At 50.5% G+C, this 57,671-nt stretch carries 46 protein-coding genes (2 of these 46 running past the window's edge); 27 read left to right on the plus strand and 19 right to left on the minus strand.

What is annotated here, in order from left to right:
* Together AC1RJL_RS10265 and AC1RJL_RS10270 are read right to left on the minus strand one after the other, a co-directional pair.
* A protein-coding gene (locus AC1RJL_RS10265) for a Bcr/CflA family multidrug efflux MFS transporter (protein ID WP_492913591.1) crosses the window boundary here: on the minus strand, nt 1-288 show its 5' portion. The gene continues 912 nt to the left of window position 1, outside the view; only the first 288 of its 1,200 coding nucleotides appear in the window; it begins with the start codon at nt 286-288; its stop codon lies beyond the left edge, outside the window.
* A gap of 94 nt (nt 289-382) precedes the next feature.
* The gene (locus tag AC1RJL_RS10270; protein ID WP_492913593.1) at nt 383-835 is read right to left on the minus strand and encodes a hypothetical protein; all 453 of its coding nucleotides are present in this window, start codon (nt 833-835) and stop codon (nt 383-385) included.
* Between the two features lie 253 nt (nt 836-1,088).
* Between AC1RJL_RS10270 and AC1RJL_RS10275 the strand changes: the two genes are divergently transcribed.
* Nucleotides 1,089-1,298, plus strand: coding sequence for a cold-shock protein (locus AC1RJL_RS10275; protein ID WP_062057542.1), 210 nt, complete (start codon nt 1,089-1,091; stop codon nt 1,296-1,298).
* A gap of 210 nt (nt 1,299-1,508) precedes the next feature.
* Entirely contained in the window at nt 1,509-3,290 is a 1,782-nt protein-coding gene (locus AC1RJL_RS10280) for an ABC transporter transmembrane domain-containing protein (protein WP_492913596.1), read from the plus strand.
* Between the two features lie 13 nt (nt 3,291-3,303).
* On the opposite strand, the gene AC1RJL_RS10285 is transcribed toward AC1RJL_RS10280, so the two are convergent.
* The 6 genes from AC1RJL_RS10285 to AC1RJL_RS10310 all read right to left on the minus strand — a co-directional run bounded on the left by AC1RJL_RS10285 (nt 3,304) and on the right by AC1RJL_RS10310 (nt 9,671).
* Nucleotides 3,304-3,771, minus strand: coding sequence for a DUF2214 family protein (locus AC1RJL_RS10285; RefSeq protein WP_492913598.1), 468 nt, complete (start codon nt 3,769-3,771; stop codon nt 3,304-3,306).
* A gap of 174 nt (nt 3,772-3,945) precedes the next feature.
* Nucleotides 3,946-5,106 (minus strand): lytic polysaccharide monooxygenase auxiliary activity family 9 protein, encoded by a 1,161-nt coding sequence (locus tag AC1RJL_RS10290; RefSeq protein ID WP_492913600.1) that lies wholly within the window; start codon nt 5,104-5,106, stop codon nt 3,946-3,948.
* A 318-nt stretch (nt 5,107-5,424) separates the two neighbouring features.
* Nucleotides 5,425-6,708 carry a phosphate regulon sensor histidine kinase PhoR gene (gene phoR, locus AC1RJL_RS10295; protein WP_492913602.1) on the minus strand — a complete coding sequence of 428 codons (1,284 nt, stop codon included), beginning with the start codon at nt 6,706-6,708 and terminating at the stop codon, nt 5,425-5,427.
* Nucleotides 6,709-6,750: 42 nt separating this feature from the next.
* Nucleotides 6,751-7,449 (minus strand): phosphate regulon transcriptional regulator PhoB, encoded by a 699-nt coding sequence (phoB, locus tag AC1RJL_RS10300; protein ID WP_492913604.1) that lies wholly within the window; start codon nt 7,447-7,449, stop codon nt 6,751-6,753.
* Between the two features lie 188 nt (nt 7,450-7,637).
* On the minus strand, nt 7,638-8,636 hold the full coding sequence (ubiA, locus tag AC1RJL_RS10305; protein ID WP_492914729.1) for a 4-hydroxybenzoate octaprenyltransferase: 999 nt from the start codon (nt 8,634-8,636) through the stop codon (nt 7,638-7,640).
* A gap of 555 nt (nt 8,637-9,191) precedes the next feature.
* The gene (locus AC1RJL_RS10310; RefSeq protein WP_492913606.1) at nt 9,192-9,671 is read right to left on the minus strand and encodes a chorismate--pyruvate lyase family protein; all 480 of its coding nucleotides are present in this window, start codon (nt 9,669-9,671) and stop codon (nt 9,192-9,194) included.
* Between the two features lie 47 nt (nt 9,672-9,718).
* On the opposite strand from AC1RJL_RS10310, the gene AC1RJL_RS10315 reads away from it, so the two are divergent.
* The 3 genes from AC1RJL_RS10315 to AC1RJL_RS10325 all read left to right on the plus strand — a co-directional run bounded on the left by AC1RJL_RS10315 (nt 9,719) and on the right by AC1RJL_RS10325 (nt 11,627).
* Nucleotides 9,719-9,913 (plus strand): hypothetical protein, encoded by a 195-nt coding sequence (locus tag AC1RJL_RS10315; protein WP_492913608.1) that lies wholly within the window; start codon nt 9,719-9,721, stop codon nt 9,911-9,913.
* A gap of 45 nt (nt 9,914-9,958) precedes the next feature.
* Complete coding sequence (locus tag AC1RJL_RS10320) at nt 9,959-10,234, plus strand: HU family DNA-binding protein (RefSeq protein ID WP_492913610.1); 276 nt, start codon at nt 9,959-9,961, stop codon at nt 10,232-10,234.
* A 97-nt stretch (nt 10,235-10,331) separates the two neighbouring features.
* Entirely contained in the window at nt 10,332-11,627 is a 1,296-nt protein-coding gene (locus AC1RJL_RS10325) for a dicarboxylate/amino acid:cation symporter (RefSeq protein ID WP_492913612.1), read from the plus strand.
* A 93-nt stretch (nt 11,628-11,720) separates the two neighbouring features.
* Here AC1RJL_RS10325 and AC1RJL_RS10330 read toward each other — a convergent pair whose 3' ends face one another.
* Nucleotides 11,721-12,386: a hypothetical protein gene (locus tag AC1RJL_RS10330; RefSeq protein WP_492913614.1), complete on the minus strand. Its 666-nt coding sequence runs from the start codon at nt 12,384-12,386 to the stop codon at nt 11,721-11,723.
* A gap of 196 nt (nt 12,387-12,582) precedes the next feature.
* Nucleotides 12,583-13,209, minus strand: coding sequence for a hypothetical protein (locus AC1RJL_RS10335; RefSeq protein WP_492913616.1), 627 nt, complete (start codon nt 13,207-13,209; stop codon nt 12,583-12,585).
* A gap of 221 nt (nt 13,210-13,430) precedes the next feature.
* On the opposite strand from AC1RJL_RS10335, the gene hisB reads away from it, so the two are divergent.
* The 4 genes from hisB to hisF all read left to right on the plus strand — a co-directional run bounded on the left by hisB (nt 13,431) and on the right by hisF (nt 16,389).
* A complete protein-coding gene (hisB, locus tag AC1RJL_RS10340; RefSeq protein ID WP_492913618.1) occupies nt 13,431-14,024 on the plus strand; it encodes an imidazoleglycerol-phosphate dehydratase HisB in 594 nt (197 codons plus the stop codon).
* Nucleotides 14,025-14,027: 3 nt separating this feature from the next.
* Nucleotides 14,028-14,684, plus strand: a complete 657-nt coding sequence (gene hisH / locus AC1RJL_RS10345) for an imidazole glycerol phosphate synthase subunit HisH (protein WP_492913620.1) — start codon at nt 14,028-14,030, stop codon at nt 14,682-14,684.
* 172 nt (nt 14,685-14,856) lie between these two features.
* A complete protein-coding gene (hisA, locus tag AC1RJL_RS10350; RefSeq protein WP_492913622.1) occupies nt 14,857-15,588 on the plus strand; it encodes a 1-(5-phosphoribosyl)-5-[(5-phosphoribosylamino)methylideneamino]imidazole-4-carboxamide isomerase in 732 nt (243 codons plus the stop codon).
* A 27-nt stretch (nt 15,589-15,615) separates the two neighbouring features.
* Nucleotides 15,616-16,389 carry an imidazole glycerol phosphate synthase subunit HisF gene (hisF, locus tag AC1RJL_RS10355; protein ID WP_492913624.1) on the plus strand — a complete coding sequence of 258 codons (774 nt, stop codon included), beginning with the start codon at nt 15,616-15,618 and terminating at the stop codon, nt 16,387-16,389.
* Nucleotides 16,390-16,459: 70 nt separating this feature from the next.
* Here the strand turns inward: hisF and AC1RJL_RS10360 are convergent, their stop codons facing one another.
* The 5 genes from AC1RJL_RS10360 to gpmI all read right to left on the minus strand — a co-directional run bounded on the left by AC1RJL_RS10360 (nt 16,460) and on the right by gpmI (nt 22,155).
* Nucleotides 16,460-16,684, minus strand: a complete 225-nt coding sequence (locus AC1RJL_RS10360; RefSeq protein WP_449524065.1) for a DUF6316 family protein — start codon at nt 16,682-16,684, stop codon at nt 16,460-16,462.
* A gap of 143 nt (nt 16,685-16,827) precedes the next feature.
* Complete coding sequence (locus tag AC1RJL_RS10365) at nt 16,828-17,718, minus strand: divergent polysaccharide deacetylase family protein (protein ID WP_492913626.1); 891 nt, start codon at nt 17,716-17,718, stop codon at nt 16,828-16,830.
* A gap of 10 nt (nt 17,719-17,728) precedes the next feature.
* A complete protein-coding gene (locus tag AC1RJL_RS10370) occupies nt 17,729-19,150 on the minus strand; it encodes a S41 family peptidase (protein ID WP_492913628.1) in 1,422 nt (473 codons plus the stop codon).
* A gap of 192 nt (nt 19,151-19,342) precedes the next feature.
* Nucleotides 19,343-20,524, minus strand: a complete 1,182-nt coding sequence (locus tag AC1RJL_RS10375) for a murein hydrolase activator EnvC family protein (RefSeq protein WP_492913630.1) — start codon at nt 20,522-20,524, stop codon at nt 19,343-19,345.
* Between the two features lie 83 nt (nt 20,525-20,607).
* Nucleotides 20,608-22,155 (minus strand): 2,3-bisphosphoglycerate-independent phosphoglycerate mutase, encoded by a 1,548-nt coding sequence (gene gpmI / locus AC1RJL_RS10380; protein ID WP_492913632.1) that lies wholly within the window; start codon nt 22,153-22,155, stop codon nt 20,608-20,610.
* Between the two features lie 367 nt (nt 22,156-22,522).
* Here gpmI and AC1RJL_RS10385 point away from each other — a divergent pair, with 367 nt between their 5' ends.
* The 5 genes from AC1RJL_RS10385 (at nt 22,523) to AC1RJL_RS10405 (ending at nt 26,453) form a co-directional block, all read left to right on the plus strand.
* Nucleotides 22,523-22,936 carry a rhodanese-like domain-containing protein gene (locus tag AC1RJL_RS10385; protein ID WP_492913634.1) on the plus strand — a complete coding sequence of 138 codons (414 nt, stop codon included), beginning with the start codon at nt 22,523-22,525 and terminating at the stop codon, nt 22,934-22,936.
* Nucleotides 22,937-22,966: 30 nt separating this feature from the next.
* Nucleotides 22,967-23,224, plus strand: a complete 258-nt coding sequence (grxC, locus tag AC1RJL_RS10390; protein WP_492913636.1) for a glutaredoxin 3 — start codon at nt 22,967-22,969, stop codon at nt 23,222-23,224.
* 59 nt (nt 23,225-23,283) lie between these two features.
* Nucleotides 23,284-23,793 carry a protein-export chaperone SecB gene (gene secB, locus AC1RJL_RS10395; RefSeq protein ID WP_492913638.1) on the plus strand — a complete coding sequence of 170 codons (510 nt, stop codon included), beginning with the start codon at nt 23,284-23,286 and terminating at the stop codon, nt 23,791-23,793.
* 195 nt (nt 23,794-23,988) lie between these two features.
* Complete coding sequence (locus tag AC1RJL_RS10400; RefSeq protein ID WP_492913640.1) at nt 23,989-25,494, plus strand: Ppx/GppA phosphatase family protein; 1,506 nt, start codon at nt 23,989-23,991, stop codon at nt 25,492-25,494.
* Between the two features lie 92 nt (nt 25,495-25,586).
* Nucleotides 25,587-26,453, plus strand: coding sequence for a DMT family transporter (locus AC1RJL_RS10405; RefSeq protein ID WP_492913642.1), 867 nt, complete (start codon nt 25,587-25,589; stop codon nt 26,451-26,453).
* Between the two features lie 126 nt (nt 26,454-26,579).
* Here AC1RJL_RS10405 and ppk1 read toward each other — a convergent pair whose 3' ends face one another.
* Both ppk1 and AC1RJL_RS10415 read right to left on the minus strand, forming a co-directional pair.
* Entirely contained in the window at nt 26,580-28,643 is a 2,064-nt protein-coding gene (ppk1, locus tag AC1RJL_RS10410) for a polyphosphate kinase 1 (RefSeq protein WP_492913644.1), read from the minus strand.
* 344 nt (nt 28,644-28,987) lie between these two features.
* Nucleotides 28,988-29,308, minus strand: a complete 321-nt coding sequence (locus AC1RJL_RS10415) for a DUF4156 domain-containing protein (protein ID WP_492913646.1) — start codon at nt 29,306-29,308, stop codon at nt 28,988-28,990.
* A 289-nt stretch (nt 29,309-29,597) separates the two neighbouring features.
* Here AC1RJL_RS10415 and AC1RJL_RS10420 point away from each other — a divergent pair, with 289 nt between their 5' ends.
* The 4 genes from AC1RJL_RS10420 to uvrD all read left to right on the plus strand — a co-directional run bounded on the left by AC1RJL_RS10420 (nt 29,598) and on the right by uvrD (nt 37,014).
* Nucleotides 29,598-31,778, plus strand: coding sequence for a di-heme-cytochrome C peroxidase (locus AC1RJL_RS10420; protein ID WP_492913648.1), 2,181 nt, complete (start codon nt 29,598-29,600; stop codon nt 31,776-31,778).
* Nucleotides 31,779-32,038: 260 nt separating this feature from the next.
* Nucleotides 32,039-33,691, plus strand: a complete 1,653-nt coding sequence (locus AC1RJL_RS10425) for a serine hydrolase domain-containing protein (RefSeq protein WP_492913650.1) — start codon at nt 32,039-32,041, stop codon at nt 33,689-33,691.
* A 2-nt stretch (nt 33,692-33,693) separates the two neighbouring features.
* A complete protein-coding gene (locus AC1RJL_RS10430; protein ID WP_492913652.1) occupies nt 33,694-34,533 on the plus strand; it encodes a CPBP family intramembrane glutamic endopeptidase in 840 nt (279 codons plus the stop codon).
* A 243-nt stretch (nt 34,534-34,776) separates the two neighbouring features.
* Entirely contained in the window at nt 34,777-37,014 is a 2,238-nt protein-coding gene (uvrD, locus tag AC1RJL_RS10435; protein WP_492913654.1) for a DNA helicase II, read from the plus strand.
* 60 nt (nt 37,015-37,074) lie between these two features.
* On the opposite strand, the gene AC1RJL_RS10440 is transcribed toward uvrD, so the two are convergent.
* On the minus strand, nt 37,075-37,410 hold the full coding sequence (locus tag AC1RJL_RS10440) for a hypothetical protein (RefSeq protein ID WP_492913656.1): 336 nt from the start codon (nt 37,408-37,410) through the stop codon (nt 37,075-37,077).
* 601 nt (nt 37,411-38,011) lie between these two features.
* Between AC1RJL_RS10440 and AC1RJL_RS10445 the strand changes: the two genes are divergently transcribed.
* The 6 genes from AC1RJL_RS10445 to AC1RJL_RS10470 all read left to right on the plus strand — a co-directional run bounded on the left by AC1RJL_RS10445 (nt 38,012) and on the right by AC1RJL_RS10470 (nt 54,242).
* A complete protein-coding gene (locus AC1RJL_RS10445) occupies nt 38,012-44,566 on the plus strand; it encodes an SDR family NAD(P)-dependent oxidoreductase (protein WP_492913657.1) in 6,555 nt (2,184 codons plus the stop codon).
* Between the two features lie 157 nt (nt 44,567-44,723).
* A complete protein-coding gene (locus tag AC1RJL_RS10450) occupies nt 44,724-48,851 on the plus strand; it encodes a non-ribosomal peptide synthetase (protein ID WP_492913659.1) in 4,128 nt (1,375 codons plus the stop codon).
* Nucleotides 48,852-48,863: 12 nt separating this feature from the next.
* Nucleotides 48,864-51,224, plus strand: a complete 2,361-nt coding sequence (locus tag AC1RJL_RS10455) for an efflux RND transporter permease subunit (protein WP_492913661.1) — start codon at nt 48,864-48,866, stop codon at nt 51,222-51,224.
* A 25-nt stretch (nt 51,225-51,249) separates the two neighbouring features.
* Nucleotides 51,250-52,053 carry an outer membrane lipoprotein-sorting protein gene (locus AC1RJL_RS10460; RefSeq protein ID WP_492913663.1) on the plus strand — a complete coding sequence of 268 codons (804 nt, stop codon included), beginning with the start codon at nt 51,250-51,252 and terminating at the stop codon, nt 52,051-52,053.
* Between the two features lie 128 nt (nt 52,054-52,181).
* Nucleotides 52,182-53,366 (plus strand): hypothetical protein, encoded by a 1,185-nt coding sequence (locus AC1RJL_RS10465; protein WP_492913665.1) that lies wholly within the window; start codon nt 52,182-52,184, stop codon nt 53,364-53,366.
* An 81-nt stretch (nt 53,367-53,447) separates the two neighbouring features.
* Entirely contained in the window at nt 53,448-54,242 is a 795-nt protein-coding gene (locus AC1RJL_RS10470; RefSeq protein ID WP_492913668.1) for a thioesterase II family protein, read from the plus strand.
* Here the strand turns inward: AC1RJL_RS10470 and AC1RJL_RS10475 are convergent.
* Nucleotides 54,239-54,454, minus strand: coding sequence for a hypothetical protein (locus AC1RJL_RS10475; protein ID WP_492913670.1), 216 nt, complete (start codon nt 54,452-54,454; stop codon nt 54,239-54,241). The two genes, AC1RJL_RS10470 and AC1RJL_RS10475, sit on opposite strands and share 4 nt — an antisense overlap.
* A 224-nt stretch (nt 54,455-54,678) precedes the next feature.
* Here AC1RJL_RS10475 and gmk point away from each other — a divergent pair, with 224 nt between their 5' ends.
* From gmk to AC1RJL_RS10490, 3 genes are all read left to right on the plus strand, one after another.
* On the plus strand, nt 54,679-55,296 hold the full coding sequence (gmk, locus tag AC1RJL_RS10480; protein WP_492913672.1) for a guanylate kinase: 618 nt from the start codon (nt 54,679-54,681) through the stop codon (nt 55,294-55,296).
* A 123-nt stretch (nt 55,297-55,419) separates the two neighbouring features.
* Nucleotides 55,420-55,671, plus strand: coding sequence for a DNA-directed RNA polymerase subunit omega (gene rpoZ, locus AC1RJL_RS10485; protein WP_062060126.1), 252 nt, complete (start codon nt 55,420-55,422; stop codon nt 55,669-55,671).
* Nucleotides 55,672-55,747: 76 nt separating this feature from the next.
* Nucleotides 55,748-57,671 carry the 5' portion of a RelA/SpoT family protein gene (locus AC1RJL_RS10490; RefSeq protein ID WP_492913675.1) on the plus strand. 191 nt of this gene lie beyond the right edge of the window, so the window shows 1,924 of its 2,115 coding nt (coding positions 1-1,924); the start codon lies at nt 55,748-55,750; its stop codon lies off the right edge, out of view.

Consider the following 57,671-nt stretch of genomic DNA (forward strand, 5'->3'; position numbering starts at 1 on the left):
GATGTTATCGACAAGCGCAAGGGCAATACTGCAGAGAGTAAAGCCAGTGAGACCAAAAATCGCCAGCGGCCTGCGCCCGAGTGAATCGGCGAGTGGGCCAAACAGCAACATACCGACTGCATAAGCGGCGAGAAAAATACTGAGTGATTGCTGCACGCTGCCGATATGCGTATCCAGGTCATGCGCAATACCCGGCATCGCCGGCAAATACATATCCACTGCCAGCGGCGTAACCGCAATCACCGCCGCAAGCAGTACAATTAAAAACGGATGGGATTCTTTAGTCATGGGTCAGTCGCATTACAGAGGTAGTGTTAATGCTACGCGACCTTATTGCAATAAACGATGGGTTTTATCTTAACGAATCACACTGGAATTTCGATCATTGCGGATTGGCAACCGCTTGATCGCAATTGTTTTGCAGTTTGGTTATAGCATCGTTGTAAAGTGGTTTTAAAAGTTCCAGTTGTTTGTCGCCCAAATATTTTTGCGCAAACTCCCAAGGCGGCACGCCGTTGTTCCAATCGCAATTGACGACTGCGAGCGTCGCCAGATTTTGCGCAACTGATGTTTTCAAATAAGGGCGGTAATTTTTCTCTTGCACAAAGGAAGAAAATTTATCCAATTCAGCGACATAAAATTCTGCGCTCTTGTTGAAACTGACGCGATGTACACCCGCTTGTTCCATGATGGCTTTTACATAAATCGGCTTGAGCGCTGTTTGCGTCTTCGGCCAATCCTCCAGATTAAAACTGCCTGTTTGTGCGTAACTGTTTAATGCACTGACACTGAGTAGTAAGGGCAGGAGTAACAAGGTGTGGCGCATGAATGACATTGGTGATTCTCACAGGGGGACAAGTTAAGGGTCTAATTATACGCGAAGAGTCTGGCGCTTCAGCAAACCCAAGCGATTGACATTGATACAAAGGCGTGTAAACTGAGTTCCAGCTTGAAAGTACGTCTAATATTTATGCACCACATTTCGAAGTTCCAGTATAGTATTTCGTCCTGTTTACATAAGTAATTCCCACATTTCCAGCACAAACGCCCCTCGGGGTACACTTACTTTTGTATTAATAGGTAACACTATGTCTAAAACTACTACTGGCACTGTAAAATGGTTCAACGAAGCTAAAGGTTTCGGTTTCATCGAACAAGAATCTGGTCCAGACGTTTTTGCTCACTTCAGCGCTATTTCCGGTTCAGGCTTCAAAACCCTGGCTGAAGGCCAAAAAGTTAGCTTCACCGTGACCCAAGGCCAAAAAGGCCCACAAGCTGAAAACATTCAAGCTATCTAATTATCAGATAGCTTATCAGCGACCAAGGTTGCTGATGTAACAGCTTAAAAGGCGAAATCTTTGGATTTCGCCTTTTTTATTGCCTGTATTTTTTGTCCAGTGGTGTGGTACCGACTGACAAAGGTCATCAGTCTCCCGCGCAACCCTTGTATTTGATTGGCCGTCCCCAATTGTTCCCTGAGCTTGTTTATCGTTATCGGGAACCCACTAATGTTGTCTATTTCCTCGCCCTATTCATTATCGCCTGCTGCACCGCTCTCGCGCCGCCAGATCCTGCTGGATTTGATCCGTCCCTATCGTTTTCGTATTGCGCTGGCACTGTGCGCGCTGGTTGTGGCCGCTGCTACTGTGCTGCTGATCGGCCAAGGGCTCAAGCAGGTTATCGATAAAGGTTTTGTCGCGGGCAGCCCGCAATTACTTAATTATGCCTTGCTGGGATTATTGGGTGTGATCCTGGTGATGTCGGTAGCGACCTATTGCCGGTTTTATCTGGTGTCCTGGCTGGGTGAGCGGATTACTGCGGATTTGCGCCGTCGGGTGTTCGCCCATCTGCTGACGCTCTCGCCGTTTTTCTTTGAACAAAATCGCACAGGTGATGTGCTCTCGCGTTTGACCAACGATACCACCCAATTGGAGACAGTGATTGGCTCCAGCGTTTCTATGGCATTGCGTAATGCACTCTTGTTGATTGGCGGATTGGTGATGCTCGCTATCACCAGTTTGAAATTGACGGCGCTGGTGTTGCTGGCGATTCCCTTTGTGCTGGTGCCGATCATTGTATTTGGTCGTCGCCTGCGCAAACTCGCGCGCGCAAGCCAGGACAATGTTGCTGATGTTGGCGCTTACACCGACGAAGTGATCCACGAAATTCGCACCGTGCAAGCCTACGGACATGAAGATGCATCGATCATTGCCTTTAACCAGCGGGTTGAAAATACCTTTATGACCGGTGTTAAACGTATTCGCCAGCGTGCGTTGTTGGTCGCTGCGGTTATCACTCTGGTGTTCAGTGCCATTGCCTTGGTGCTGTGGGTTGGCGGCCATTATGTGTTGGAGGGAACACTGACCGGCGGTGAACTTTCCGCCTTTATTTTTTACGCGGTTGTGGTTGCCGGTGCGATGGGAACTATCTCGGAAGTGATTGGCGATTTGCAACGCGCGGCGGGTGCGACCGAGCGCTTGGTTGAACTGCTGGCAACACCATCAGCCTTGCCGTTAAGTGAAAACCCGCAAGCCTTACCTGTACCTGCACCCGGGCAAGTGGAAATGCGCAACGTGCAATTTGCTTATCCATCGCGTATTGATGCGCCGGTGTTCGATGGATTTAATTTGCAAATAAAGCCGGGCGAAAAAATTGCATTGGTTGGACCTTCGGGTGCCGGAAAAACAACGGTTTTTCAATTGCTGCAACGTTTTTATGATCCACTCACCGGTGAAATTTTGTTGGATGGTGTAGATCTGAAAAATGCTGATATCCAGCAAGTGCGCGAGCGAATTGCGCTGGTGCCGCAAGACCCGGTTATCTTTGCCGCAAGTGTGCGCGACAACGTTCGCTATGCGCGCCCGGATGCCAGCGACAGCGATGTAATCGCCGCGTGCAAAGCGGCATTTGCATTGGAGTTTATTGAGCAGTTACCGGATGGTTTGGATGCGTATCTCGGCGAGCGCGGTGTGCGTTTATCGGGCGGACAAAAGCAGCGCATTGCCATTGCGCGCGCGATTCTTGCGGATCGCCCGATTTTATTATTGGACGAAGCTACCAGCGCATTGGATTCGAATAGCGAACAGGTAGTACAGCAAGCGCTCGAAGTACTGATGGCAAATCGCACCACGATTATGATTGCGCATCGTTTATCGACGGTAGTGAATGCCGACCGGATTTTGGTGTTGCAGCAAGGCAAAGTTGTCGCCAGTGGTACACATACTGAATTGTTGGAAGGCAGCGAGTTGTATCGCCAATTAGCGCGCTTGCAATTCCAGTTGGATAATTAATGCGTCGAAATTTTTAGCCAAAATACCCAACGCCTTTTGCCATCATCGCGGCGCAGAACATGATGGCAACAACCGCAATTAACTCGATATGAATTAAGCGTCTGATGGTAATCAGGGTTGCATCGCTCACTTGTGGCAATTGTTGTTGCTTTAATACATTGCGCCAGGATAAAAATTTCACCGTGGGATAAATCGACAAAATCCCGACTAATGCAAACAGCGAAATTTTTACAATGAACGGCAGGCTGTGAAAATAATAGTCACTGCCTTTTTCAAAATGAAATACTCGCCCAAAGCCGATGATTAAAATGGTGATTGCCGAGAGTCCGTAAACCTGATCGATATTCAGAAGGGACTTGGCGGTATCGATACTGAAGGGTTTTCGTATCAGGACAAATTCATATACCAGGGCAGCAAATAATGAAAATGCAGCCAGGTGATGTAAAAAAGCCATCGTCCAATTAGTGAAAATTCCGCTCATAGTATTTCCTTGTGTGATTGCGACTGTATTGTTAATACTACCGCTACTGATGCGCTTTAATCTATCGACATAAAAAAACGGCAACCAAAAGGTTGCCGTTTTTTTATTGCGTGTTAAACCGGATTAACTTGCAGGGAAATCCGGTTTAACGCTGCCGAACTATTAATACCGGACTTAGTTGCAAGAGCGAACCAGGTTCCAGGCATTAGTCCACGCCCAGCCAGTGCCTGGAGCGTATGGACCACCAACAGTACACCAGCCGCCTACAGTACATTGATACTCGCTGCCAGCATTAACTACTTTAGCGCCAGTAGCGTAGGTAGCACCGTTTACATAAGCAGGAGAGGTGCAGTTACCGGTAGATACTGAAGAAGCAACACTTGAGCTGCTAACAGCTGGAGTGCTTGACTTGCTTGATGAACTTGGCGCTACGCTTGATGGAGTTGATGAAGTAGTTGAACCAGTACATGCACCCAGATCCAACCAGTAGTTGTATTGACCTGAAGTCAGTGCTGGATCATTACCTTGGGTCCAGTAGTTAGCAGAGTAACGTTTGTTGTTGTGTTGTACTTGTTGTGGAGCTGTGTAAGCGGTGCTGGCATTCCAGGTTGGCAAACCGGCACAAGTGTTGTTAGAAACACTTGAAGAGGATGCTACCGAAGATACGCTGGATTTCACTGAAGAAGTTGATCCAACAGAAGAACTGCTTGTTGGATTGCCGTAAACAACGTCAATACATTGATAGAAACCTTCTGGCGCATCTCTCAGTGCGTCACGTTGCCAAATGCTGTACACAATGTGGCGACCGGTACGTGGTGGCAGGTTAACAATGTGAGTAGCAACTGGTTCTTGGTCTGCTGGCGCTGACTGGTGGATTTGTTCCAAATCAGACCACTTCAACGGTGCTGCACCAGGATTAAAGCCTTCTTTGGTAATGTAGTAACGGAAGTAAGAAGTTTTGTGTGCTGCAGTGTTCGTCCATACGAAAGCCAGAGGACCAGCAGTTACAGTGGTTGCTTTCCAGTCGTTACGAGCCAGGTTAAGGCCGTTGTTGCTGGTCATGTTAGCGCTACACAGCTTGCCATCGGGAATCAGGCTTTGGTGGTTGTCGTTAGCGCCACCGATACCGATAGATTGTGGTTCATATTGGCTGGCGTTACCGGCTGCAGAAGCAGCAACACACGCAGGTGAACTGGCGCCACCTTGTGCACTGGTACAGAAAAAAGCACGACTTTTTGGTGAAGATACATAACCGTGTGCAAACGCTTGGCTGGCAACCAAGAGTGAACCAATTACTACTGCGGAAATTCCGCATGCTTTGATTGTCTTTTTCACTTTTTCATCTCCGAACATATTAGATTTATTAACAACATGCGGCTGACCAATATTCAGTAAACCGCTTTGGGATGACGCTTGTTATCCATGCATGCAAGCTGATCTGGTTTGGCGCCAAGATCATTCCATGGGGAGTGAGTCTAAAATGACAACGTTGTTTTTACGAGTCCGACTTTCAGTTTGGAGGGTAATAGTTTGAGAAGCAGGTTTGATTTTCGGAAATTTTTCAGTAGAAAACGAAATAAAAAGTTCGACTATTATTTTGATGGCAAAAAAATGTGATATTCGTCACGAATCGTGCCGGCTACACGACTCACTTTAATGAGGTAACTGGAACACGCAAATAAAAGTGCTGCCTTTACCGATTTCGCTGGTAATTTTTAATTCGGCGTCGTGACGCATCAGCACGTGTTTCACAATTGCCAGACCTAAACCGGTTCCACCGGTGCCACTATTACGGCTGGCATCGACCCGATAAAAGCGCTCGGTCAAACGGGGAAGATGTTGCGCTTCAATGCCGGGGCCATTATCGCTGACGGCGACATAGAAGTGTTTTTGATCCTGCCAGAGGCGCACTTTTACCACGCCATTATCGGGTGTGTATTTGATGGCGTTAGTGACCAGGTTGGAAAAGGCGCTGTGCAACTCCTTCTCGTTACCATAGAACAACAAAGGTTTGATGGTGTTATCGCAGGTCAGCGTCAATTCCTGCGCTTTGTCTTTGCTCAGGACTTCTGCCTCGCTTTTCACCACGGTAAGTAGTTGGTCGATGTTGATCGTTTTGTGGTTGTGACCCGCTTCAGTAGTTTCGAGTTTGGAGAGCACCAGCAAATCGTTAATTAACAGCGACATGCGCTTTGCCTGTTGCTGCATCTGTTGCAAGGGTTTGTTCCAGCTCGGCGTTGTATTGTTGTCGGCGAGGGTTTCCACATAGCCGTTGATCACCGTCAATGGGGTGCGCAATTCGTGGGAGACGTTGGCAACGAAATCCTGGCGCATCTTTTCCAGATTGTGCAGTTGGGTTACATCGCGCACGACGATCAAACGCTCATGCTTGCCAAAAGTAGTGATCTGGAATTGCAGGTGTTTGGAGGGAAAGCGCGGCGAGGGCAGTTCCAGTGGCTCCTCGTAATTGCCTTCCTCAAAATAACTGACGAATTTGGGGTGACGGATAAAGTTGATTACCGACTGCCCCTGGTCTTTGGTATTGAGGGCAAGCATGCGGTGTGCCGCGGGGTTCCAGAAATCCAGGTGGCCGCGCGCATCAAGAATCACCAGTCCATCTTTTAACGCAGAACTGATTTCCTGGATACGCTTGATGACCGCCTGCAAGTTTTCTTTTTCGGCGCGCTGGTTGCGTTGTAGATGGTAGATATTGTCGAAAATCTGACCCCAGATACCGCTGGCTTCCGGCGGATGGTCGGTCTCCCGTCGCAATAACCATCGGTTGAGACGACGCATTTGCCACAGCATCCAGACGATATAGGCTGTACAGCCCAGTAGCATCCACAGTGAGTAATGGTCGCTGAAAAAACCAATCACGCTGCAGATCACAAGAATAATCAGGATGCGCTGAAGTTCAGTGCTGAAACCTTTTAACAACGGAGGAGCCTCGCAGTTTTAAACCCGTCGGGTTGGCCAGTATCAGGCTTCAATACGGGTGGAAAAACGATAGCCGGTGCCGCGTACGGTTTGGATCAGGTCTTCATGGCCATCAACCGTAAGGGCTTTGCGCAGGCGGCGGATATGGACATCGACCGTGCGTTCTTCCACATACACGTTGCCGCCCCACACGTGGTCGAGCAACTGGCTGCGAGTATAGGCTCTTTCCTGGTGAGTGAGAAAAAACTCCAGCAGGCGATATTCAGTCGGCCCCATGTCTACCGATTGGTTGTTGATAGTCACTCGGTGGCTGGCGGGGTCGAGACACAGGCCCTGAACCTGGATAGGTGCGGAGTTGATTTGCGGATCGGCGCGGCGCAATACGGCTTTCAAGCGTGCGACCAATTCGCGGGGAGAAAAAGGTTTGGTGATGTAATCATCGGCGCCGACTTCCAGCCCCTGGATCTTGTTGTCCTCTTCACCTTTGGCGGTGAGCATGATGATCGGGGTTCCGGCGGTAACTTCATCGCGCTTCAAGCGACGCGCCAATTCGATACCGCTGGTGCCGGGCATCATCCAGTCGAGCAGGATCAGGTCAGGCTTTTCATCGATAATGATGCTGTGCGCATCCTGGGCATTGCTCGCTTCCATGACCTGATATTCAGCCATCTCCAGCGCCACACGCAGCATATCGCGGATTGCGGATTCATCATCGACGATAAGGATTTTGCGACCAGTCATATAAGTTCTGCCTGAAAAAACCACGTGGTGCTTCACAGGTTTGTGAAGCTATTGTTGCAGCTTATTAAATAAGTTCAGTGTTACACATTTATGACAGGGTAAAAATTTAGCGCCTGAGTGGATGTGGGCGATTGCTAAAGAATCCGGCCATTGGGCAGCGCTATGGGTAACAGCGCCGTTCCAACTGCTTAGCGTAGGGCAAAATCCACGGCGATACCGGCAAATATCGCCACACCCACCCAGTTGTTATTGAGGAAGGCTTTGAAGCAGGCTTCGCGTACGCGGAAGCGGATCAGCCATTGCTGGTAGACGAACAAGCCCGCCGCGACAGCAAGCCCAAAGTAGAAAGCAACCCCCAGTTCAAAGCGTTTTCCGACCAGGAACAGGGTGTACAGGGCCAGGAATTGCAGGATGCCAGTGATGGCACGGTCCTGTTCGCCAAATAAAATTGCGGTGGATTTCACTCCGATCTTCAAATCGTCATCCCGGTCAACCATCGCATAAAAAGTGTCGTAAGCCACCGTCCACAACACCACCGCGAGATAAATCAACCACATATGCTGGTTCAACCCGCCCGCCTCGGCGGCATAAGCCATGGGTATACCCCAGGCAAAGGCGGCGCCCAGCACCACTTGCGGCAGATGGGTATGGCGTTTCATAAAGGGATAGCAGAGCGCAAGCAGCAGCCCGCCGACCGACAATTTAATGGTGAGCGGATCGGTAAACAGCACCAGCGTAAAGGCAATCAGGCAGAGTGCAACAAATAAGCCTATGGCTTCGCGGCCCGAGACAGCGCCAGTCGCGAGCGGGCGATTCTTGGTGCGCAGAACCTTGCCGTCGATCTTGCGGTCGGCAAAGTCATTGATCACGCAGCCGGCCGCGCGCATCACTATCACACCCAATACAAAAATCACCAGGTTCTTGGTGCCGGGCACACCTTTCGCGGCAATCCACAGCGCCCAGAGCGTTGGCCAGAGCAACAGGAGCGTGCCTATGGGGCGATCCATGCGCGTCAAGCGCCAATAATTAATCGCTTTTTGGTGAAAATAGGCCGAAAAATGGCTTTTTTCTGCCGTTTTCGCAGCTGCACGCCTGATGATTTTTGCTGCGTGAACGTTTGCCCAATTGGCGGGTGAACCTGTTTTTTCTGTCACAACGGCTGGTTCGGTGGGCGTCGACACCGCCATTGCTACAGGAGCTGATGGGACGGGTGTTATTAGCTCGACTTGCGCAGTATCCGCTGTGACTATTGATTCGATCACAACTGGCCCAACAACTTGGGCTTCTACTTTAGGTACGGCCGGTTTAGGTACGGCCGGTTTTGCTTCCTTTGCGGACGCTTTTGCTTTGGTTTTAGCCGCAGGTTTGGTTGCCGTTTTGGGGTGCTCTACCGCACTCGCTTCAGCTTGAGGTTTTGCAGTGACTTTCGCTGGTGCTTTGGGCTGCGCTGTTTTTTTAGACGTGGGCTTATCAGTACCGACGGCATTTGTTGCAGGCGGTTTAGCTGTTTTTTTCACCGCGGCTTTGGTTGAGGCACTGGCTTTTTGGGCGGCAGAAGCCACTATCGCGCTCGCCGCTGAAGCAGCCGTTTTCTTCGCAACAGGCTTTTTTGGGGTAACCGCAGGCGGTGCAGTATCGGGTTTTACGTCTTCGGGAGTCGTCATGGCCAAAACGCTGTGTTATTGGGTTTGTATTATTGGAATAGCCTAATCGGGCTAGCGTAACCGGATTACCTATTGAGCTTATCTATCGAGCCGTGCGACAAAGGCTGGCAGAAAGACTTCGCTTACCAGCAGCGGTTTCTGTTGCAGATAGAAAACCGAGCGCCGTCCCCAGAGCCGGTTGTCGCCAATCAGATCACTGGGCACGTAGGCATGATCGCGGCTAATCCGTGCCACCGCAATGGCACTTCGCGTCAATTGTGGCTGACTAAACAAAAACGCACCCAGCGGGCGAGTGTTTTGTTTGCGCAGATGGCGCAGCGCGCCGGTCAGGCTGGCGAGCGGCAACAAACTGCGCGCAAATACCCAGGGTTGGCCATGGCCGCACAGGATTACCTCGCGGATCAGCGCCAGTGCAGGGCGTTTCATCCCCAGCACCTGACGCTCATTCAATTCCGGCACCCCGATAAATTGCCGCATTATATCCACATGGAATTGGCCGTCGCTCTCGGCGATCAGGCGGGCAGTGAGTGAGCCGTTATCATCCAGCCAGTCTTGCATTTTCACGCCGGGGCGTTGGTGTCGGGCAAGGGATCGCAACGGCTGCCATGCCAGTACGGACAAATGGTAACTCACAGCCTTGGGCAAAACGGACTCCTGTTTCTATAGGGCAGCGAGACGCTTATCGGGAAGGCAGCGGACGCTTATCGGATGAATGGGGCGGCAGTTTACCAGCTTGCGTTCGCCCAAGTGCGGCATTGGGTGTGGAAAAAGCCTGTGCAAGTCTGCCGCAAACGGATTAATGAAGGTAAACTCCAGTGTCAATTGATATAACTAAGGAGAAAATGATGCATAAGACTGATATCGTTGTGGCTCTGGCAAACAATACCGACCTGGGTGTTAACAAGGCTGACCTGGTGGTCTCTGCCTTCATCGAGCAAATCACCAATGCCTTGAGTCGCGGTGAATCTGTGGCCCTGCTCGGTTTTGGTACTTTCAATGTGAGTGCCCGCGCTGCGCGCGAAGGCCGCAATCCACAAACCGGCGCAACCATCAAAATCGCCGCCAGCAACACTGTCACCTTCAAGGCGGGCAAAGCCCTCAAAGACGCCGTTAACGAATAACTGCTGTTAGCGAAAGATACGGCTCCCGGATGCGGCAGGCAACTGCCGCAATCGCCACAACACCCAGGGCACACAATAATTCCAAGAGGTTCCTCCTATGTCTCTGACTAACAAAATTCTGCTCGGCATGGTGTTGGGGGTGATTGTCGGGATAGTGTTCAATTTGTTGCTCGGCGGCGCTCACTCATCACCTACGCAAGGTTTTGGCTTGCTGGTAAAGGAGTATTTGATCGAGGGCCTGTTCGATATCGTCGGCCAGATTTTTATTTCTTCCCTCAAATTATTAGTGGTGCCTTTGGTATTTGTGTCACTCGTGTGCGGCGCAGCAGCCTTGGGTGGCCAGAGCCGCATGGGTGCGCTCGCCGGAAAAACCCTCGGTTTATATATTTGCTGTACATCGTTTGCGGTTGCGTTATCGATTGCCTGCGCGGTGTTTATCCAACCGGGCGCCGAGGTGGGTATTCCAACCAGCAGCAATTTCACTGCTCCGGAAATTCCCTCCATCAAACAAACGCTGATTGATATTGTGCCCAGTAACCCGCTGCAATCCATGGTGGAAACCAATATGTTGCAGATTATTATTTTTTCGATTTTGTTTGGCCTGGCAATCGCGCGCACCGGAGGTGAAGCGGGCAACAGCATTCTTATATTTTTTAATAATCTCAATGATGTAATTATTAAAATGGTGATGATGCTAATGCAGCTCGCGCCCTATGGTGTGTTCTGCCTGCTGGCGAAATTATTCTCGACGCTGGGCGTCGGTATTATTCTCGATCTGGCGAAATATTTTTTCACCGTGGTATTTGTTTTGTTTTTGCATGGTGTGGGTGTTTACGGATTGCTGATCAAAGTCCTGTCCGGTTTAAACCCGATTATTTTCTTCAAGAAAATGCAAAAAGTAATGTTGTTTGCATTCAGTACAGCATCCAGTAATGCCACTATTCCCATCACGTTGCGCACTGTTGAACACGATTTGGGCGTGGACAATAAAGTTGCCAGTTTTTCCATTCCGCTCGGCGCGACAGTGAATATGGATGGCACTGCTATCATGCAAGGTGTTGCGACGGTATTTATCGCGCAGGCCTATGGTATCGATATCGGCATTGCCGGTTACCTGATGGTTGTGCTCACTGCAACACTTGCGTCCATCGGCACCGCCGGTGTGCCTGGCGTTGGTTTGGTTACCTTGACGATGGTATTGCAATCGGTAGGTTTGCCGGTGGAAGGTATTGCATTGATTATCGGTGTAGATCGCCTGCTGGATATGATCCGCACTGGCGTCAATGTCGCTGGTGATGCGGTGGTGGCGGTGATAGTAGCGAAGAGCGAAAAAATGCTGGATATAGAGCGCTACAATAATCCGTCGCTCAATGTGGAAAATGAATCCCCGTAATTTTTGTTGCTAAAACCGGCTAATAAATAAAGGCGAATGGTGTAATAGCCATTCGCCTTTTTTATTTCTTCCATCGAAGCTGCTAAACATTATTCAGTGACGGGTATCGTTGTTCGTATCAAATTCAACACTGATCGCCAGATCATCAACCAAACACGGCCAGCGCTCCAATTCTTCCGCCCAGCCTCGATCGCGATGGGCATTGATATAATCGTTAAAATTCCTGCCTTCAAAACCATGTTCGTTTAATAATAATTCGGCCGAAAATAACACTGCCTGATCCAGCTCATTCGCAAAAGGTTCGCCAATTAATTCATGGGCAATAACATTGGCGACGGTCATATCCATAGGCGCCAGTGGAATTCCACTTTTTGCCATAAAGCGATCATTCACTTCTTCGAGCAAACGATGCGCAAGATAAGCTTCGTCGAGCAATGCTTCCAATTGGCTGTGCGGGTCGACAATCGAGGGCGGCGATAAAAAATAATCGCTCGCAATTTTTAATAGCGGTGCGACATCGTCGTAAATGCCAGCCTCTTGCGCCATGCTGCGAATCGCATCGATAAAATCCGGCACGTGTTTTATGTAGCGCACGACAAAATCTGCCAACCCTTTTGCGGCCTGTTGTTCCGGCAATTTGATGGCAGCGTGCAAATGGTTTTTGCGGCACTCCACAAATTCTAACAATTTTCCGGTTGCACAATCCTGTTCCTGTGCTTGCCGGATTAATTGGCGTATAGGGTTGAGGGGGTCGGTCAAACTGTTTCTCTGGTAATAGTTATAGGTAATCACATTAGCGGTCCCGCATGCTGTTGCTGACTTTGTTTAGTCGCGCTTTAAAAGTAAACCATGACCAAACAAACGCAAGTGACTCTTAATACCAACTTTTTATAAAAACCTGAGCAACTGACGAAATCGACCTGAGGGCATTTTAAATGCCCTCAGGGTTTATGTATTAAAATGCGCCAGATAGTTTAAGGCGCAGGCTGTTGTCAAGATCGCCGCTAAAATATTGCTGGAATTGCAAACTCAAATCCAGGCTGCCAAGGGTTTGTCCAATACCGAGTACCCCATAGACGCCGCCGTCGATTTCAATATCTTCCGAATAACAATTGCGGCAGTTACTGATACTGCGCTCCGAACCAAGAATGCCGCTCACGCCGCCACGCACAGTGACAAAAGTCATGTTGTCCTGGCCGAAGCGATATTTGGGTCCGTATTCGGCAAACAACATAAAGGCGTTAGCATCGGATTTGCTGTAATCCACGTAGCCCCAGTAATCTTCAACGTATTGGGCAAATTCAGCGTTATCGCGATAAAACAAAATGCTGGCGCCGAGCACGAGGGTGTTTTCCGTTTTGCTGGAGTAGTACTCCGCCGAGCCACCAATTGCAGTGGCGGTGTCTTCGATCCATTGTTCTGCTGCTGCCTGTGAATCGATAGTAACGTGATCCACATGCCCGGACCAGCTCCAGCCGGTGTAATCGGCATTGTTGGGATTGTTGTTTGAGGGCGCTGCAAATGCACTGGATGCAAACAGGCTGGTGCAGAGGAGGCAGTGTGCTAACAGGGTGTTGGTCATAGGGCATCCATCAAAAATAAGAAACGGGAGGCATGGGCGGCAATCTCGCCCGGGTGCGCGATTTATACCGCAAGTTGGTCGGATTTTGAGCGCGGGAATCTGTACGGAAACTTAACAATCATCCCAATAGCGCGGCATTCCGTGAATTCGGCGCCCCAAGTCTATATAATTCGCGCTTTATTATGTACCGCCGGAAATTTTCCGGTTTGACGGAGTTAGGCATGTCAGATCGTATAGCACAAGTGACACGTAATACCCTTGAAACCAAAATCAGCGTCAGCCTCAATCTCGATGGCGCCGGCAAAGGGGTATTCAATACCGGTGTGCCTTTTTTGGAGCACATGATGGACCAGATCGCCCGCCACGGCATGATCGATCTGGACGTGACTTGCGATGGCGACATCCACATTGATGACCATCACTCAGTGGAAGATATCGGCATCACCATCGGCCAGGCGATTGCCAAAGCCGTGGGCGATAAAAAAGGTATCCGTCGTTACGGCCACGCCTATGTGCCGCTTGATGAGGCTTTGTCGCGCGTGGTGATCGACTTTTCCGGTCGTCCTGGTTTGGTTATGGACATCCCTTTTACCCAAAAACGTGTCGGCCAATTTGATGTGGAACTGTTCTGGGAGTTTTTCCAGGGCTTCGTCAACCACGCAGGCGTTACTCTGCACGTGGATAACCTGCGCGGCCACAACGCGCACCACCAGATCGAAACCGTATTTAAAGCCTTCGGTCGCGCCCTGCGTATGGCGCTGGAACTTGACCCGCGTATGGAAGGTATTATGCCGTCCACCAAAGGTAGCCTCTGATTTATGACAAACGGTAAGCAGACAGTCGCCGTTATCGATTACGGCATGGGCAACTTGCACTCGGTGGCGAGCGCGCTGAGCCATGTTGCTCCCGAGCAGAATGTGGTAGTGACTTCCGATCCCGCTGTGGTAGCTGCCGCTGACCGCGTAGTATTCCCCGGTGTGGGCGCGATTCGCGACTGCATGGCGGAAATCAAACGCCTCGGCCTTGACCAACTCTTGCGCGACCAAATCGCTACTGGCAAACCGGTGTTGGGAATTTGCGTCGGTATGCAGGCGATGATGGAGCACAGTGAAGAAAACGGCGGCGTGGATTGTATCGATATCCTCGGCGGAAATGTGCGCTTCTTCGGTGAAAATCACCAGGATATGGCGGGAAATCACCTGAAAGTACCGCATATGGGCTGGAATCAGGTGCATCATAACGATCACCCGCTCTGGTCTGGTATTCCGCAGGATAGTCGTTTCTATTTCGTGCATAGTTTCTATATTTTGGCTGAAGATACCAGCCAAATCGCTGCTACTTGCGATTACGGTCTGCCATTTCATGCAGCCTTGGCGCGGGATAACCTGTTTGCCGTGCAATTCCACCCGGAAAAGAGCCATACGGCTGGATTGCAACTGCTCAAGAATTTTTTACATTGGGATGGCAAGGCGTAAATTGCGGCGCGTATTAAAAATCAGGGCGCAACAAGTGGCGCCCCTACGGGTGGCACGATTGTAGGGGTGCTACTTGCTGGGCCCAAAACCGCCAAATACGTAATTTGTTATTCCTACCAAACACAACGATTATCAGGGCGCAAATAATTAGCGCCCTTACGCGAGATTGAAGATGCTGATTATCCCCGCTATTGATTTAAAAGACGGCCAATGCGTGCGTTTACGCCAGGGTTTGATGGACGATTCCACGGTTTTCTCCGATGATCCCGTCGCAATGGCTGCACAATGGGTACAACAAGGTTGTCGCCGTCTGCATTTGGTTGACCTTAACGGCGCCTTCGAAGGCAAGCCAGTCAATGGCGGCGTGGTTACTGCTATCGCCAAAGCTTACCCCAAACTGCCGATCCAGATTGGCGGCGGTATTCGTAGCGCAGAGACAATTGAGTACTATCTCAATGCGGGTGTTGAGTACGTGATTATCGGTACCAAAGCAGTGAAAGAGCCGCAATTTGTGACCGATATGTGCAAACAATTTCCCGGTCACATTATCGTCGGCCTCGATGCCAAAGACGGTTGGGTTGCCACCGATGGCTGGGCGGAAGTATCTAATGTACAGGCGAGTGAATTGGCCAAGCGCTTTGAGCAAGACGGCGTGAGCAGTATCGTCTACACCGATATCGCCCGTGACGGCATGATGCAGGGTGTGAATGTGCAGGCGACTGTCGCCATGGCGCAGGCGTCCAGCATCCCGATTATCGCTTCCGGGGGTGTCACTGATATGGACGATATCATCGCGCTTAAAGCCGAGTCGCATAAAGGGATCTGCGGCGCTATTACTGGTCGCGCGATCTACGAAGGTACCCTGACCATGGCAGAAGCGCAGGCCTACTGCGATGCAAATTAATCATCGGATCTTTAAGCGGACTTCTGTATGGCTCTCGCAAAACGCATAATTCCCTGTCTTGATGTTGACAATGGTCGTGTGGTTAAAGGGGTACAATTCCTGGATATCCGCGATGCGGGTGATCCGGTTGAAATTGCCAAGCGCTACAACCAGGAAGGGGCGGACGAGATTACTTTTCTCGACATCACCGCCACCCATGAAGGTCGCGATACCACTGTGCATACAGTGGAGAAAATCGCCAGCGAAGTATTTATCCCGCTCACGGTTGGCGGCGGTATTCGCACTGTGGACGACATCCGCACCATGCTTAATGCCGGCGCTGATAAGGTCGGGATTAACTCGGCGGCGGTGTTTAATCCGGATTTCGTGAAAGCCGCTTCAGATCGCTTTGGCGCGCAATGCATAGTCGTAGCGATTGATGCGAAAAAGGTGAGCGTTGAAAGCGAAGAGCCGCGCTGGGAGATTTTTACCCACGGTGGGCGTAAGCCGACGGGCATCAATGCGGTGGAATGGGCAATCCGCATGGCGGAATACGGCGCGGGCGAAATCCTGCTGACCAGCATGGATGGCGATGGTACCAAGAAAGGTTATGACCTGGGTGTTACCCGCGCGATCAGCGATGCGGTACCGGTACCGGTTATTGCTTCCGGTGGTGTGGGGAATTTGCAGCACTTGGTGGATGGTGTCACCCAAGGGCGTGCCGATGCAGTCTTGGCGGCGAGTATCTTTCACTTCCGTGAATACACCGTCCCGCAAGCCAAAGAATTTATGCGCAGCCAGGGCATTGAGGTGCGGTTGTAAGAATCAATTTCCGGGTAACAAAAAAGGGCGCTCATGGAGCGCCCTTCTTGTATCCGGCCTAAAGCGGGCTTTAGGCCGCGCGATACTGTTTAAGCATGTCTGACACTTTAGGCTCGGAGGCTTGGATAAAATCGATAAACTCCCCGACGCCAGTTTCAGCATCATCGCGGCTATCAAACGGCCCTATATCCACGCCTTCGCGGGTGGTGTAGTACCAGTAGCCATCTTTTTGTAGGTAGCGGCCATGACGTGAAGGTACTGAACCCTGTTCGCCTGCTCTGTTTGATGTAGCCATATCAAGTCCTCACTAAATGTTCCCGATTCATCGGATCCCTGCTTGGGTTGATCAAAAACCACCCTCGCAGATTATAGACAGCAAAAAGAACTGGCGGCTAGATTTAGTTTGTCTTTGGACGCGAAATATTAATAACCAAAACATCATTTTTTAACATTTCTATGCCCTATACCTGCAGCCACCACTAATTCCTCGACCGCGAAGGGATCAATTGGTGCCCACACCTGTGGCCAAAGACCTATGGGAGGAGCCAGGCAAATATCATTTTTGTGACGGATGTTGCGCTTTGCTTGTTGCTGTGGCGCACGAACCATCAGCTCCGAGGCCTTTACCAAGTGCACATCATATTGGTCGAGCAAGGGCTGCAATTGCTCAAGTTCAGTGAGGGTTTCCGGGTAAGGATGACCGATGGCAATGGCTGTTCCCTGTTTGTTCGCCTGTTTTAGTGCACGCAATAACTGGAATCGGATATTGGCAGGGGTGCGTTCATCGTCGAGAAAAATATCGCGTCGGCGACTGGGCAACTGGATCTGCTCTGCCATGATCAGCGCTTGGGTTTGGACGCTGGTGCGGCTATCGACGAAATACAACTGCTGCTGTTTCAGTTCCTCCATCAACCAGCCCATAGGTTCGGCTTGCTCGGTCAACAGGCTGCCCATATGGTTATTGACGCCTTTAACGTAGGGAATACTAGCCAGATTCAAGCGCAATACGGCGAGAAATTCGCTGCGTTCCATGCCGCTCACCAGACCGCCGCGCCCAAGGGGATAGTTGTGGCGATTGCTCATGGGCGCATGCAGCATGATTTCCTTGCCGCGTGTATGGGCGCGCTCGGCCAGCTCAACCCCGTGGGGAGTGAAGGGTAAAACGGCAAGGGTGAAATCGCCGGTCAGATCGGTGGTGCGTTTGCCGAGCGTGAGGTTGTAGCCAATATCATCAATGATGATCGCCAACCGGCCTTGCGCCAGTGCGGGCTGGCCTAACACAAGGCTGGTTGCAAGCAGGAGGGCAATGCCGCTAGCGCGATTTCCCATTTGCAGGCGGTTATTCGGTGGTGCGAAGTTCGGGTTGGACGACGATATCCGGCGCAATCCCGGGTTCGCCTCCAGGATTGTATGCTGCAACCGGTGTACGCTGGATAAAAATATTCAACCCTTTCAGCAGGTTTAGCGCCTCGTGGAGTTGGTTATCTTCTTTGAGTAAATCGGCGCTGCTGGTGCGTTTGCTGGCGCGGTCTTTACTAGTGCTTTCCTGCCCGCCTTTGGTGTTGCCCAGATGGCGCGCCAGATCGGCTTCAGTGGTGCTCGGGCCGGATTGGATATCGCCAATTTTTACCCGCTCGACATTTACGTCAGGTTCAATGCCTTGTGCCTGGATCGAGCGGCCATTGGGGGTGTAGTAAAGTGCGGTGGTGAGTTTGATCGCGCGGTCGTTGCTGATCGGGATCACCGACTGCACCGAGCCTTTACCAAAGCTGCGCGTGCCCATAATCACCGCGCGCTGATGGTCTTGCAGGGCGCCGGCAACAATTTCCGATGCCGATGCCGAACCATCATTGATCAACACCACCAGCGGCAGGCCGCCGCTCAGGTCGCCCGCTTCGGCGTTGTAACTGATGTTGCTATTGTCGAGGCGACCCTGGGTGTAAACCACTTGCCCGCCATCGAGGAATGCATCCACCACTTCAACGGATGACTGCAATACGCCGCCGGGATTGTTGCGCAGATCCAGGATTATACCTTTGGTTTTGGCTGACTTTTTTAGTTGCTCACGCAGTTTCTGCGCGACGTCTTTGCCGGTATCCAATTGGAATTGGGCGATGCGGATATAAAAATAATTATCGTCCAGCAATCGCGTGCGCACACTTTGCACTTTGATAATGTCGCGCACCAGATTGAATTCAATTGGCTGGTCGACGCCTTCGCGCGCAATGGTCAGTTTGATCGGGCTGTTTTTGGGGCCGCGCATCAAATTGATTGCTTTATTCAGGTCCATACCTTTAATCGGTTTGTCGTCGATGCGGGTGATTACATCGCCCGACCTGATTCCGGCTTTGGCCGACGGGCTGTCGTCGATAGGCGTGATGACTTTGATATAACCTTCGTCAGTACTGACTTCCAGCCCGACGCCGCCAAACTCGCCCGAGGTGCTGGCTTGCAGTTCGGCAAAGGCTTCTTTATCGAGATAGGCGGAATGTGGATCCAGCTCGGCGATCATGCCCTTGATAGCAAATTCGAGGAGTTTGGCATCGTCGATTTGATCGACATAGCCGTTGCGGACGTGATCGTAAACACGGGTAAAGGTGCGCAATTCTTCCAGCGGCAATAAGCCGGCATCGGGGCCAGTGACTTTCGGTCCTTCCGCAAAACAGCTTGCCGATACCACCACACTTAACAGGGCGGCAGGTGCGACAAATGTGTTAATAAAGCTGATCCTGAACCCGGATGTAAAAGCAGCGCGAAACATAACGTCTCCGATGATCGCAACAATAATGACAACAACAACCGCAACCATTGAAATTTAAATGCATGAGCGGTGCCAAACAAGCGCAACTGTAGCGCGCGCACACTAAGGCAAACCGTTTAAAAATGACAGATGTTGTACAAAATAATTCCGGCAATGGCGCTTGATCAACCGCAAAGCAACCCCATTAGCCGCTTATCCGCGCGCCAGCCATGCACTCGGGTCAATCGGTTTGCCTTGATGACGAATCTCAAAATACAAACCGGTTGCGGCCTGGCCGCCCGAATTGCCGACATTGGCAATCGCTTCACCGGCACGTACCGGCTCACCGGCTTTTTTCAACAAACTCTGGTTGTGCGCATAGAGGCTTAAATAACCTTCGCCGTGATCCACAATCACCAGCAAGCCGTGGCCGCCAAAATAATCGGCAAACACTACACGTCCATGATGAACAGCAATCACCTGATTGCCCATGGGTGCTGAAATATACGCACCGTTCCAATTCATCTGCCCGGCAATTCTTGCACTACCGAAACGATGGATCATGCTGCCCTGGGTTGGCCATGGCAAGCGGCCTTTGCGCAGGGAAAATTTTTCGCCGCCTTTGGGTAAGGGGACGTAGCTGGGTGAATTGACCGCGCCGGTAGTGGCAACGCTCCTGGTGACGCGCTCCAATAATGCCTGCAGGCGACGGCGATCTTCGCTGAGTTGGGCGAGTTCCTGATTTTTATTTTTCAGGTCCTGGTTTACTTTGGCGAGCGCTTGTTGGCGTTCGCCGTGGATATTTTTCAATTGCGCGCGCTGGGCATCCAATTCTGCCTGCATACCGCCTAACTCAAGCGTTTTTTTTTCTATTTTCGGCGTGAGCGCATCAATGCGGGTAATGGTATCCAGATAAGTTTGCATTTTGCCGGCGTGTGCTTCCATGAAATAACTGTGGTATTTCATGATGCGCGACACCTTATCGGGTGCTTCCTGATTCAATAGTACTTTGACTTCGCTCTGCTCGCCCAGCTTGTGCGCTGCACGCATTTGTTCGGCAATTTGTGCCTGCTGATTCTTGCGCGCCTGTTCGAGTTGGCTGCGCTCATTTTTCAATTGGTTTAATTCGTTGTTCTGTTGCTTGAGTTCTTTATTGATTTCATCTGCTTTTTTCTGTAGTTCATTAATTTGCGTTTCGGATTTTTCCAAATCTTTCTGCAAATCCGAACGTGTGCCCTGCACCTTTTTTAATTCTTTTTGCAGCGCTTCGATTTCTTTTTGCAACTTTGCCATATCCGCTTTTTCATCGGCGAACCCATGGCTGGGGATAACCAGCAATGCGCAGAGCAAACTGTTGCGCGCGATGGTTTTGGAAAATGCAAAAAAACGAATCATGTTTTTTGTTATCTGAATGGATTGTTTGGCACTGACAATCCAGGTGGAACATTGTTCCACCTGGATCAATTACTCTGGATCAGTTAATTCAGGGTAATCAAGTTCCTACCCGTCATTTCAGCGGGTTGGGGAATGCCCATCAAATACAAAATGGTAGGTGCTACATCGGCGAGTGAACCGCCGGATGCAAGTGTGCCTTTGCGTGCACTGCTGAAAATAAACGGCACTGGCAGGGTGGAGTGTTGCGTGTGTGCTTGACCGGTTTCTTCGTCGAACATTTCTTCTACGTTGCCGTGGTCAGCGGTAATCAGCGCTTCACCGCCCACTTTTGCTACTGCCGCCAATACTCTGCCGAGACACACATCAATCGCTTCTACTGCTTTGATTGCCGCTTCCATCAAACCCGAGTGGCCCACCATATCGCAGTTGGCGTAGTTGCAAATAATGGCGTCGTATTTGCCGGACTCAATCGCCGCAACCAATTTATCGGTTACTTCCGGTGCGCTCATTTCCGGTTGCAAATCGTAGGTGGCAACTTGTGGCGATGGCACCAGGATACGGTCTTCACCGGGATAAACAACTTCGTTGCCGCCGTTAAAGAAGAACGTCACATGCGCGTATTTTTCGGTTTCAGCGATACGCAATTGGGTTTTGCCCAAACCGGAAAGATATTCGCCAAATGAATTTGCCAGACTCTCGGGCGGATAAGCGATAGGTGCTTTGATGTTGGATGCGTATTCAGTGGTTTGCACAAAATGCGCGATAGTCGGGTGAGTATCGCCGCGCTCAAAACCGGTAAAAGGTTCATCGATTAATGCGCGGGTAATTTCGCGCGCGCGGTCAGGGCGGAAGTTCATGAAGATTACCGAGTCACCATCATTGATGGTTGCGACTTCTTCGTCTTCACCGCAGATTACAGTGGCTTTTACGAATTCATCGTTTTCGCCGCGCTCGTAAGCGGCTTTCAAACCATCGACTGCAGTGAGTGCATCGAATTCGGCATCTCCGGTGACCATTACATCGTAGGCCGCTTTTACGCGATCCCAGCGATTGTCGCGATCCAGCGCAAAGTAGCGGCCGATAATTGACGCTACACGGCCAGTGCCCAGCTCTTTAAACAGGTCTTCCGCTCGTTGCAACGATGATTCAGCGCTGCGCGGTGGTGTGTCGCGGCCGTCGAGGAATGCATGCAGGTAGACGTTTTTGGCTCCGCGCTGCACGGCCATTTTGATAATCGCGTATATGTGATCCTGATGCGCGTGCACGCCGCCTTCGGATAACAGGCCGAGGATGTGGACTGATTTGTCATTCGCGATGGCGCTGTCGATGGCTTTCACATATTCGGGATTGGTAAAGAAATCGCCATCGCTGATGGATTTGTTGATCCGGGTAAAATTCTGGTAGACCACGCGGCCGGCGCCGATGGTGGTGTGGCCAACTTCAGAGTTACCCATTTGCCCTTCGGGCAGGCCCACGGCCATACCAGAAGTATCGATCAGGGTGTTAGGGCAAGTTTTCCAGAGATTGTCATACACGGGGGTGTTTGCGGCGTAGACAGCGTTGTATTTGGTTTTTTCCGAATAGCCGTAACCATCGAGAATCAGCAGAACTACAGGTTTTTTCGCGCTCATAAATCGCTTCCAATGTCGGATGAACATGAATCGGTCGATTCCGGGAGCCGCTTGTGACAGCTTCAGTATGCAACCTTTGGGTAGGGCCTCGGGCTTGTGCCCGTGAATGACTTGCATTCTAGCCGGTTGGGCGCAGTAACTCTATGTCAAATCGGATTTGGTGCCCTGCATTTCTGGCTATGGCGGCGATAAAGCCGCACCTATCTGCCCAAGGCAATCGTGTATACTTCGCCGCCTTATCGCCTGCACTGGCAAAGTTTGCGGTGGCCTGCATTGAAATCCACTCTGCATGCCCCCACTTTTGCCCCACTGACACAAATCGGGCGGTTTTTACCATTCACCGCAAATATTCAAGAAGGCAATTACCGTGGATTTTTTCGCTTTTGTTTCCCAGGAATGGCTCCTGGTTACCATCCTGATCGTGTTGATTTACGTTTATGTCTGGCGCGACCGCATTAAAAGTGGCCGCCCGGTTTCACCCCACGAAGTGACGCGTCTGGTGAATGAAGGCAATGCCGTATTGGTTGACCTGCGTGAAGGCGCGGAATTTAAAGCGGGTCATATTGTGGGCGCAGTCAATATTCCTTACGCAAAATTGAGTAAAGAATCTACCGAGGTCGCCAGCTACAAAGACAAAACCATCATCCTGGTCGATAAGCTTGGCCAACATGCCGGTGCAGTCGGGCGCTTCCTTGGTAAAGAAGGGTTTGATGTGCGCCGTTTAGGTGGCGGCATTGCCGAGTGGCAGGCACAAAACCTGCCGCTAGTAAAAGGTAAATGAGCTAAATCGTTTTAATTTTTGGAGTTTGTTATGGCACGCGTGTTGATGTACACCACAGCAGTCTGTCCCTATTGCGTGAACGCCAAGAAACTGTTGGCGCAAAAAGGGGTTGCGGTGGAAGAAATTCGCGTCGATAGCCAACCGCAGTTGCGTCAGGAAATGATGACCAAAAGCGGCCAGCGTACAGTTCCGCAAATCTGGATCGACGACACCCATGTCGGCGGTTTCACTGATCTCTGGGCGCTGGATAAAGCGGGAAAACTGGATGCATTGCTGGCGCAATCCTAAGCGCTGCAGTGTAGCCGTCACTAACAGGTCATTCCTAAATCAGGTAAGTCGAGTTCATTATGTCAGAAGAAAATAACCAACAAGATGCTGGTCAGGCAGCCGCTGGCGGCCCGGTTTTTGCGATCCAACGTATCTATTTGAAAGATATTTCTTTCGAAACCCCTATGGGCCCCGAGGCATTTACCAAAGCCTACAAGCCTAATATCCAGCAGGATTTAAACATCCAGGCCAACCAGGTGGAAGACGGCCTGTTTGAAGTGGTATTGCTGCTCACCATTACGGCGCGCATTGAAGATCGCGTTGTATTCCTGGTAGAAGTGAAACAAGCCGGCCTGTTTGCGATTGCCGGTATCGAAGGCCCGGCAGTGACCCAACTGATCAATACCGCGTGCCCGCAAATCCTGTTCCCTTATGCCCGTGAAGCCGTTGATGGCATTCTCGGCCGCGGCACCTTCCCACCACTGATGCTGGCGCCAATCAATTTTGACGCGGTATTTGTGCAGGCGATTACCGCTGCGCAACAGCAAGCGGAGCAGGCCCAGGCAGAAAAACCGGAAATTGTGAATTAATCCGGCGTGCCGATTTGCCTGAGCGGCCCTCCCTGAGCGGCGGCCTATGCGGTGCGGCCTGCGCGGCTCGATAAAAAAGGCAACCACCTTGTGGTTGCCTTTTTTATTATGTGTTAAACAAGTGCAAATCTGTCATTGTAATCTCGCTAAAGTCTCGCATAATCACTCCCTGCCGACAGCATCGAGTAATGTCTTATGTTCAACCTCTCCGCCAAAAATGCCAATCAAACCAGCCACATAGCCGCGATTGACCTGGGTTCCAACAGTTTTCACATGATTGTGGCGCGCTGGGACGACGGCCAGCTCACGCTGCTCGACCGCTTGCGCGAGCCGGTGCGATTGGGATTTGGCCTGCAGGAAGACCTGAGCTTGAGTGAAGATGCGCGCGACCGGGCGCTCGCCTGTCTCGAGCGGTTCGGTGAGTGTTTGCGCGGCTATCCATCGCGCAGTGTGCGGATTGTCGGCACTAAAACCCTGCGCAGTATTAAAGATTCCAGCCAATTCCTCGCCGAAGCGGAAAAACGTCTCGGCCACCCGGTGGAAATTATTTCCGGCGATGAAGAGGCGCGCCTGATTTATCTCGGCGTCGCCAATGATATCGCACCGGATGATGACAATCGTATCGTGATGGACATTGGCGGCGGCAGTACTGAAGTGATTATCGGCAAAGGCATGCAGCCGCGCCTGAAAGAAAGTTTGAACATGGGCTGTATTGCCATCACCAAAAAATTCTTTATGGATGGCAAGGTCAACGAACGCTCGGTGACCAAAGCATTGATCGCCTGCCTGCAGGAATTGGAGCCGGTGAAAGACGAGTTTTTACAGGCCGGTTGGCAGCAGGTATTGGGCGCGTCGGGCAGTATCAAAGCGGTGGCCAAAGTCTGTCAGGCCAACGGTTGGAGCGATGGCACTATCACCCTCGATTCGCTCGAAAAAATCATCGCGATTTATTTGAACCACGGCAAACTCGATGCGCATATCGCCGGTTTGTCCGATGATCGCCAACCGGTATTCCTCGGCGGAGTGATGGTATTGAGTGCCCTGTTTGAGGCGCTCGAACTGGAACAAATGGTTGCTTCCGAATGGGCACTGCGCGAAGGCTTACTGTTCGACCAGAAAGGCCGTTTGGAGAATCACGATATTCGCCAGGCGAGTGTCGATGCGCTCGCGGCGCGCTTCCACGTCAATATGGATAAAGCTGTCGCGGTGGAAAAAACCGCGCTCAATCTACTGAAACAGGTCGGCCAAAGCTGGCAGCTCACCGCCGATGATGCGAGCAAATTGCTCGGTTGGGCGGCACGGTTGTATCAGGTGGGTTTGGATATTGCGCACAACGATTATCACAAACATTCCGCCTATATTGTGCAGAACGTCGATCTCGCCGGCTGTTCGCGCGCGGAGCAGACCCAGCTTTCCGCCCTGGTCCTCGCCCATCGTAAACGCTTCCCCGCCAAAAGTTTCCCGCTCGACAATACCGACCTGGTGCGCCTCGCGATTTTGCTGCGTATGGCGGCGATTTTCCATCGCGGCCGCATCAAAGAAGGCATGCCCGCGATTAAACTCAAAGCGGATCACAAGAAAATAAAACTCAGCCTTCCGGTTGAGTGGCTTGATGAGCATCCGCTGACCCAAGCCGACCTTGAAACCGAGCAGCGGCATCTGGGCGATATCGGCTACCAGTTGGACGTGGCTGCCGATTGATAGCCGGGCAATCGCAGTCGCCCGGCTATTCTTTGTAGCACACCACCCGTTTTTCCGTCATATCCTTTCCCCCGGTTGTATTGAGTCAATCCATGCAAGAGTCTCCTCCCGCCAAAAGCGGTTATTTTTTTGTCGCTGGCGCTGTTTTAATTTGGTCCGGGTTTGTGTTGGTGTCCCGCATCGGTGGCACCAGTGTGTTGAATGCATTTGATATCACTGCCCTGCGTTTCGGTACGGCGGCGTTGGTATTGTTGCCTGTCTGGTGGTTTTGGAAGCGGGTGTCGCTGTTTAACAAGACGGTGTTATCGCTCGCGCTGACCGGTGGGATTGGCTATTCCGTCACTGTTTATTTCGCATTCAAGTACGCGCCCGCTGCTCATGGAGCAGTATTGATCTCCGGCTTGCTGCCTTTCTTTGTCCCGCTGATGGCGTTTGTATTGCTGAAAGAGCCGCTGCGCCGCAATTTGCGTATCGCCCTGCCGGTGATTGCGGTGGGGATGATTTGTCTCGGGGTGGATATTTTTTCGCGCAGTGAAAATACCTTGCCCGGCGATCTGTTACTGGTGACTTCATCGTTGATCTGGGCGCTCTATACCATCCTCGCCAAGCGCTCCGGTTTGGGCGCTTGGGAGACGGCGATTGGCAGCGCGCTGCTGGCGGCACTGATCTATTTGCCGGTGTACCTGTTGTTCCTGCCCAAGGCGATCACGCTCGCGCCGCTCAAAGACGTTGCGTTGCAGGCGATTTATCAGGGCGTGGTGGTGGCGGTAATCGCCATGCTGTTTTACATGGCCGCCATGACCCGGCTCGGGCCGGCCAGAACCGGCGCCTGTATGGCATTGGTGCCGGCGATTGCCGGTATAGGTGCATCGCTGATGTTGGGCGAAGCGCTGGATGCATGGCTGGTATCGGGATTGCTGGCGACCAGCGCCGGTGCCTGGTTGGGTGCACGGGCTTAATGCCCGGGCGTTCAAACGAACGCGACCGTTTGTCCCGGTGCAATCTGTTGTTCCAGCCCGCGCCCATTGTCGAGTAAGGATGCTGCCAGTAAACGGTCGCATTTGAGGTGCCGCTCAAATGAGGACTTAAATAATGATATGCGCCGACCAACGCTCCAGCAAAATAGCTTGCGCATCTATGGGTTCTTCGCCTTCCTGGGGCTGGGTGGGAATGTAGCTGCCGTCTTCCTGCAATAACCAGGCGTGGGTGTTGTCGGCCAGGTAGAGATGCAGATCCTCCAAAATGCGGTCGCGGATTTTTTTGTGTTTAATCGGGAAGCAAGTCTCGACCCGATGGAACATATTGCGCAGCATCCAATCCGCACTGGAACAATACAAATCCGGATTGCCGTTATTTTCAAAATAAAATACACGGTGGTGTTCGAGGAAACGGCCGATAATCGAGCGCACGCGAATATTTTCCGATAGCCCTGCAACCCCCGGACGCAATTGGCAAACACCGCGCACAATCAAATCAATTTGTACACCGGCTTGCGAGGCTGCATAAAGTTCATTCACCAATTCTTCATCGTAAAGCGAATTCATTTTGGCGATGATGCGTGCGGGTTTGCCCTGTTCGGCGTGTTCTTTTTCCGTGCGGATGCGCTTCACCATACCTTTGTGCAAGGTAAAGGGTGCATACAACAGCGCTTCCATTTTGGACGCTTTACCCATGCTCGATAATTGTAAAAATATGCGATACACATCTTCACCAATATCTTTATCGGACGTGAGCAAACCGTAATCGGTATAAATTTTACTGGTGCGCGGGTGATAGTTACCCGTGCCCAAATGCACGTAGTAACGCAATTTGCCCGTCTCGCGGCGTGCAACCAAAATCATTTTGGCGTGGGTTTTAAAACCGACCACGCCGTAAATCACGTGGATACCAAACCGCTGCAAGCGCTCGGCCAATGCCACGTTTTGTTCTTCATCAAAACGTGCGCGCAATTCCACAATCGCAGTGACTTCTTTACCGGCTTTAGCGGCAGTAACCAATGCATCAACAATCGGAGAGTTGGAGCCGGTGCGGTACAGGGTTTGTTTAATCGCCAATACATTCGGATCAACAGCCGCTTCGCGCAAAAAGTCCACCACACCCTGGAACGAATCGAACGGATGATGGAGCAAAATATCCTGCTTCTGCAGCACTTCAAAATAGGAGTTGGTGCGCTTGGGCAACTTAGGCATGGCTTGCACGAAAGGTTTGAAAAAGAAGCTTGTATCTTTAACCAGATCGAATAAATCGGTGTAGCGATTCAAATTGACCGGGCCGTTAATGCGATACAAATCGCGCTCTTTAATTTCGCAGCGCTGCAATAAAAATTGCTCTAATTCGGAGGGACAGGTATCGGTAATTTCCAGGCGCACTTCATCGCCATATTGGCGATAAGCCAACTCACCTTGCACGGCGCGCAATAAATCGTCGGTCTCTTCTTCGTCGAGGAAAATATCCGAGTTGCGGGTGAGGCGAAATTGATAGCTTTCCATCACCGTCATGCCGACAAATATTTCGGCCATGAAAAAATGAATAATGGAGGAAATAAAGACAAAATTACGCCCATTCATACTCAATGCTTCGGGCAATTGAATAATGTGTGGCAATGAGCGTGGCACTTGCACAATCGCGCGGCCAGAGTTGCGGCCGAAGGCATCTTTGCCATCGAGCCTGACAATAAAATTCAAACTCTTGTTGAGGATGCGCGGAAACGGATGTGCAGGGTCAAGCCCGATCGGGCTGAGCACGGGCAGCACATCGGACAAAAAGACGTGTTTAAGGTATTGGATTTGTTCCGGGGTCCAATCTTCGCGGCGCAGCACCTGGATGCCTTGAGCGCGCATGGATGGCAGCAATTCGCTGTTGAGGATGCGGTATTGCTCGGCTACTAATTCATGGGCGCGCAGCGAAATTTCATTCAGGGTCTGGGTTTGGGTCATACCGTCCGGCCCTTGGGTCGGCGGTGCATTGCGCTCAAGGATCTCTACCAGTCCGCCGACGCGCACTTCAAAAAATTCGTCAAGGTTAGTGGAAAAAATGCACAAAAAGCGCAGCCGTTCCAGCAGCGGTAAATTGCGGTTATAAGCTTGATGAAGCACGCGTTTGTTAAATTCGAGCAGGCTCAGCTCGCGGTTGAAATAGGCGTTAGACACCTTGTACCTCGTTAACCCGGGAAAATAGTGCGGTCAGATTATGGCAGTTGTGTGACAAAAATAAGACAGCATCTGCATGTGCCTAACACTAGCAAAGTTTTACGAATAACGGGGGACTTAGTGCAAAAACAGGACAAGGCTCTGAAGGGAGAGTAGCGAGTTTGACGCCTTTTGTTTTAAAACCGTCAGTCAGGAATGACTGACGGAGCTATATGGAAGATTCATTCACCACATCCATGTGGTTTACCCTTCGGGCAGCTTCGCTGTGCAAATTTGCAGTCCTGCAAATTAGTTATGCGTTTTCAATAAAAGGCCTAATGGCAAACGGGTTCGGCGTGCGCGTATTAGTTGCACTTATACACATCAAAGCTCTGGCGACCATCTTGTACAAGGCTGGCAGGTACTATGGTATCACCGCCAAATTGGCTGGCTTCGTTGCGCGCCATGTTGGTCAGTTCGGTTGCCACTTTCTCGGGCGAACGCTTCATGGAACCGACAAAGTTATCTTTCACTTTTACGTTTACGGTACGCACTTTATCGCAGCTGCGGACATTCGCGGCATTGGCCACAGCAACGCTGCTGCCCTGGTCGCTCACTTTTACCCAGGTACACGCGCTGGTCAGGCTGACAACACCGACGGCTAACAACAGGGAGATTTTTTTCATACACAATTCCTCGGAGGTGATTAATCAGGGTGACAAAAATGTGGGGCTACACTAATCGGATGCTCGCCGAGTTGCAAGCCACCAGACCGCATAGGGCGGCTGCGTGAGCTGGATGGGCGCTCGCGGTAATGGCCGGTAATAATTAATTTTGGTAAACATGGGCGACAGTAGTATCGTGTGCCACTTTATTGCGCTGCAACCGTAACGACATAACAAGTGCGACCGAATTCATAACATTGCATTACATAACAAAATATCAATAGGAAAATCGCTAAAGAGGAGTTTATCCATGGGCTCACATGCATTCAGCCTGTCCAATTTATTTTCCTGGCGCATCTTATGGCGGTTGGGAAAGCTGCTGGTTATTCTCGCTATTCCACTGGGGATTACCCTGCTGGCCGGCAAAATCTACCAGAGTTGGGATGATGATCCGGATCGCGGTGCAGTTGCGATTGACAATGGCGCCTTTGGTGAAAATTATTCCACGCCTATTTATCTGGATCAGGGTTGGACTCCCAACGACAGTCTCTGGTTCTACAACACTACCCAGGGTTCGGCGTTAATTCCCTACGATTTTTTTATCGCGCTGGAGCAATCCGACTCCACCGAATTATTCCGCGCCAACACGTTGATCGACAAATACCGCTATCTGCCGCAAAAACCGACCTTCTTTAACCGCGATGGTCTGCCGGTCGGTTTCGTTAAGGAATCCTATAAAGGTAATGATTACGTCGGCTTTACCTGCGCAGCCTGTCATACCGGTCAGGTGAATTACAAAGGCCATGCGATCCGCATTGATGGCGGCCCGGCGATGGCTGATATGGTGGGTTTCCTTACCGATCTGGAAAAAAGCATGGCGGTGGCGATTGCCGACAGCGAGAAAAACCAGCGCTTTGTCGCCAAGGTATTGGAGCTGAATAACACCTACTCCAAGGCCGAAGATGTGCAGGCCGACCTCAAGCGCTGGGCGCGCAAAATCCGTTTGTACAACACTATTAATTTATCCAGCGTGGAATATGGCTATGCCCGCCTCGATGCGTTTGGGCGTATCTACAACCGTGTGCTTGAGCATGTGATCAGCCGCAACCAGTTGCGCGATGTGCTGCTTGGGGTGACCAAGGCGGGCGATGAAGATCTCGATCTGTTGACGCCGGCGCAGGTCGATAAAGTATTGGAAGGCATCAGCGAAACCATTATTGGCGATTTGCAGTTCGCCCGGATTATCGACCGCTTGATGTCGACCAAAGAGGGTTACCCGGGCCTCTCGCTGGATGATATGAACCGCATCAAAGCACTGATTTTTAACGAGCCCAATGCGCCGGTGAGCTACCCCTTCCTGTGGGATATCGTGCAATCGGATTACGTGCAGTGGAATGGTTTGGCGAGCAACGCTGGCGTCGGTCCGATTGGCCGCAATACCGGTGAAGTGATCGGCGTATTCGGCATCCTCGACTGGACTGCGCACAAACGCGGCTGGACGCTGTCATCCATTATCACTGGCCAGAAGAGCAAGAGTTACCAGATCGATTTCTCTTCCTCTATCGATTTGGTGAATTTATCGCGCCTGGAATCCCATCTGGCGAGCCTGACATCGCCCGTCTGGCCAACCCAGAAAGCCGACAGCCCGACTCAGGAAATCGCCAAAGCGATTTTTGACAAGCTGCCGGAATGGCAGATCGATGGTGCAAAAGTCCGTCGTGGCCGCGCACTTTACGCTGAGTATTGCGAGTCATGCCACGAGGTTATCGACCGCACCGACCGCGACCGGATTGTGGTTGCCAGTATGGCGAATATTGATGTGATGGGCACTGACCGGGCGATGGCGGAAAACAGCGTTAACTACAAGGGTTATTCCGGCAATTTCAAAAATACCTACCAAACCGAAAGTGTAGGTGGATTGGTGATCAAGGACCGCGCGCCGGTAGTGCAGATCCTCACCGCCGCGACTATGGGGGAAGTGGCGACCGAGCCGGACCCGGATAAATGGTGGCTGCGCCGCGCGCTCGACTGGCTTTACATGATGGCCAAATCCTTCTTTGATAATCAAATCAAAGCCAGTGTAAAATCCGGCGATTATCTCCCGGACACCACCGCCCGTCCTTATCAATCGCTGCTATCCTACAAAGCGCGTTCACTCAATGGCATCTGGGCCACAGCGCCCTATCTGCACAATGGTTCGGTACCAACCCTTTACGATCTGCTGCTGCCAGTTAAGCGCGAAGGTGATTCCGAAGATGGACTTTATCGCCCGGCCGAATTTAAAGTCGGCAGTCGCGAATTTGATCCAATTAAAGTAGGGTTGCGGTCTGATGGTTATGAAGGCTTCACCTTCAAGGCCGATAAACGCGGCGATTTTAATACCGGTCACGAATACGGTACCGTCCATGCACCGGCCGTCAATGGCGTAACACAAGAGCCGCTGACCGATGCCGAGCGCTGGGATCTGGTTGAATATATTAAAACCTTGTAATTGCCAATGCCGGATTTTTATCGCACTGGCACCTGTTGGACAGGCTTATCCGGTGCGCTAATCAAAGGAAGATAACGCCACTGTTTGTGGTATTACCCAAAGGTTATAACTAGCGGGCGATGCTGCAAAAGTGGCGTTGTTGTATTTAAATGGTCGCATTTTCTAATTACTCCACATTTTTATGGTCTAACGGTGCAACACAAGTAATGCAACACAAAGTAATGCAACGTTAAGGCCCTTATAGAGTTATTTGTTTGGTTATGCGATTAACAATAAGTAAGTGCCAGCCACTGCTGGCCAGTTTGACCGGCGGTTTGTCGCTGGTATTGATGTTGGCGGTGCCACCAGCACAGGCACAGGGCGAGAAGCGCGTGACGGTTCCTATCGCACTGCCGTTCCAACAATCGAGCAGTGCGGTCAGCCTTTCCTCGGCTGCCCCGGTGCATGCTGTGCAAGCCATGCCGTTTACCCAATCCCCTCACTCGACAACGACCGTTGCTATTCCGATTACTACCACAATTGCGACGGCGAGTTTGGCCAGTTTTTCCTCGGCTCCGGCACTCGCGTTAACCGCTGAAACATCGTTGTCGGCGATGCCGCTGGCGAGCACCCATCTGGTAGCAGCACAAGACGCGGTTATGGTGTCATCCACTGCCAGCTCCGCTGGTGCGACATCCAGCGCAGGCTTACCGCCCGCGCAACCGATAGTGGCGATCAAAGAGGCGAAAGAGAAGAGCGAAAAAGCCGAGGCGGAAAAAGCGCAGCCGGCCGCGCAGATTCCGGTGGTCACTACAGCGCCGATCAAAGCACCGCGCTATCCGGTCGGTCATCCGGAAGCGTTTGTACCGGAATTTGAAGATTACATCGCTAAAAAAGTGGCGCCTTTTGTGCCCGGTGTGGCCGTAGTGATTGTCTCCGGCGGGCAGATTAAATCGCTCAATGGCTACGGCGTGCGACGTGCGGGCACGCGTGAAAGTGTGACGCCTGATACCGTCTTCCGCCTCGCCTCTCTCTCCAAATCTTTTGCGGCTACTGCGGCGAGCCTGTTGGTGGACGAAGGTAAAATCACCTGGGATACCAGTATTACCTCGGTGTTGCCCAATGTCGCGTTTAAAAATAAAGCCTACGGCAAGCAGCTCACCCTGCGCCATTCGCTGGGCCAATCTTCCGGTTTACCGCGTCACACCTATAGTCACTATATCGATGAAAATATGAGTTACGCCGAGATAGTCGCGCGCCTGCGCTACGTGAATTTTGTCTGTGCGCCGGGCCAATGTTTTGCTTACCAGAACGTGATGTACAGCCTCGCTGGCGACATGATTAAGAACAAAGCGGGTGTGAGTTTTGAAAACTATGTCGAAAAGAAAATTTTCGATCCGCTCGGCATGCGTAGCGCCTCCTATGGTTTGGCCAGCTACAACGCCTCGCCCAACCGCGCCGCGCCACATATCAATGGCGGCAAACGCTGGATTCCCACCTCGGTCAATGCCAACTGGTATCGTGTCGCACCTGCCGCAGGGGTGAATGCGAGCATTGTTGATATGTCGCGTTTCTTGCTGGGGCAAATGGGCAAGCGGCAGGATGCCTTGCCTTTGTCAGTGCTTAATCCCATCCAATCGCGGGTGACCAAAAATACCCCTGGGCAAAATTATTACGGCGCCCATAAGCTGGCTGTTAATACCGCCTACGGCATGGGCTGGCGGGTGTTTGATTACGGGCGCGATAAAAACTTTATCCATCATGGCGGCCATGTAAAAGGCTTCCGCACGGAAATGGTGTTCAACCGCGATTTGCAGATAGGCATGGTATTCCTCACCAATTCCGAGACCCCACTCGCGCGCGATGTGATCTTCAAATTCCTCGATAGCTACCAGCGCGCCAAAGCTGCCGCGCGTGCCGCCAGGAAGCAATAACAATGAAACTGGCCGCTTTGCATCCACGCCAAATCCTGCACGCGCTCGATGAGCTGGATGCAGCCACCCCCTCCTATAGCATGGACCGGCCAGCGGCTATGCGGCGGGTAATGCTGGTGTTGGCCTGCGTCTCGGTCAGTTTGCTGGTGCTGCATTACGCCAAATTTTCCACCCACTTTCTTGCGACTTTGGCCTGGTTGGGCGAATGGCGCGGGTTGGGCGCGCAATATTATGAGCAGGCTCTCGTTGCAAATGGTTGGCTGGATCTCGGCGGCTACATCTGGTGGACTGGCTGTCATCTGCTCACCTTTATCATCATTCCCTGGCTGGTAATCCGCTTCGGCTTTAACCAATCGATGCTCGACTTCGGTTGGCGCTGGAATCAGGTCAGCCAGCATTGGCACGGCTATCTATTGCTGCTCAGCCCGATTTTGGTATTTGTGGTACTGGTGAGTTTTGGCGAGGATTTCGTCAACCACTATCCTTTCTATCGCAATGCGGGCCGCAGCTGGTTGGATTTCCTGTTGTGGGAGCTGCTCTATATGAGCCAGTTCATCTTCCTCGAATTCTTCTTCCGCGGCTTTATGCTCAATGCCCTGCGTCCGGCCATAGGTGCAAATGCGATCTGGGTAATGTGCGTGCCTTACATGATGATCCATCTGCCCAAGCTGGCGCTGGAGGCGACTGGCGCAATTTTGTTCGGCTTGTTCCTGGGCATATTGGCGTTGCAATCCCGGTCGATTTGGGGCGGCGTGCTTGTTCATGCCGGTGTCGCACTCAGCATGGATATAGCGGCATTGCTACGAAAACAGGATTTACCCGGATCATTTTTTCCCTTCTGATTTCCCTCTTATTCTCCGTCACTTGCAATTGCAGTATGAGTCCGGATGGAAATCTGGCTTCCGATATGGAATCTGAGCCTGGTGCCGCCCTGTCGCAGTATTGAAGGAGACGATTCCCCGCGCGCCACCTGCTGCTATAGTCACGGCGGGCGGATTCAAACTTTTAAAAGTCCGAAAACAAAGATGGCCATATGTATATCTAGCCAGTAAAATCGCCCCCATTCTCTATTACTGGTTTTGGTTATGGACGTCTCACTCCTGTTAGATTCACTTAACAACGCCCAGCGCGATGCTGTTGCTGCACCCGCGTGCAACCAGTTGATTCTCGCCGGTGCGGGCAGTGGTAAAACCCGCGTGTTGGTGCATCGCATCGCCTGGTTGATCCAAGTGGAAAAAGTATCGCCCTATTCGATTATGGCGGTGACCTTTACCAACAAAGCCGCACGTGAAATGCGGGCGCGTCTTGATGAACTCTTCCATCACTCTTTACCAACAAGTGGGGGCCACCCCATCAACAGCCGCGCTATGTGGGTCGGCACCTTCCATGGCCTCGCCCATCGCCTGTTAAAAGCCCATTGGCAGGATGCAAAGCTGCCGCAGAATTTCCAGATCCTCGATAGCGATGACCAGCTGCGCTTGATCAAACGCGTCTACCAAACGCTGAATATCGACGAGAACAAATGGCCACACAAACAAGCGCAGTGGTATATCAACGGCCAAAAAGATGAAGGCCTGCGCCCGCAACATATCCAGGATACTGGCGATCCTTTTGTGCGCACCATGCTGCAAATCTATCGCGCTTACGAAGAGGATTGCCAGCGCGGCGGCATGGTGGATTTTGCCGAAATTTTATTGCGTGCCCACGAACTCTGGCTGCATAAGCCGCACATCCTTGAACATTACCAACAGCGTTTTCCGTTTGTGTTGGTCGATGAATTCCAGGATACCAACAGCGTGCAATACGCCTGGTTGCGCGTGCTCGCCGGAAAAACCGCGTGCGTGACCGCAGTAGGTGATGACGATCAATCCATTTACGGTTGGCGTGGGGCAAAAATTGAAAATATCCAGCGCTTCTCGCAGGATTTTGCCAATACGCACGTGTATCGCCTCGAGCAAAATTATCGTTCCACCGGCAATATTCTCAGCGCCGCTAACGCAGTGATCAAACACAACTACGGCCGCCTCGGCAAAGAGTTGTGGACCGAAGGTGATAAGGGTGATCCGATTTCACTTTACGCCGCTTACAACGAGCAAGACGAAGCGCGTTTTATTGTCGAGCGAATCCAGGATTGGGCGCGCAAAGGCCATGAGAAAAAAACCATCGCGATTTTGTATCGCTCCAATGCCCAGTCGCGGGTATTGGAAGAGGCGCTATTGCGCGAGGCGATTCCCTATCGCATTTATGGCGGCCAGCGTTTCTATGATCGCCTTGAAATTAAAAATGCAATTGCCTATATGCGTTTGATCAGCAATTGTCACGACGATGCCGGGTTTGAGCGCGTAATCAATACACCGACGCGCGGTATCGGCGGTAAAACCGTTGATGATATTCGCTTGTTCGCACGTGCACAGGGCTGTTCTCTCTGGGCGGCGGCGGAACAAATGGTCGCCAAGCGCGTGCTTGCGGCGCGCGCCGGCAATGCGGTGCAAACCTTTTTAAATCTGGTGGAAAAACTCACGCAGGATGCCAACGAAATTGATATCCACGGCGATACGCCGTCGCTCGATCTGATCGCTAAAAAAGTGATTGAAGATACCGGCTTGCTGGAATTCCATCAAAACGAAAAAGGTGAAAAAGGCCAGGCGCGCGGCGAAAACTTGCAAGAATTAATTACCGCGTGTCGCGCGTTTGATGCAGAAGAAGAGGACGAAGAACTCACACCGCTGCAACAATTTCTGGATACCGCCGCGCTCGATGCCGGTGAAAACCAGGCCGATGAATTTGAAGATGCGGTACAGTTGATGACCTTGCACTCGGCAAAAGGGTTGGAATTCCCGCTGGTGTTTTTAGCCGGTGTAGAAGAGGGTTTATTCCCGCATAAAATGTCGGCGGATGATCCGGATCGTTTGGAAGAAGAGCGGCGCCTGTGTTACGTGGGTATCACTCGCGCTATGGAAAAGTTATTTATCAGCTATGCTGAAACCCGTCGCTTGTACGGCAATGAAACCTTTAACGCGGTGTCCCGTTTTGTGAAAGAAATTCCTGAAGATTGTATTGAAGAAGTCCGTTTAAAAACGGCGGTCACGCGCCCGGTCAGTTTTAATCGCCCGCTTACCAAACCCTCAACACGCCAACCCATGTATGAAACCGGCGAAGACACCGGTTTCCGCCTCGGCCAACGTGTCACTCATGCCATGTTTGGTGAAGGTGTGATTTTGCAATTTGAAGGTACTGGCCCCAATGCGGTGATTCAAGTGAAATTTGAATCAACCGGCATCAAACGTTTGGTGATGCAATATGCGAAGTTGCAGGCAATTTAAGCGTTAAAAATTCGTGTGTGGGTTCATGTTGCCAGATAACTGGCAACATGAACCTGATCCTTATTGTTTTAGCATATTAATGTAAAGTAATTTTTCGTAACCTCCCTTACAAGTGCCATCACCCGCGAGTGATACTTTCTTGCCACTCATGAATGCCGCGAGTGCCATCGCGTAAGCTTCTTTCATGCTTGGTTCAGAGAGATCCAACGCAAAATAACTGATTGTTCCTGAGCCGCATGGACTGGCAAAAGTTTTTGAGAGTGAAATGAAAACATGGTTTTTCCAGTTGCTGTCATTTATCCAAAGCTCAGTGATTTCACCCGTTAATTGTGCGGATGCAAAAATATTATTGCAGAGGCTTGATAAGAAACCTCCTAGCAATATAAATTTTTTCATTATTGTTTCCTTTTTGTGTTTCGCGAGATAAATCTCTATTAAGTATACAGCGGTTATTAAAGAATATATGTTGCTATTTGTGTATTTTTTTACTTCCTCACTTTTTCATAGAGTTTATTATTTCACTACTAATTCAAGGCGGAATATCTGCTATATGAACCTATGTGAAAAAGTCACAAATGTGACGGTATTATTCACATCTTTTTTGGCGGCTCAATTTATTGACCGAAACTGGAAAGCATTAGATCATATGAACGTAAGATTCTTTCGCCGTAACAGGAGTTTATGGTGATAGTTATTGGCTACTCTAAGGAAAGTTTATTATGAACACTTATATCCTTCTGCTGTTCTATATTCCGCGTTTTCTACAGTTATTTTCCCGGCGCAATTTTTATCACCAACACAGGTGTATTGCCGCCTAAATAATTTCAGCTCTCTCTCCGCGCTATCCGCCTCATTGTCTTGAGTTGGTTAGGTTTTGCTGCGCGAAAAAATATTTTTTGTTTTGGTAAATTTTGCCAAGACTTGGCTTCGCCCGAAAAAAGCCGATCCAATCCAAAGGAAATTGCCTTTTTAACCACCATTTTTAAGGATTTTGAAAATGACTACTACTACACCCGCAGCGAGCAACTTTTCACTTTCACCCGAACCTATTGCGATTGTCGGCATAGGTTGTCGTTTCCCTGGTGGCTCTTCCGGGCCACAAGCGTTTTGGGATAATTTGTTGGCCGGTAAAGATTGTATTGTCGATGTGCCGCACAGCCGTTGGGATGTAAATCGCTTTTACGATGCCGATAAAGAAAAGCCCGGCAAAATGTATGTAAAAAGTGGTGGATTTTTGCAAGAGGCCATTGATGAATTTGATGCGTTATTTTTTGGTATCTCGCCGCGCGAAGCAGCTGCTTTGGATCCGCAACAACGCGTGTTGCTGGAGGTGAGTTGGGAGGCACTGGAAGACGCAGGTATTGATCCTGAATCCCTGGGTGGTTCCAGCACCGGCGTATTTGTTGGCGGTTTTATGCTGGATAACAAATTGACCCAACTCAATCCGCTCAACCGTCACACCATTGCAAGCAACACCGCCGTTGGCATGACGCTGACCATGCTCTCCAATCGCATTTCTTATCTGTACGATTTGCGCGGCCCAAGCATGAGTATTGATACTGCTTGCTCCTCTTCCATGGTGGCATTGGATCAAGCCTGTCGCAGCATCTGGACTGGCGACAGTTCGCTGGCATTAGTCGGCGGTGTCAATATTATGCATCGGCCGGAGATTTTTATTGCAATGTGCAAAGGCGGATTCCTCGCACCCGACGGTCGTTCCAAAGCGTTTGATGAGCGCGGCGATGGTTATGGTCGCGGTGAAGGTGCGGGTATTGTGGTGTTAAAACTATTACGCGATGCCGAGCGCGATGGCGATAATATTTATGCAGTGATTCGTGCAACCGGTTGTAACCAGGATGGACACACCGACGGTATTACGGTGCCTAATCCAAATGCGCAGCAGGCGTTAATTCGCAAAGTGACGGACAAAGCCGGCGTGGAATTAAAAGATATCGCTTATTTTGAAGCCCATGGCACAGGTACAGCGGTGGGTGATCCGATTGAAATGTCGGCTATTGGCGGCACTGTCGGTCAAGCGCGTTCTGCCGATGAGACTTGTATGGTTGGCTCGGTAAAAGGCAACATCGGCCACCTGGAAGCAGCATCCGGTATTGCAGCAGTGATTAAATCAGCATTGTGTTTGCAACATGAATTGGTGCCGCCACAAGCCAATTTAATTAACCTCAATCCTAAAATTCCGTTTGCAAAATTACAATTGCATGTGCCGCGTCAAATTGAAAAATTACAGCCGGCAGATGGTAAACCCGTCTATGCCGGTATCAATTCATTTGGTTACGGCGGCACCAATGCCTGTGCACTTTTGCAAAATTATGTTCCGGCATTGAATGCAGATACTACTCATCCTGACATCACTACCCAAAAAATATACCTGTTGCCGCTCTCTGCCAAAAGTAAAAATGCACTCAAGGCGTTGGCGATTCAATATCGCGATCTGCTAAAACAGAATCCATTGCTGTCAATTAATGATTTGGTGTATTCCGCCGGTGCGCGTCGCGCGCACTTGTCCCATCGCGTTACCTTGCGCGCTGCCACTAAAGAGGAATTGATCGAGCGCCTTGAGCAATTTGCTAATGGTATTGCCGATGAAAGTATTCTGGAAACCCAGGTAAGTGATACCGCGAATAAATTAGCATTTGTATTTACCGGCATGGGTCCACAGTGGTGGGCGATGGGCCGTGAACTTATTAATAGCGAGCCAGTATTTAACGCGTCGGTAAAACACAGTGATGCACTTTTCCAAAAAATCGCCGGCTGGTCGATTCTGGCAGAAATGCAAAAAGACGAAACTGAATCGCGCATTACCGAAACACAAATTGCCCAACCGGCAAACTTTGTATTGCAAGCCGCGTTAGTGGATTTGTGGCGTTCATGGGGTGTTACGCCGGCGGCGGTTGTCGGTCACAGTGTGGGCGAAGTAACCACTGCCTATGTATCGGGAATTTTGTCGCTGGAGCAGGCATTGCTGGTGAGTTATCACCGCAGCCGCATCCAGAAAAAAGCGGCGAATCAGGGCTCAATGCTGGCTGTAGGTTTGACTGAAGCTGACGCACTCGCCGCTATCGCACCTTATAACGGTAACGTGTCAATCGCAGCGATTAACGCACCTACTGCAATTACGCTTGCAGGCGATGAACAGGCACTCGCAGAAATTTCGGCAAGCTTAACGGCAAAAGACGTTTTTAATCGTTTGCTGCAAGTGGAAGTGGCTTACCACAGTCCGACGATGGATCCGCTGCTCGATGAAATTCGCACCAGTCTCGCCACGCTATCGACTGTTAATGCGCAATTGCCAACCTATTCGACGGTTACCGGTACGCGCGTAGACACGACAGCGTTTGATGCGGAATACTGGTGCAAAAATGTGCGCGAGCCGGTGTATTTTTTTCGTGCCCTGGAACAGATGATTGCTGACGGTTATCAGGATTTTTTAGAGATTGGTCCGCACCCGGTGCTCTCGTCTTCCATTAAGGAATGTTTTGCCAAACATCAATTAAAGGGTTTCCTTGCCTGTTCGCTAAAACGCAAAGCCGATGAACAACACACTATCAAACGCGCACTTGCAGAAATTTACGGCCAGGGCTATGCCATTAATTGGACGGAAGTGGCGAGCAATCAGTTTATGCAGAGCGAAAGTTTTATCGTGAATTCTGTGCGGCCGCAATTTGTGCGCTTGCCGAATTATCCGTGGCAGCGCGAGCGCTATTGGAATGATGCCGATAGCTCCCTGCAGGATCGTATCGGCCAGGAAATTCCCCATGCGGCATTGGGCGTAAAACAGGAGGGACCGGATGATGCTTGGGTCAGCCAGGTAAACGCGCAATTTTTTGCACATCTGGATGATCACAAAGTAGAAGGCCTGGTAATTCTTGCCGGTGCAACCTATGTGGAAGCAGGCCTTGCTGCGCACAAAGCCTTGACGGGTAGCGATGCTTGCTTGATCAGCGATCTGAATTTGCATAACGCCATGGTGATTGATACAGACACCGAGCCGTTAATGTTTACTCGCGTTGATCAAACCAATAACAGCTATGCAATTCACAGCTACAACATTCAGGATAAAAACCAAACCACGTTACATGCCACCGGAAAAATCCAATCCCTCACCTTGGTGAGTTATAAAAAACTGGCGCTGGCTGCAATTAAAAAACGTTGCGACCAGCAAATTGATACAACGGCAATTTATCGCGAACTGACTGAGCGCGGTTTGCAGTACGGACCCTACTTTCAGGGCATTCAACAAATCTGGCGGCAAGATGAAGAAATTCTGGCATTGATCCAGGCGCACACAGATTTACAAGTGCCGGCCGATAATTATCAATTGCATCCCACGTTGTTGGACGCCTGCTTTCAATCATTAATTTCAGCGCTGCCAACCGAGGGTGCGTTTAACAAACAAGTTTATGTACCGGTCAGTATTCGCCAGCTGCGCCATTACCGAAAAGTGGGCAATGTATTTTATTGTCACGGCACCTTGAGTCATATCAGCGGTGAAGCTATCAGCGGTAACATTACCTTGTGCGATGAACAGGGCAATATTCTGGTAGAAATTCGCGGCCTGCGTTGCCAGTCACTGCGTGCAGCCAACAACAAAACAATCGATAACTTTGCCGATTGGACTTATCAACCGCAATGGCAGTTGCTGGATGCATTAAATGAAGATCAAGCCGCTGGCGAAAAAAATGCCTATGTGATGTTTTTAAATGAAGACGATGTGAGCAAGGATTTGTTGCGCACCTTTGTTGATAAACATAACGGCAATGTCAGCGTGGTGTATGCCGGTAATCGCTTTGAAGTGTTGGGCGATAATGCTTACAGCCTTGACTCACATAACAAAGCACATCTTGCGCAATTGTTTAAGGATCATATCGATCACCAATTTCCCGGCAGCATCAATGTGATTTATGGCTGGGCGATGGGCAGCAATGCGCTCGATCCGATTCATTTATCGGCTACGCAAACCTTGCTGGAGATAGTTCGCCAGGTTGAACAATTATCGGCACTCACCAAAACCCGTTTGTATGTATTAACACGCGATGCAGTGCGGGTAATTGCGAGTGATAAGGTTGGCGGTTTCCAGCAGAGCCCGGTGATTGGTTTGGGGCGCGTCATCGCCACCGAATTGCCCGCCTTGCAATGTACCTTAATTGATTTGGGTGCGGAGTTTACGCATATCTCTGCGCTGCAGGTTTTTTGCGAGTGCACCCAACATACACCGGAACTGGAAATTGCCTTGCGCAATGGCCAGCGCTACGCCTATCGCCTGCGCAATATTCCTCTCGCCGATGCCTATCAAGCAGATTTGATCGCGCCTGTTGCTAATACCGGTTTGACTTTGGCGACCCAGGGTTATGGCGAGAGCCGCACGCAACAATTGCAAATGGCTGATCGCACTGCGCCTGCTACCGGTGACATTGCATTGGAAATTTTGAGCCTGGTGGTGGATGCCGGCAGTCAACATAATGACTGGCGTGAAGTCTGCGCGCGCGTAGCGGCAGTGGGTTCGAACCACAGCCGTTACACAGTGGGTGATGAGCTGATTGCCTGTTATCGCGGCGCCATCGGTAACTGGGTGGTGGTGCCGGAAAATGAGTTGATCGCACTGAAGAAGCCGGCGCACTGGCGCCGTGAAAAATCGGCTTCGGCGTTGGTCGCTTTCAGTTTGGCGTGCGCCGGTCTGCTGGAATTCGCGCATTTGGGTGCGGCGGAATCGCTACTGGTTATTGGTGCAGAAACAGCGGTTGGCCAGGCAGCAATCCAATTGGCGCGATTGCATAAAACCGATTATTTGCAGGTGACAGCGGACTCCGATGAGTTCGCGCTTAACTCCGCATCCTTGACCGAAGATTTACTCGCGGCGATTTATCGTAAAGGTCACGTGGATGGTTTTGATGTGATCATTAATCTCGCGAGCGCTATCGATCCACAAATAAATAATACCAATCTGCAACTGGACAAATTGTTGGCTGACGGCGGCCAATATATTGCCATCCAGCAAGGCGATGCAGTGGCGGCACCGGTGGTTTTCTCTGCATCCAAGACACAATTGCTGTTGAGTCGCGATAAAACGCTCACGCCTTCCGCGCGTTTGCAAACCCTGCTTATCCATGTGGAAGCGGAACTGGCGCGAGTGGAAAGTGACGGGATTCATGCCCGCGAATACGGTGCGGCGGAAATCAGCACTGCTCTTGCCAGCCGTGAAGCATTGCCGGTGGTGGTGAACTTTACTGACCTGCGCAAACTGCATGTGGTGAACCGTAATTCCGCCAGCTATCGCATTAGCGACCAGGCGACCTATCTGATTACCGGCGGCTTCGGCGGTTTCGGTCTGGGCATGGCCAAATGGTTGGTGGAACAGGGTGCGAAGCATCTGGTTCTGGTCAGTCGCAGTGGTGCCAGCAGCCATGAAGCGCGCTTGGCCGTGGCTGATCTGATCGGTAGCGGTGCGCATGTTAAAGCGGCTGCGGTGGATATCGCCGATGCTGCCGCCGTGCACGGATTGCTCGCTGAAATTGAGCAACAGATGCCACCACTCAAAGGGATTTTCCACGCTGCCGGTGTTCTGGATGACCGCGAATTGCTGGCGCTGGATGACCAGAGCCTCGCCAACGTGATGCGTCCGAAAGCGCTGGGCGCCTGGAACCTGCATCAATTGACCCATCACTTGTCGCTGGATTGTTTTGTCCTTTACTCGTCTATCTCGGCGCTGATCGGCAACCGCAATCAGGGCAACTATGTTGCGGCCAACCTCTTCCTCGATTCGCTCGCCCAATATCGCCAGGCGCAGGGCTTGCCGGCCTGCTCCATTAACTGGGGCGCGCTGGCTGATGTGGGTATGGCAGCAGCCAACCCGAGTGTGATTGGGCATCTGGCGCAAGTGGGCATCAACGCCTTCAGCCAGGCGCAGGCGCTGGAAGCTTTTTCCCATTTATTGCAAGCGCCGGTCGCGCAACTCGGAATCTTCCAGGTGGATTGGGCGCGCTGGAAACAATTTGAGCCGGCGGGGACCGCGACTCGCTTCAGCGATCTCGCCGGTGCCGGGGAATCCGCTGAACAGGGCGCAAGCTGGCAGGAGTTGGCCGCGCAAGGTGAGGCGCTAATCCTGCAACCCTTGACTGACACTTTGAGCGAACTGGTGGCGAACACCCTGAGAATGTCGGTGGAGCAATTGGATGTTAATACACCGATCAATCGCTTTGGTCTGGATTCGTTAATGGCGATGGACCTGCAAATGAAAATGCGCGGCGAATTCAAAGTGGATGTGTCCATCCTCGAGCTGATGAAAGGCAACAGCATCGCCAAACTCGCTGAAGGTCTGGTGCAAAAATTGGTTAGCGCAATTACAGCAGCAAGCCCGGCAGAAACAACAGTACCGGTGAGCGGCAACCCAAGCGCTGCAAATAAAGAAACAAACAGTGAAGCTGCACAAGTTGATCAGCAAGTCGCGGCACTGGTTGAGCAATTAAATAATCTGGAGCAACTTTCCGAAGAGGAACTGGATGCATTACTCAAGCAGGAGGAAGTGTTCAAGTAGTCATAATTCTGGCTGGCTGCGTTACAGGGTAGTGACGCAGCTGACAAATAAAATCATTTATTTTCATAACTTTTTATTTTCACCACATTAGCTTCGCGCTTATCCTCTTCAGTTTTGCAAGGAATGAACGAGGATGACGACGATAAAGGAAACTATCATGGAAACTCTGGCAACTGCTGCGGTTACTCAGCCGCTTGGCAAAGACGAAAAGAAAGTGCTGCTTGAACGTCTGCTGCAACAAAAATTGCAGCAGGCAATGCAATATGCACCTATGTCCAAAGGGCAAGAATCCCTCTGGTTTGTGCATCAAAGTGATCCTCATTCCGCTGCATACAATGTGGCGAGTGCGATACGTATTTATTCCACAGTGGATACACACATTTTTACGCGTGCATTGAACCAATGCATCCAGCGCCATGCTGCATTGCGCACCAGTTACGCGATTAAAGAGAGTAAAAACACCCAGATTATTCATTCCAATGCACCAATCGGATTAATCCGTCGCGATGCTACTACACTCGGTGAAACTGAACTACAGCAATTAATTTCGGCTGATTATCAGCAGCCCTTTGATTTAACCTTATTGCCTGTTATGCGCGCGCATTGGTATGACCTGGATAATGGTGAAGCGGTATTTATGCTGGTGGTTCACCACATCGCCTTTGATGCCTGGTCGCTGTGGATTCTGATGGAAGAACTGAGCGAAATATATCAGGCGTTGCGCGCTAATCGCATTCCACAGCTGGCATTACAGGCACCTGCCTATCGCGATTATGCGCTGCAACAAGCGCAGTGGTTGAGGACAGAAAAAGGTGAGCGGGCAAAAGATTACTGGCTGGAAAAATTGGCGGGTGATATTCATCCGCTCACCTTGAATATCAGCAAACCGCGTCCGCGCATTCAAACTTTTAATGGCGCCAGTCATTATTTCCAATTGGCTCCGGAATTGGCACAATCGCTGAACGCCCTGGCAAAAACGCGTGGTGTCACTGCCAATAGTTTATTGCTTACTGCATTTTATACGCTGTTGTATCGCCATTCCGCACAAGAGGACATTTGCATTGTTTCGCCCACGGCCGGACGTATCAATGGCGAATTTGCGCGAACCCTGGGGTATTTTGTCAACCCGGTTATTTTGCGCAATCAACTTGCAGCGACCACCGCATTTACTGATTTGCTAGAGCAAGTGAATACCAGTTTATTGGAAGCGCTGGAGCACCAGGAATTTCCATTCAGTTCGCTAATCGAAGCTTTGAATCCACAACGCGACTCCAGTTACACACCTTTATCACAAGTGTCATTTGTATTTCAAAAGCCACAACAGAATGATGGTTTGAACAGTGCATGGGTTCCCGGCCAGCAAGGTCCGAAAATTACCTGGGCCGGTTTGGATATCGCGCAATTCCCGTTGAATCAGCAAGAAGGCCAATTTGAATTGGAATTGGAAATTGTCGATACCAAAGGCAGCTTCTATGGCATCTTTAAATACAACCGCGATATTTTTTCTGCCACAAATATGCAAATGCTGGAAAATCATTTGCGTGAGCTGTTGCAAGGAATTGTGGCAAAGCCCGAAACTGAAATTGGTCGCTTACCATTAATTACTGCTGCGGAGCTTGCACAATTTGCGCACTGGAATGATACACGTGTAGTTTACCCTGCACATCGCAACCTGCATGAACTTATTGAGCAGCAAGTAGAAAAAGCACCGCAATTACCGGCGGTGCGTTTTGAAGGCAAGCAGCTGACTTATGGCGAATTAAATGCGCGTGCCAATCAGTTAGCGCATTACTTGATCGAGCAAGGTGTTACAGCAGAAACCAAAGTGGGCGTGTGTATGCATCGTTCATTGGAAATGGTGATTTCGCTGATCGCTATTATTAAAGCCGGCGGCGCTTATGTACCGGTGGATCCTGGTTATCCCGCCGCACGCGTGGCTTTTATGCTGGAAGATATTAATTCGCCGCTGTTGCTCACCCAGGAAAATGTGCTGGCAAATTTACCGGCTAATAATTCGCGCATGATTGCAGTAGATAAATTGGCGTTGGATAGATTTCCGCAAACCAATCCTGCACTGGATATAGGTCCGGATAATCTGGCCTATATGATTTACACCTCCGGCTCTACCGGCAATCCCAAGGGCGCCATGAATACACACGGCGCTATTTGCAATCGTCTGTTATGGATGCAGGCGGAATATCAATTGAATGAGCAAGATCGTGTCCTGCAAAAAACACCGTTCAGCTTTGATGTATCGGTGTGGGAATTTTTCTGGCCGTTAATGACCGGCGCTGAATTAATTGTGGCACGTCCGGACGGCCATAAAGACACCCAATATTTGCTGGATATTATCCAGCAAACCGGTATCACTACCTTGCACTTTGTGCCGTCCATGCTGAGCATTTTTGTGGCGGATGAAAAATCTGCACACTGCACCAGCATTAAGCGCGTGATCTGCAGCGGTGAGGCGTTGAGTTATGATTTGCAGCGCCGCTTCTTTAATCGCCTGGATACCGAGCTGCATAATTTGTACGGCCCGACGGAAGCGGCGATTGATGTGACCTATTGGCAGTGCGATAAACATTACGCCGCTAATGTAGTGCCGATTGGCAAACCTATCGCCAATATCCAAATCCATATCCTTGATACGTTTATGCAGCCTGTACCTGTAGGTGTAAATGGTGAATTGCATATCGGCGGCATAGGTTTGGCACGCGGTTATCACAACCGCCCGGAGTTGACCGAAGCAAAATTTATTGCCGATCCGTTTTCACCTGATCCACGCGCGCGCCTGTATAAAACCGGCGATCTGGTGCGCTACTTACCCGATGGCAATATCGACTATTTGCAACGCATCGATAACCAGGTCAAATTGCGCGGTTTCCGCATTGAGTTGGGTGAAGTGGAAGCCATGGTGTGCAGCTGCAATGGTGTGCGTGAATCCGTGGTGGTAAAGCGTAGCGGCGCAACAGGTGACGATTATCTGGTGGCTTATATAACGCGCGACAACGCAAATATAACTGAAACAGAAATTCTCGCCGAGGCGGCACAAAAAATGCCGGCACATTGTGTGCCCGGTGCGATAGTGGTGTTGGACTCGATTCCGCTCACACCCAATGGCAAAGTGGATAACAAAGCATTGCCGGCATACAGCTTTGCTTCTGCCTCGCAACAACAGCTGGTGCCACCGCGCAATCAATTGGAACGCAAATTGGTATCGCTTTGGTGTGAACTGTTAAAGCTGGATACGATTTCTATTAATGACAATTTTTTTAGTCTCGGTGGCCACTCACTATTGGCCGTGCGTTTGATTGCGGTAATTGAAGCGGAGCTGGGGCAAAAATTTCCACTTTCCAGTTTGATCAAACATCCGACTATTGAACAATTCGCGCAATTAATTGAAAGCAGTATTGCCGATGGCACGGACGGCCAATGGCATTCATTGGTGCCGATTCAACAAAAAGGCGATAAAAATCCCCTCTTCTTTATTCCTGGTGGCGGTGGCAATGTGTTGTATTTTTACGCGCTTTCCCGGCAACTAGGCAGTGACCAACCTTTTTATGCAATGCAGGCAATCGGTCTCGATGGCACAACTGCGCCGCTCGATTCAATCGCTGCTATGGCGCAAGCCACTATCGCAGAAATCAAACGTGTTCGTCCGGCCGGCCCTTACATTATCGGTGGGCATTGTGTCGGCGGTTTGATTGCATTTGAAGTTACCCAGCAGTTGCGCGCTGCCGGGGATGACGTTGAGCAATTGATTATTTTCGATGCGCCTGCACCGCATTTTTTCCAGGAGAAAAAAATTATCGCACTGGGGAATGCTGAGTGGATCGGTGTGCTACTCAATAGCATTGAGCATATGACCGGCAAGCGTATCAGTATGCCGACGGAGCAATTGCACGCGCATGAAGCAGAGCACCAGTTGCATTTGTTACGGCAAAAACTGGCGGAAGCCAACATGGTGCCTGCGAATACTCCGCTGACGCAAATCAAAGGGCTGCTGGACGTATTTAAAGCCAATGCGCAATTGCATTTTCCTGCCGCCGAAAAAATCTGGCCAGTGCCACTCACGCTATTGCGTGCACGCGATACCAATCTGCATTACGACTATACAATCTATGACGATGCCAATACCAGTATTGCGCAATCAACGTTGGGTTGGCAGCAATATGCACAGGGTAAAGTGAATGTGGCGCTGGTAGCAGGTGATCACATCACCATGCTTGCACCGGAGCAGGCGTCCAGTCTGGCTAGCCAATTACAAAAATTTATTTACGTTTAAGGAGCAAACATCATGTTAAAAAATTATGCAGATTGGGTTACCCGGCATCCAGTAAAAGTCATGCTGATTTCGCTGTTGTTATTAGTAGCTGCGAGTATTGGTATTGGCAAGTTATCGTTTAAATCGGATTTGCGGATTTATTTCACCAACGATAATCCGCAAATTACTGCCCTCGATCATATGGAACAAACTTACACCAAAGTAGATAATGTGCTCTTTGTGCTCGCACCGAAAGACGGCGTCTTCACTGCAAAAAATCTGGCTGTGGTAGAAGAGTTGACGGCCAGGTCCTGGCAGATTCCTTTCTCAAGCCGCGTGGATTCAATCACCAATTTCAAATACAGCTATGCCGAAGGCGATGACATAGTAGTGGATGATTTGGTAAGCAACGCCGCGCAATTAAATGAAACCGAGCTGGAAAATATTCGCAAGGTTGCCTTGCAAGAATCACTGTTGGTCAATCGTGCGATTGCACCGGACGGCAAGGTTACCGGCATTAATGTCACCATCAATATTCCCAAAGGTGAAGAGTTAAGCAGCACGCCCAAAGTTGTTAAATATGCACGTGAGTTGGCGGCGGAAATCCAGGCACAGCATCCGGATATTGACATTCATCTCAGTGGTGTAGTGATGATGGATAACGCGTTTGCGGAATCGTCGGAAGCGGATATGAAAACCCTGGTGCCGGCGATGCTGGTTATCGCACTGGTCATTATGGGAGTAATCATGCGCTCCTGGCTTGCCGGCACTGCGGCCTTGGTGGTACTGACGTTTGCAATTGTCGCTGCTATGGGTATGGCCGGGTGGTTGGGGATTTTATTGAACCCGGTCAGTATCAATGCCCCTAATATTATTTTAACCGTCGCTATTTGCGACTGTGTGCATTTACTGATGGCTTACATTATTGCACTGCGCTCCGGTGTTGCACGCGAAGAGGCGATGAGTAATAGCCTGTGCGAGAATTTCTGGCCATTGTTTGTCACTAACATTACTACTTGTGTCGGGTTTCTCACCATGAATTTCAGTGAGGCGCCACCTTTCCGCGACTTGGGAAATATCACCGCATTGGGAGTAATTGCTGCGTTTGTGTTCACCGTGGCCTTTCTGCCGGCATTTATGATGTTTTTTAAAGTCAGGGCGCAGATTATGCAGCAAAGTGGATTGCAAATCCGTGTCGATAAATTAGCAGAAATTGTAATTGCCCGCCCAAAGCAAATTTTGGCAGCGATGGTCGTGTTTGTGGTAATCGCTGGTGCGGGAATTTTTAATAATGTGCTTAACGATGAGTTTGTTAAATATTTTGATAAAGATGTGAAGTTCCGCCAGGCAACTGATTTTACTGCCGAACACCTTACCGGTATTTATTACATTGATTATGCGGTGGCGGGACAAACAGCTAGTGGTATTAATCAGCCGGAATATCTGCAATCGCTCGATGATTTTACCCAGTGGTTGCGTCAGCAGCCGGAAGTCATTCATGTAAATAGCATTACCGATATTTACAAACGCCTGAACATGAATATGAACGGCGATCAAAAAGATCAGTATCGTTTGCCTGCAAGCAGTGATTTGGCTGCGCAATATTTGCTGATGTATGAAATGTCACTGCCTTACGGCTTGGATTTGCGTGATCGTATTAATGCGCAAAAAGATGCAACCCGTGTTACCGCCACCTTGAAAAATTTATCCAGCGCCGAAGTATTGGCATTGGAGGCACGGACGCAATCCTGGGTGCAAGTTCACAATCAGTACATCAGTGTCAGTCCGGGTACCGGCCTCACGGTTATGTTTGCCAATATTGGTTTGCGCAATATTGAAAGTATGTTGGTAGGCACTTTTTTTGCGACGGCCATTATCTCACTTTTGTTAATTGTTATTTTCCGCTCATTCAAATATGGCTTGTTGAGTTTGTTACCCAATTTATTGCCAGCCGCAATGGCATTCGGTGTTTGGGGTTTATTGGTAGGTCAAATCGGCTTGGCTTTATCAGTGACTTCTGCAATGACACTCGGCGTGGTGGTGGATGATACTGTGCATTTCCTCACCAAATATCTGCGTGCGCGGCGCGAGCATCAATTATCGCCTGAAGATGCTTTGCGCTACGCGTTCCATAAAGGTGGCGTTGCTTTGGTTACCACCTCGTTGGCACTGGCAATCGGTTTCGGCATTCTCGGCTTCTCCAGTTTTGAAATTAATTCCAGTATGGGAATTTTAACGGCGATTGCCATTGGCCTGGCGTTAGTGCTGGATTTGCTGCTCTTACCCGCACTGCTGCTGTTAATTGATGGCGCCAAGCGTAAAGTGGTAGTACCAACTCCGACGGAAAACAGTTTGCCAATATCGGTTGCATCGAGCGATGCTGCTTCTCATTAATTCAGTTATTGATAAGGAATATTCCATGAAAACATTGATTGCATTTATTCTCGCGTCCGGCATCAGCTCGATCAGTTTTGCCGATGACTTTTCCCTGAACGGTATTACTGAGCCGGCCGCCAAAGGTCTTGCGATTGCCAGGGAAACTGAAAAACGCGATGCCGGCTTTAAAGACTATACCACCCGGGCGGAAATGGTATTGAAACAAAATGATAAAGAATTAAGTCGTCGTACATTCAGTTCTAAAGTATTAGAGGTGGAAGGCGATGGTGACCATTCGGTGAATGTATTCAGCAGTCCGAAAGATGTTGCGGGCACTGCAATTTTGATTCACTCCCACGGTTTAACGCCGGATGACCAATGGTTGTATTTGCCGGCAGTTAAACGTGTAAAACGTATTTCCACGCGCAGTAAATCCGGCCCTTTTGTCGGCAGTGAATTTGCTTATGAAGATATTTCTACCTGGGTTCCGGAAAAATATACCTACAGGTTTTTGCAACAGGAAACTCTGGATGGCAATGACTGCTTTAAAGTGGAAAACACCCCGGCCTACGCCGATTCCGGCTACAGCAAATTACATGAGTGGGTGGATGCAAAAATTTTTCGTCCGCGCAAAATTGATTATTACGATCGTAAAGGCGATCTGCTGAAAACCCTGAGCTTTGAAGGTTACCAGCTATACCAGGGCAACTATTGGCGGCCATCCAAAATGGTGATGACCAATCACCAAACGGGGCGCAGTACAGAATTATTGTGGAAGGATTATCAGTTTTCGACGGGTTTGACTGCTAATGATATTGCGCAATCGAAACTGAGTTCAATCAACTGATAAATGTGAAGATTTCGTTGCCTGTTACTGCATTATCTCATCTGTCGCAATGGTGAGGTAAATGCAGCAGGTAACGAAAACGGGAATTGATAAAAAATTAAATCTTTAAGGATGATGGTGTGACCATTATGAAACCTACTCTCCTGGCAGCTATTCTGGCTACAGCTACCATTGCACCATTCGCGGTGGCGGAAATAAATCTGGAACTGGGTGCGGATATTCAGTATTTTCCCGAATCTGCTGCAATAGACTATTCCACCAATAGTAATGCTTATTTGCGTCTGGAATATGATCGTGAATCCAGCAATGGTCGCGTTAAATTTATGTTGGATGGTAAAGTGCAATACAACCAGCGCGATGATCGCCGCCGCCGTTTTGATTTTGCAGAATTAGCTGTGGGTTATTTTGCCGACCATGCGGATATTACCGCCGGTGTGCTTACTGAATTTTGGGGCGTTACTGAATCGCGCCATCTGGTTGATATCATCAACCAAACCAATGTGGCAGAAAATATTGATGAAGAAGAAAAACTCGGCCAGCCAATGGTAAAAGCGCGGTTGCATCATGAGTGGGGCACAGTACAATTATTTTGGCTGCCAGTATTCCGCGAGCGTATTTATCCCGGCGATGATGCGCGCCTTGGCCCTGGCGATAGTATTCGATACCAGGAGGCAATTTATGAATCTTCACGCGAAAAAAATCATCAGGATTTTGCCTTTCGCTACAGTCATACAGTGGGTGAATGGGATTTTGGTATCGCTCATTTTAACGGCACTAACCGTGAGCCGTTGCTGATGCTGGATGTGACCCGCTTGCCTGCAGTGTCGTTTACGCCTTACTACGAACTTATCGATCAAAGTAGTGTTGACGTGCAAATGACGAGCGAAAGCGTATTGTTAAAACTGGAAGCGGTTTCGCGCTCCAGCGATGCGCAGAATCGTTATGCCGCCGCTGTAACTGGTTTTGAATATACGCAAGTGGGAATTTTTAATTCAGCGATGGATCTGGGTTATATCGTCGAGTATTTATACGATGAGCGCGATAAGCAGGCATCCACTCCTTTTGCTGATGATATTTTTGCGGGTTTGCGTCTGGTCGCCAACGATGTAGCGCAAACCACATTACTGTTGGGTGCCTATGTAGATCGCGATAATCACAGCACTGCCTGGCGTTTGGAAATGAACACCCGCTTGCGCGACGGTGTAACGCTGAATATTGAGGGGCAACTATTCAGTAATCCACACACCAATGATCTGCTGTATGGCTTTCGTAGCGATGATTATTTTCGCATTGGAATTCAATACTTTTTTTAAAGTTAGTTTTCGGGTTAATCCTGGGTGATTAGCATCGATTTTTTGGTAAGGATCAAATTGTTATTTAAAGGAAATTAAATCATGAGCAATAATACGTTATTTCACATTCCTGAAAAAAATAGTGCGGCACAACTACGCTTGGTGTGCTTTGCCCACGCGGGTGGCAGCAGCACGGTGTTTATGCCCTGGCTACAGTATTTGCCAGAGTACATCGAATTGGTTGTTTGTCAGTTGCCAGGGCGCGGTGTAAGTTTGTGTGATAAACCTTACGACCAAATGGAGCTATTAGTGCAGGATTTATTGCAGGCAATTCAGGTTCACTGCGATAAGCCTTTGGTGTTATTCGGTCACAGTATGGGCGCGAAAGTGGCTTATGAATTGTGCATTGCACTGCGGGAAAAAGGCTCGCCGCTGCCAGTGAATGTCATAATCTCTGCTGCTGCAGCACCTTTCCATCAACGTCGCCGTGCATCCATTCACGACTTGCCTGATCCGGCATTTATCGATGCTTTGGCAAAATTAAATGGCACGCCCACCCCCGCCCTGAGCAATCCCGAATTGATGGCGTTGTTTTTACCGGCGTTACGCGCGGATTTTAAATTGGTCGAGACTTATATCAATCCCAGCCGCGAAGTATTGAATAGCCGCCTCACATTGATGGGCGGTGTGTTGGATGAAACAGTCTCACCGGCAGAGTTGGCCGATTGGAATAAATTATTTACCGGCACTACCGCGATTCACTGGTTTAATGAGGATCATTTTTATATTAATCGCAAATCATTTGCGGTTTTGCAACAGGTGAATAAAGTGCTGGCTGATGAATTAATGCAATTGGAAAACCGTGTGGCCTTTCGCGCGTTAGCGAGACGTCATTAATGATCCTGTTGCCCGCTTATCTCTACCAAAGTGGCTATACCGCGGGCACGCAGTTTGTCCATCAATGTGGCAAGTCGCTCAACATCGGCTGCATCCAATTGCTCGCCGTGGGTAAAACTCAAGCGCTTTTTTGCCACCAGTTCGCGCACGTATTCAGGGCGTACACGCAGGCGCTCAGCGGTTTGGGTGATGGAGAGGAGTTGACGCAACATTGGCAGCTCGCGGATAGGCCGGTATAAGTGGCTTACTATGACATATTTATCCGCGGTTTGGGGCACCCGTAGGGGCGTCGCTTGCTGCGCCCATCTCTTATCCCGGACTGGGCGCAGTAAGCAGCGCCCCTACTTACTTGTGCAATCGTGCAGCTTGGGCTGTGAGTTGCGGCAAGCTGTGCCATAATTTGCCCCATAACATAGTCGCTATAAGGTTCTTATCAATGGCTAATCTTGGCACCCTCTACACCGTTTCTGCGCCCTCGGGTGCCGGCAAAACCAGTCTGGTCAGTGCGCTGGTGAAATCCAATCCGGAAGTTTGCGTCTCTATCTCTCACACCACGCGCGCTATGCGTCCCGGTGAAATCGACGGGGTGAATTACCATTTTGTCGATCACGCGACCTTCGAGTCCATGCTGGAGCAAGGCGCCTTCCTTGAACATGCGCGGGTGTTTAGCAATCTGTACGGCACCTCCCAGCAATGGGTGGTTGATACCCTGAACCAGGGTATTGATGTGATTCTGGAGATCGATTGGCAGGGCGCCGAACAGGTGCGCAAATTGATGCCGGACACGGTGAGCCTGTTTATCCTCCCGCCGTCGCTGGCCTGTTTGCGCCAACGCCTGACGGGTCGTGGCCAGGATGATGATGCGGTGATCGAAGCGCGCATGAATGAGGCGATCAGCGAGATGTCCCACTATGTCGAGGCGGATTATTTGATCGTCAACGATGACTTTACTGTCGCCCTGGCACAACTCCAGGCGCTGATTACCAGCCAGCATATCCGCCTGGCGCGCCAGGTTGAGCGTCATAGCCAACTACTTAGCGATTTATTGGCTTAAATTTAGTCGCGCGGTTGGCATAGATGCGGCCAGTAACGCATAATAGCCGGCCGGACTGCAGCACAGCTGCGTTTACCCAAGCGCCTATGTTTATAGAGCACATTAGATAGAGCACATAAAGTTATGGCACGTATTACCGTTGAAGATTGTTTGGATCACGTTGATAACCGTTTTGAGTTGGTAATGGTTGGCAGCAAGCGCGCGCGTCAATTGGCAATCGGTGGTAAAGACCCACACGTTGCGCCGGAAAACGACAAACCTACCGTTATCGCCCTGCGCGAAATCGAGGAAGGTTTTATCGATGCAAGCATCCTGTTGGAAAAAGATACACTGCCACAACCCAAGCCTGAGCGCGTGTACGAAAACGATATCTAAGTCGATTCTTGATATGCCGGTACCCCGCTGTCCTCAATAGCGGGTGTGTTGTCTGGCGTATTACCTGGAGAGGGGCGTGCAAACCATAGAGGCATTGAGCCACCGGCTTTCGTCTTATCTGGAGCCTTCCCAAATCAATTTGGTGAAGCGCGCTTACTTCTATGCTGAACAAGCCCACGACGGCCAAAAACGTCGTAGCGGCGAAGCCTATATCACCCACCCGCTCGCCGTTGCCGATATTCTCGCCAGCATGCATATGGACCATCAAAGCCTGATGGCGGCCATGTTGCACGATGTGATTGAAGATACCGGCATTAGCAAAAAAGCCATCGCCGGCCAGTTTGGTGATTCGGTGGCTGACTTGGTTGATGGTGTGAGCAAACTCACCCAGATCGAGTTTGAATCCCACGCGGAAAAACAGGCGGAAAACTTCCAGAAGATGGCGCTGGCGATGGCCAATGACTTGCGCGTTATCCTGGTAAAACTCGCCGATCGCCTGCACAACATGCGCACCCTCGGTGCTATGCCGAAGGACAAAAAGCGCCGCATCGCCAAAGAGACCCTCGAAATCTACGCGCCCATCGCCCACCGCCTGGGGATGAATGAAGTGCGTCTGGAGTTGGAAGACCGCAGTTTCTACTGCATGTATCCGTTGCGCGCGACCCGCCTGCAAGCCGCGCTTAAAACCGCACGCGGCAACCGCAAGGAATTGGTCGAGCAGATCCAGACCTCGTTTGAAAAGCGCCTGCTTAAAGAAGGCATCAACTCGATTGTGATCGGCCGCGAGAAGCATTTGTTCAGCATCTACGAAAAGATGCGCCAGAAGAAAAAGTTCTTCAAAGAAATTATGGATGTTTACGCCTTCCGTATAGTGGTGGATACGGTGGACACCTGTTATCGCGTGCTCGGTGTAGTTCATAACCTGTACAAGCCGGTCGCGGGCGAATTTAAAGATTACATCGCTATTCCCAAGGCCAACGGCTACCAGTCACTGCATACCGTATTGGTGGGTATGCACGGCGTGCCGATTGAAGTGCAAATCCGCACCAAAGAGATGGACGAAATGGCCAACAGCGGTATCGCGGCCCATTTCCTCTACAAATCCAGCAGTGATGAGCCGATCAACGCCAGCCACAGCCGCGCACGCCAATGGGTGCAAGGCCTGTTGGAGATGCAGAAAAACGCGGGTAATTCGCTCGAATTTATCGAAAACGTCAAAATCGATCTCTTTCCCGACGAAGTTTATGTATTTACGCCCAAGGGCAAGATTGTCGAATTGCCCACCGGCGCGACTCCGGTCGATTTCGCCTACGCGGTGCATACCGATGTGGGTAATACCTGCGTCGCCTGCCGCATCAACGAGCGTATGGCGCCGCTGTCACAGCCGTTATTGAGCGGGCAGAAAGTGGCGATCATCACCGCACAGGGCGCCCAGCCCAATCCTAACTGGCTCAATTTTGCCGTATCGGCCAAGGCGCGTTCGGCGATTCGCCATTATCTCAAGCATCAGCGCCATCACCAGTCAGTGACGCTCGGCAAGCGCATGCTTAGCCGCGCGCTGGCGGAAATCCATATCGACCTCGAACACATGGCCGAAGAGCAGCAACACAAGTTACTGCATGTTGCGCAAGTAGAGTCGATGGAGAAGCTTTACGAGGAGATTGGCCTCGGCAACAAAGTGGTTTATTCGCTGGTGAAGTTATTGCAACCGGATGCCGAATTGAAAGCGCGCTCCGGTTCGCTCAATTCGGCGATCACCATCGATTCCGCCGAAGGCATGATGATCAGTTTTGCGCGCTGCTGCCGCCCGATCCCCGGCGATCCGATTATCGGCCACGTCAGTTCCGGCAAAGGTCTGGTGATCCATCAGGACACTTGCCGCAATATCGCGGAAATCCGCAACTATCCCGATAAAATCAGCCAGGTGAATTGGGCCGCAACGGTCAGCGGCGAGTTTTTGGTGGATGTGCGCGTGGAAGTAGAGAGTGACCGCGGCATTA

The organism is Cellvibrio sp. GW822-FHT04B05, from assembly GCF_058800985.1.

Coding starts and splice junctions, on each gene's coding strand:
- AC1RJL_RS10320 (WP_492913610.1), top strand. CDS start 9,959: ATGCATAAGACTGATATCGTTGTGGCTCTGGCAAACAATACCGACCTG.
- AC1RJL_RS10440 (WP_492913656.1), bottom strand. CDS start 37,410: ATGAAAAAATTTATATTGCTAGGAGGTTTCTTATCAAGCCTCTGCAAT.
- AC1RJL_RS10280 (WP_492913596.1), top strand. CDS start 1,509: ATGTTGTCTATTTCCTCGCCCTATTCATTATCGCCTGCTGCACCGCTC.
- AC1RJL_RS10370 (WP_492913628.1), bottom strand. CDS start 19,150: ATGTTTCGCGCTGCTTTTACATCCGGGTTCAGGATCAGCTTTATTAAC.
- grxC (WP_492913636.1), top strand. CDS start 22,967: ATGGCACGCGTGTTGATGTACACCACAGCAGTCTGTCCCTATTGCGTG.
- AC1RJL_RS10475 (WP_492913670.1), bottom strand. CDS start 54,454: ATGTTGCGTCAACTCCTCTCCATCACCCAAACCGCTGAGCGCCTGCGT.
- AC1RJL_RS10275 (WP_062057542.1), top strand. CDS start 1,089: ATGTCTAAAACTACTACTGGCACTGTAAAATGGTTCAACGAAGCTAAA.
- gpmI (WP_492913632.1), bottom strand. CDS start 22,155: ATGAGCGCGAAAAAACCTGTAGTTCTGCTGATTCTCGATGGTTACGGC.
- AC1RJL_RS10450 (WP_492913659.1), top strand. CDS start 44,724: ATGGAAACTCTGGCAACTGCTGCGGTTACTCAGCCGCTTGGCAAAGAC.
- AC1RJL_RS10335 (WP_492913616.1), bottom strand. CDS start 13,209: ATGACCAACACCCTGTTAGCACACTGCCTCCTCTGCACCAGCCTGTTT.
- AC1RJL_RS10360 (WP_449524065.1), bottom strand. CDS start 16,684: ATGGCTACATCAAACAGAGCAGGCGAACAGGGTTCAGTACCTTCACGT.
- AC1RJL_RS10285 (WP_492913598.1), bottom strand. CDS start 3,771: ATGAGCGGAATTTTCACTAATTGGACGATGGCTTTTTTACATCACCTG.
- gmk (WP_492913672.1), top strand. CDS start 54,679: ATGGCTAATCTTGGCACCCTCTACACCGTTTCTGCGCCCTCGGGTGCC.
- AC1RJL_RS10270 (WP_492913593.1), bottom strand. CDS start 835: ATGTCATTCATGCGCCACACCTTGTTACTCCTGCCCTTACTACTCAGT.
- AC1RJL_RS10460 (WP_492913663.1), top strand. CDS start 51,250: ATGAAAACATTGATTGCATTTATTCTCGCGTCCGGCATCAGCTCGATC.
- AC1RJL_RS10375 (WP_492913630.1), bottom strand. CDS start 20,524: ATGATTCGTTTTTTTGCATTTTCCAAAACCATCGCGCGCAACAGTTTG.
- AC1RJL_RS10430 (WP_492913652.1), top strand. CDS start 33,694: ATGAAACTGGCCGCTTTGCATCCACGCCAAATCCTGCACGCGCTCGAT.
- hisF (WP_492913624.1), top strand. CDS start 15,616: ATGGCTCTCGCAAAACGCATAATTCCCTGTCTTGATGTTGACAATGGT.
- AC1RJL_RS10455 (WP_492913661.1), top strand. CDS start 48,864: ATGTTAAAAAATTATGCAGATTGGGTTACCCGGCATCCAGTAAAAGTC.
- AC1RJL_RS10465 (WP_492913665.1), top strand. CDS start 52,182: ATGAAACCTACTCTCCTGGCAGCTATTCTGGCTACAGCTACCATTGCA.
- AC1RJL_RS10310 (WP_492913606.1), bottom strand. CDS start 9,671: ATGCAAGACTGGCTGGATGATAACGGCTCACTCACTGCCCGCCTGATC.
- secB (WP_492913638.1), top strand. CDS start 23,284: ATGTCAGAAGAAAATAACCAACAAGATGCTGGTCAGGCAGCCGCTGGC.
- AC1RJL_RS10315 (WP_492913608.1), top strand. CDS start 9,719: ATGCCAGTACGGACAAATGGTAACTCACAGCCTTGGGCAAAACGGACT.
- AC1RJL_RS10405 (WP_492913642.1), top strand. CDS start 25,587: ATGCAAGAGTCTCCTCCCGCCAAAAGCGGTTATTTTTTTGTCGCTGGC.
- hisB (WP_492913618.1), top strand. CDS start 13,431: ATGTCAGATCGTATAGCACAAGTGACACGTAATACCCTTGAAACCAAA.
- AC1RJL_RS10425 (WP_492913650.1), top strand. CDS start 32,039: ATGCGATTAACAATAAGTAAGTGCCAGCCACTGCTGGCCAGTTTGACC.
- ubiA (WP_492914729.1), bottom strand. CDS start 8,636: ATGGCGGTGTCGACGCCCACCGAACCAGCCGTTGTGACAGAAAAAACA.
- AC1RJL_RS10415 (WP_492913646.1), bottom strand. CDS start 29,308: ATGAAAAAAATCTCCCTGTTGTTAGCCGTCGGTGTTGTCAGCCTGACC.
- AC1RJL_RS10325 (WP_492913612.1), top strand. CDS start 10,332: ATGTCTCTGACTAACAAAATTCTGCTCGGCATGGTGTTGGGGGTGATT.
- hisH (WP_492913620.1), top strand. CDS start 14,028: ATGACAAACGGTAAGCAGACAGTCGCCGTTATCGATTACGGCATGGGC.
- AC1RJL_RS10470 (WP_492913668.1), top strand. CDS start 53,448: ATGAGCAATAATACGTTATTTCACATTCCTGAAAAAAATAGTGCGGCA.
- hisA (WP_492913622.1), top strand. CDS start 14,857: ATGCTGATTATCCCCGCTATTGATTTAAAAGACGGCCAATGCGTGCGT.
- AC1RJL_RS10445 (WP_492913657.1), top strand. CDS start 38,012: ATGACTACTACTACACCCGCAGCGAGCAACTTTTCACTTTCACCCGAA.
- AC1RJL_RS10365 (WP_492913626.1), bottom strand. CDS start 17,718: ATGGGAAATCGCGCTAGCGGCATTGCCCTCCTGCTTGCAACCAGCCTT.
- uvrD (WP_492913654.1), top strand. CDS start 34,777: ATGGACGTCTCACTCCTGTTAGATTCACTTAACAACGCCCAGCGCGAT.
- phoB (WP_492913604.1), bottom strand. CDS start 7,449: ATGACTGGTCGCAAAATCCTTATCGTCGATGATGAATCCGCAATCCGC.
- rpoZ (WP_062060126.1), top strand. CDS start 55,420: ATGGCACGTATTACCGTTGAAGATTGTTTGGATCACGTTGATAACCGT.
- AC1RJL_RS10400 (WP_492913640.1), top strand. CDS start 23,989: ATGTTCAACCTCTCCGCCAAAAATGCCAATCAAACCAGCCACATAGCC.
- AC1RJL_RS10420 (WP_492913648.1), top strand. CDS start 29,598: ATGGGCTCACATGCATTCAGCCTGTCCAATTTATTTTCCTGGCGCATC.